35 protein-coding genes and 1 pseudogene (2 of these 36 only partly in view) are annotated in these 57,671 nt (G+C 60.7%); 17 read left to right on the forward strand and 19 right to left on the reverse strand.

What is annotated here, in order from left to right:
• Window positions 1-1,747: the 5' portion of a tetratricopeptide repeat protein gene (locus OHL18_RS05785; RefSeq protein ID WP_263373874.1), read on the reverse strand. It extends 47 nt beyond the left edge of the window; only the first 1,747 of its 1,794 coding nucleotides appear in the window; its start codon is at window positions 1,745-1,747; its stop codon lies beyond the left edge, outside the window.
• Window positions 1,748-2,314: a hypothetical protein gene (locus tag OHL18_RS05790; protein ID WP_263373875.1), complete on the reverse strand. Its 567-nt coding sequence runs from the start codon at window positions 2,312-2,314 to the stop codon at window positions 1,748-1,750.
• 71 nt (window positions 2,315-2,385) lie between these two features.
• Here OHL18_RS05790 and OHL18_RS05795 point away from each other — a divergent pair, with 71 nt between their 5' ends.
• Window positions 2,386-4,857, forward strand: coding sequence for an amylo-alpha-1,6-glucosidase (locus OHL18_RS05795; RefSeq protein WP_263373876.1), 2,472 nt, complete (start codon window positions 2,386-2,388; stop codon window positions 4,855-4,857).
• Between the two features lie 6 nt (window positions 4,858-4,863).
• On the opposite strand, the gene OHL18_RS05800 is transcribed toward OHL18_RS05795, so the two are convergent.
• A complete protein-coding gene (locus OHL18_RS05800; RefSeq protein ID WP_263373877.1) occupies window positions 4,864-6,696 on the reverse strand; it encodes a glycoside hydrolase family 13 protein in 1,833 nt (610 codons plus the stop codon).
• A 439-nt stretch (window positions 6,697-7,135) separates the two neighbouring features.
• On the opposite strand from OHL18_RS05800, the gene OHL18_RS05805 reads away from it, so the two are divergent.
• The 3 genes from OHL18_RS05805 to OHL18_RS05815 all read left to right on the forward strand — a co-directional run bounded on the left by OHL18_RS05805 (window position 7,136) and on the right by OHL18_RS05815 (window position 14,482).
• Entirely contained in the window at window positions 7,136-10,987 is a 3,852-nt protein-coding gene (locus tag OHL18_RS05805) for a TonB-dependent receptor (protein WP_263373878.1), read from the forward strand.
• A gap of 75 nt (window positions 10,988-11,062) precedes the next feature.
• A complete protein-coding gene (locus OHL18_RS05810; RefSeq protein ID WP_263373879.1) occupies window positions 11,063-12,148 on the forward strand; it encodes a tetratricopeptide repeat protein in 1,086 nt (361 codons plus the stop codon).
• Between the two features lie 144 nt (window positions 12,149-12,292).
• Window positions 12,293-14,482 (forward strand): CRTAC1 family protein, encoded by a 2,190-nt coding sequence (locus OHL18_RS05815; protein WP_263373880.1) that lies wholly within the window; start codon window positions 12,293-12,295, stop codon window positions 14,480-14,482.
• Window positions 14,483-14,502: 20 nt separating this feature from the next.
• Here the strand turns inward: OHL18_RS05815 and OHL18_RS05820 are convergent, their stop codons facing one another.
• The 3 genes from OHL18_RS05820 to OHL18_RS05830 all read right to left on the reverse strand — a co-directional run bounded on the left by OHL18_RS05820 (window position 14,503) and on the right by OHL18_RS05830 (window position 16,757).
• Entirely contained in the window at window positions 14,503-15,117 is a 615-nt protein-coding gene (locus OHL18_RS05820) for an OmpH family outer membrane protein (protein WP_263373881.1), read from the reverse strand.
• A gap of 559 nt (window positions 15,118-15,676) precedes the next feature.
• Window positions 15,677-15,955: a hypothetical protein gene (locus OHL18_RS05825; RefSeq protein WP_263373882.1), complete on the reverse strand. Its 279-nt coding sequence runs from the start codon at window positions 15,953-15,955 to the stop codon at window positions 15,677-15,679.
• Between the two features lie 97 nt (window positions 15,956-16,052).
• The gene (locus OHL18_RS05830) at window positions 16,053-16,757 is read right to left on the reverse strand and encodes an RNA polymerase sigma factor (protein ID WP_263373883.1); all 705 of its coding nucleotides are present in this window, start codon (window positions 16,755-16,757) and stop codon (window positions 16,053-16,055) included.
• 315 nt (window positions 16,758-17,072) lie between these two features.
• Here OHL18_RS05830 and OHL18_RS05835 point away from each other — a divergent pair, with 315 nt between their 5' ends.
• The 3 genes from OHL18_RS05835 to OHL18_RS05845 all read left to right on the forward strand — a co-directional run bounded on the left by OHL18_RS05835 (window position 17,073) and on the right by OHL18_RS05845 (window position 22,109).
• Entirely contained in the window at window positions 17,073-18,971 is a 1,899-nt protein-coding gene (locus OHL18_RS05835; protein ID WP_263373884.1) for a CRTAC1 family protein, read from the forward strand.
• Entirely contained in the window at window positions 18,968-20,761 is a 1,794-nt protein-coding gene (locus OHL18_RS05840; RefSeq protein ID WP_263373885.1) for an FG-GAP-like repeat-containing protein, read from the forward strand. Before OHL18_RS05835 ends, OHL18_RS05840 begins: the two co-directional genes overlap by 4 nt.
• 187 nt (window positions 20,762-20,948) lie before the next feature.
• Window positions 20,949-22,109, forward strand: coding sequence for a GntR family transcriptional regulator (locus OHL18_RS05845; protein WP_263373886.1), 1,161 nt, complete (start codon window positions 20,949-20,951; stop codon window positions 22,107-22,109).
• A gap of 8 nt (window positions 22,110-22,117) precedes the next feature.
• Here OHL18_RS05845 and OHL18_RS05850 read toward each other — a convergent pair whose 3' ends face one another.
• Window positions 22,118-23,092, reverse strand: coding sequence for a PfkB family carbohydrate kinase (locus tag OHL18_RS05850; protein WP_263373887.1), 975 nt, complete (start codon window positions 23,090-23,092; stop codon window positions 22,118-22,120).
• Between the two features lie 249 nt (window positions 23,093-23,341).
• On the opposite strand from OHL18_RS05850, the gene OHL18_RS05855 reads away from it, so the two are divergent.
• Genes OHL18_RS05855 through OHL18_RS05865 form a run of 3 tightly spaced genes read left to right on the forward strand, consistent with a single transcriptional unit; the run spans window position 23,342 to window position 26,253 of the window.
• Window positions 23,342-24,403 (forward strand): galactitol-1-phosphate 5-dehydrogenase, encoded by a 1,062-nt coding sequence (locus OHL18_RS05855; protein WP_263373888.1) that lies wholly within the window; start codon window positions 23,342-23,344, stop codon window positions 24,401-24,403.
• Window positions 24,404-25,222 carry an SDR family NAD(P)-dependent oxidoreductase gene (locus OHL18_RS05860; RefSeq protein ID WP_263373889.1) on the forward strand — a complete coding sequence of 273 codons (819 nt, stop codon included), beginning with the start codon at window positions 24,404-24,406 and terminating at the stop codon, window positions 25,220-25,222.
• Window positions 25,219-26,253: a ComEC/Rec2 family competence protein gene (locus OHL18_RS05865; protein ID WP_263373890.1), complete on the forward strand. Its 1,035-nt coding sequence runs from the start codon at window positions 25,219-25,221 to the stop codon at window positions 26,251-26,253. The genes OHL18_RS05860 and OHL18_RS05865 overlap by 4 nt, the downstream gene beginning before the upstream one ends.
• 111 nt (window positions 26,254-26,364) lie before the next feature.
• On the opposite strand, the gene OHL18_RS05870 is transcribed toward OHL18_RS05865, so the two are convergent.
• Window positions 26,365-27,666: an MFS transporter gene (locus OHL18_RS05870; protein WP_263374599.1), complete on the reverse strand. Its 1,302-nt coding sequence runs from the start codon at window positions 27,664-27,666 to the stop codon at window positions 26,365-26,367.
• A 194-nt stretch (window positions 27,667-27,860) separates the two neighbouring features.
• On the opposite strand from OHL18_RS05870, the gene OHL18_RS05875 reads away from it, so the two are divergent.
• Window positions 27,861-31,244, forward strand: coding sequence for a S41 family peptidase (locus OHL18_RS05875; protein ID WP_263373891.1), 3,384 nt, complete (start codon window positions 27,861-27,863; stop codon window positions 31,242-31,244).
• 62 nt (window positions 31,245-31,306) lie between these two features.
• On the opposite strand, the gene OHL18_RS05880 is transcribed toward OHL18_RS05875, so the two are convergent.
• The gene (locus OHL18_RS05880) at window positions 31,307-34,597 is read right to left on the reverse strand and encodes an FG-GAP-like repeat-containing protein (protein WP_263373892.1); all 3,291 of its coding nucleotides are present in this window, start codon (window positions 34,595-34,597) and stop codon (window positions 31,307-31,309) included.
• Between the two features lie 263 nt (window positions 34,598-34,860).
• On the opposite strand from OHL18_RS05880, the gene OHL18_RS05885 reads away from it, so the two are divergent.
• The 4 genes from OHL18_RS05885 to OHL18_RS05900 all read left to right on the forward strand — a co-directional run bounded on the left by OHL18_RS05885 (window position 34,861) and on the right by OHL18_RS05900 (window position 38,687).
• The gene (locus tag OHL18_RS05885) at window positions 34,861-35,493 is read left to right on the forward strand and encodes a hypothetical protein (RefSeq protein WP_263373893.1); all 633 of its coding nucleotides are present in this window, start codon (window positions 34,861-34,863) and stop codon (window positions 35,491-35,493) included.
• Window positions 35,494-35,534: 41 nt separating this feature from the next.
• Entirely contained in the window at window positions 35,535-36,176 is a 642-nt protein-coding gene (locus tag OHL18_RS05890; protein ID WP_263373894.1) for a COG1470 family protein, read from the forward strand.
• Window positions 36,173-37,345, forward strand: a complete 1,173-nt coding sequence (locus OHL18_RS05895; protein WP_263373895.1) for an IPT/TIG domain-containing protein — start codon at window positions 36,173-36,175, stop codon at window positions 37,343-37,345. Before OHL18_RS05890 ends, OHL18_RS05895 begins: the two co-directional genes overlap by 4 nt.
• Window positions 37,346-37,571: 226 nt before the next feature.
• The gene (locus OHL18_RS05900; protein ID WP_263373896.1) at window positions 37,572-38,687 is read left to right on the forward strand and encodes a lactonase family protein; all 1,116 of its coding nucleotides are present in this window, start codon (window positions 37,572-37,574) and stop codon (window positions 38,685-38,687) included.
• Window positions 38,688-38,717: 30 nt separating this feature from the next.
• Here OHL18_RS05900 and OHL18_RS05905 read toward each other — a convergent pair whose 3' ends face one another.
• The 9 genes from OHL18_RS05905 to budA form a co-directional block, all read right to left on the reverse strand.
• Window positions 38,718-39,557, reverse strand: a complete 840-nt coding sequence (locus OHL18_RS05905; RefSeq protein ID WP_263373897.1) for a thioesterase domain-containing protein — start codon at window positions 39,555-39,557, stop codon at window positions 38,718-38,720.
• Window positions 39,554-40,756, reverse strand: coding sequence for an NAD(P)-binding domain-containing protein (locus tag OHL18_RS05910; RefSeq protein ID WP_263373898.1), 1,203 nt, complete (start codon window positions 40,754-40,756; stop codon window positions 39,554-39,556). The genes OHL18_RS05905 and OHL18_RS05910 overlap by 4 nt, the downstream gene beginning before the upstream one ends.
• Entirely contained in the window at window positions 40,753-42,000 is a 1,248-nt protein-coding gene (locus tag OHL18_RS05915) for a hypothetical protein (RefSeq protein ID WP_263373899.1), read from the reverse strand. Before OHL18_RS05915 ends, OHL18_RS05910 begins: the two co-directional genes overlap by 4 nt.
• A gap of 393 nt (window positions 42,001-42,393) precedes the next feature.
• Complete coding sequence (locus OHL18_RS05920; protein WP_263373900.1) at window positions 42,394-43,542, reverse strand: nucleoside hydrolase; 1,149 nt, start codon at window positions 43,540-43,542, stop codon at window positions 42,394-42,396.
• Between the two features lie 184 nt (window positions 43,543-43,726).
• Window positions 43,727-45,997 carry a putative bifunctional diguanylate cyclase/phosphodiesterase gene (locus OHL18_RS05925; protein ID WP_263373901.1) on the reverse strand — a complete coding sequence of 757 codons (2,271 nt, stop codon included), beginning with the start codon at window positions 45,995-45,997 and terminating at the stop codon, window positions 43,727-43,729.
• A 241-nt stretch (window positions 45,998-46,238) separates the two neighbouring features.
• On the reverse strand, window positions 46,239-49,313 hold the full coding sequence (locus OHL18_RS05930; RefSeq protein ID WP_263373902.1) for a diguanylate cyclase: 3,075 nt from the start codon (window positions 49,311-49,313) through the stop codon (window positions 46,239-46,241).
• A 249-nt stretch (window positions 49,314-49,562) separates the two neighbouring features.
• Window positions 49,563-50,990, reverse strand: a complete 1,428-nt coding sequence (locus tag OHL18_RS05935) for an MFS transporter (RefSeq protein ID WP_263373903.1) — start codon at window positions 50,988-50,990, stop codon at window positions 49,563-49,565.
• Window positions 50,991-51,189: 199 nt separating this feature from the next.
• Complete coding sequence (locus tag OHL18_RS05940) at window positions 51,190-53,469, reverse strand: Tex family protein (RefSeq protein ID WP_263373904.1); 2,280 nt, start codon at window positions 53,467-53,469, stop codon at window positions 51,190-51,192.
• A 294-nt stretch (window positions 53,470-53,763) separates the two neighbouring features.
• On the reverse strand, window positions 53,764-54,498 hold the full coding sequence (gene budA / locus OHL18_RS05945) for an acetolactate decarboxylase (RefSeq protein ID WP_263373905.1): 735 nt from the start codon (window positions 54,496-54,498) through the stop codon (window positions 53,764-53,766).
• Window positions 54,499-55,127: 629 nt separating this feature from the next.
• On the opposite strand from budA, the pseudogene OHL18_RS05950 reads away from it, so the two are divergent.
• Window positions 55,128-55,262 (forward strand): annotated as a pseudogene (locus OHL18_RS05950) (triple tyrosine motif-containing protein); the annotation flags it as partial.
• Here OHL18_RS05950 and OHL18_RS05955 read toward each other — a convergent pair.
• Complete coding sequence (locus OHL18_RS05955; protein ID WP_317890480.1) at window positions 55,223-55,462, reverse strand: response regulator; 240 nt, start codon at window positions 55,460-55,462, stop codon at window positions 55,223-55,225. The pseudogene OHL18_RS05950 and the gene OHL18_RS05955 overlap by 40 nt on opposite strands.
• A gap of 470 nt (window positions 55,463-55,932) precedes the next feature.
• On the opposite strand from OHL18_RS05955, the gene OHL18_RS05960 reads away from it, so the two are divergent.
• A protein-coding gene (locus OHL18_RS05960; protein WP_263373906.1) for a carboxypeptidase-like regulatory domain-containing protein crosses the window boundary here: on the forward strand, window positions 55,933-57,671 show its 5' portion. Its footprint extends 106 nt past the window's final position; 1,739 of the gene's 1,845 nt are visible here — the first part of the coding sequence; its start codon is at window positions 55,933-55,935; the stop codon falls past the right edge of the window.

The following is a 57,671-nucleotide window of genomic DNA, read 5'->3' on the forward strand; positions in this document are numbered from 1 at the left end:
CCGCCGCATCCGCGGCTTTCCCCTGCCGCATATAGACTTCTGCTAACAAGCGGTGAGGCTCAGCAAGCGACGGTTCAGCGTGGGCTGCGGTGGTCAATTGAAAGACAGCATCGTCCAGCTTATTCTGCTCCAGCAGCGTGCGTCCGCTCTTCAGCGCAAACTCCGCACGCTGATGGCTCATCGCCGCCCGGCTGAGATCAGCGGCGGCCTTGCGCTCTGCCGCGGCTTCTTCTTTATGCCCGGCCTGGCTCTCCAACGTCGCGAGTTGAATATGCAAACTCGGCTGATCAGGCTGCAGCTCGATCGCATGACGCAGCGCATCGGTCGCTGCGGTGGCGTCGCCAGAGTCCTTCAACACGCCACCCAGCAACGCCCATGCGTCGCCATTCTCGGGCCGCAGCGCTGTCGCGCGCTTCAGGCTCGCAACTGCTTCGGGATACCGTCCCTGCTGCATGTAGATGATGCCCAGCGTATAAGCCGGATCGGGCAGCGTGGCATCGAGTGCAGCCGACCTCTCGAACTCCGGTACGGCGTCCGCGAGGTTGTCCTTTAGCTTGTACGCGAGCCCCAGGTCATAGTGCAGATGGGCGTTGTCTGGCTCAATCGCCAGCCCCGCCTTGAACTGCTCAATCGCGTGATCGAGGTCCGCCTTCTGCAGATACGCCGCTCCAAAGTCCTCGCGCAGCGTTGCAGAGTCAGGGCCAATCGCCAGCGCCTGCGCATAGAGTGGCAGAGCGCCCACCGCATCGCCTGTAAGCACGCGGGCAAGCGCATAGTTGATCAATGCTGACCCGCGCGCAAAAGATGTCTTCGTTGTCGTGTCTGAGGTCGCCTCCGCAAACAGCGGAAGCGAGCCTGCTGCGTCTCCGCTCGCCTGCAGCGCGAGTGCAAGTGAATAGAGTGCGTCGACCGTTTGCGATCTTCTCCGAAGCTCCGCTGCGCGATGCAGCTGCACAATCGCCTCAGTATCGCGATGCACTGCGGAGAGCGCCCGCCCAAGTTGAAGCCGTGCGTCGAAGTTGTCAGGTATCGCCGCAACTGCCTTCTCGGCATAAGGAATGGCCTCGAAGGCCCTGTCCAGCGCCAGCAGTGTCGCAGCCGCGTGGAGTTGAGCAGCCGCCAGTGCCGGATCGATCGCCACAGCACGTTCGAAGTGCGGCAGGGCCATATCCAGCTTGCCCTGCTGCGCCAGTGCTGTACCCAGACCATCCTGCAACGGAGCAGACTCCGATGCCGCATCGACGCTACGCTGCAGCAGCTCGACAGCGGTTTGAAGCTGACCGGTTGCTGCCAGCGCCCTCGCGTAGGCGAGCGTCTCATCAGGCGAAAGTGCTGTTGCAGGCGCACTTGCAAGGGCCGCCGCGAATGACTTCACGGCGTCGTCGTAGTGTCCCAGCGCAGCCTGCGCCCGGCCCAGGTTGATCGCGGCGGCATAGTCATCCGGAGCGAGCTTGCGTGCGATCTCCAATTCGCGCACCGCGCTCTCATTCTCGCCGAGCGCCAGCAGTGCTGAACCAAGCGCGGAGTGTCCGGGCTCTACCTGCGGGGCCAGTCGGACGACGTCAGAGAAGTCGCGCTTCGCGCTGACGATGTCTCCAGCTTGCATGGAGGCGACGCCATGTGTCATTGCCGCCTTCGCTGCGCTCAGGTCTGTATCCTTCGACTTGGCGGCTTGACCCTCGCACGGGCGGGGGAGCAGAAGGAGCGCGGCCGTCACGCCCCCCGCAAAGACAAACGACTTCAGCATCTAGTTCTGCTTTGGCGCGGCTTCAAACGTCACATAGCTGCGGCCCAAGTAAAGACGGTAACGGCTGGCGGAGCCTGGGTCAGGCAACACCTGCAGCGGGTTCGGCCTCGGCAGCGCGGCATCCCGCGTCGTCGTGGTCGTGAACAATTGGTTAGCTCCCAGGTCCAATACCACCATCTTGTCGTCGGCGATGAAGCCGAAGCCGTACGCCCCTGGAGCGAGGGTCTTATCGCCCAGCATCAGCGGCACCTCGGTAATCAGGTACGCCTGGTAGGTCTCCTTTACCGCAGTCGAGTAGCCCGACGTATCCACCAACGCCGCCAGTATCAGTTTCGAATCTGCAAACCTCACGCCGCCCGAGTTGCGTGCCTGGATAGGCGCGGACAGGCCGCGATAGAAGACCTTCTCCGGCAGAATCGCTGCTGCCTGCTCGCGATTGAGTATGCCCACCTTCGCAGCCGCAGTGGAGCTCTGGGCATGCAACGCCGTACCGGAGTAGAGAGCAAAAGGGGAGCAAAGCAGGACAGCCGCAAGCGTCAATGATCGAACAGAAAATACGGTCTTCATAGCTGCCCATCCTACGGAACTGGCTCTACAGTTTGCAAGGTAGAATTAGGTCGCTTTCAAGGGGTGTATCCATGCTGTACCGCCTGCTCGCTTCCGTACTCGCACTTTCACCGATCCACGCGGCGGCGCAGCAGCCTGCCCTTCATCCGGTGAACGCTTTTCCGCTTCGCGATGATGGTCCGGTGCTGCGCCAGGGCGTGCAGACGAAGGTGCCCTTCACGGTCGCAGGTCAGCGCGGCGTGATCGTCGGCCAGCAGCAGGGAGTCTTCGAGGGCTGGGTACTTCCGGTCAAGCTCATCAGCCACATGACCATCGAAGCGAACGTGGAAGGCTATCCCGTCCCGCTCGATCTCAACTCCATGGCCCGCGAGATCGAGGTTCGCCCCGACCGCACGACAATCACCTACTCGCACATCGCCATGACGCTGCGCCAGATCATGTTTGCGCCGAATGAAATGCCCGACGGCACAGGCACGGTCGTCCTCTTCCAGGTCGACTCCGTCCGCCCCGTCGACCTCACCTTCCGCTTCTCCGGCGAACTGCGCAAGATGTGGCCAGCCCTTAGCAGCGGCCAGCCCTCCCCAGAGTGGGTTGCCGAGGGCAAAAGCGGCTTCTACATTCTTCACTCGGACTTCGACGACTTCTCTGGCGCCGTCGCCCTTCCCGGAGCCACTTCCGGCATCATGGCACCGTATCAAGAGCAGCCCCAGACTCACCCACTCGAGTTTCGCCTGCATATAGACCCCAAGACCGACCGCGACAAGTTCTATCCGCTATTGATGGCCGTCGGCAGCACCAAGGCGACCGCCTCCAGCGCGGCCTTACGCGCAAAGCTCGCCGAGATGGACGGCCAGATTCCATCGCTCTACACCGCTCACGCCGACCGCTATCGCAAGCTCGAACACACCGTCACCGAGATCGTCACACCCGACGCCGGCCTGAACGAAGACTTCTCGTGGGCCGAGACCTCAATCGACCAACTCCAGGCCCGCGCTCCCGATGGCGAGATCGGCCTCGTCGCCGGATACTTCGCTTCAGGTGACTCCGCACGCCCTGGCTTTGGTTGGTTCTTCGGGCGCGACTCGCTCTACACGCTCTACGCCATCGACAGCTACGGCGACTCCGCGCTCGCGAAGATCGAGCTCGAGTTCCTGATGAAGCGCCAACGCGCCGACGGCAAGGTCATGCACGAATACTCGCAGACTGCCGGCGAACTCGACTGGAAGTCTCTGCCCTACGAGTACGCCGCCGCCGACGCCACGCCGCTCTTCCTCACCGCAATGCTCGACTACGTCCGCAGCAGTGGCGACGTCGCGTTTTTACAGGCGCACAGTGACGCCGTGATGAACGCATGGACCTTCGAGACCACGCACGACGCCGATGGCGACGGCATCTACGACAACGCGCAGGGAACAGGCTGGGTCGAAAGCTGGCCGCCCGGAATGCCGAAGCAAGAGGTCTATCTCGCGCTCCTCGACGAACAGGCCTCGCGCGCGATGAGCGATCTAGCCACACTACTCGGCTCTGCAGACATCTCAACTGCAGCCAGCGCCCGTGCCGTAAAACTGCACGGCATCATCGAACGAGAGTATTACGGCTCGACAGCCGATGCTTACGCTTTCAGTCAAAACAACGGCACCCTCGACACCACCGCAACCATTTACCCCACCATCGCCTGGTGGAACGGAGGGAAGGGAATCGATCACCCTCGGGCAAGCCTCCGTCGCTGGGCCTCGCACGACTTCGCCACGGACTGGGGTGCGCGCGACATCGCCGCCAGCGATCCGCTCTACGATCCCATAAGCTACCACCAGGGCTCGGTCTGGCCGCTCTTCACCGGCTGGGCGGCCCTCGCGCAGTACCGCTCCGGCAACGCGCTCGCCGGCTACCAGAGCGCCATGCAGAACGCCGACCTCACCCACGCCCAGGACATCGGTGCCGTCACCGAGCTCCTCTCCGGCGATCTCTTCGAGCCCTTCGGCCGCAGCACCAGCCACCAGCTCTGGTCTTCGGCCATGGTCATCACACCTGTTCTGCGCGGCATGTTCGGCATCGGCGTCGACGCACTGAAACACGAAGTCGCCGTAGATCCTCACCTTCCCGCAGATTGGGATGGGGCCGAGGTGAAGCGCATCCATGTCGGAGACGCCACTGTCGATCTATCCTTCAAGCGCGAACGCTCAACGCTCGTCGTTGCGCTGCTTCAAACCGCCGGATCGAAGGTCCATCTCGCCGGAGCCTCTGGCGATGGGACCACAATGCGCATGCCGCTACCGGCCGTCGAGGTCGCCATCAGTCACGGTCTCCCGCTGCCCGGCGCACGCACCGCACAGATGAAGGTTCTCAGCGAATCTCACGATGCCCATTCGCTTCGCCTCGAACTGGAAGCCATCGGTGGCACCGAATCGGTCCTGACCCTGCGCCGCAACGACACGAAAATAGACGTGAAGATCGAAGGGGCGAAGCTCGATGCAGACAAGCTGCATGTGAACTTCGCCCCCGGCACAGGATATGTAACTCAAGTAGTTACGATTCGCTGGTAAGCTCCACTACTCCACGCTCACAACCCAACTCGCAAACGGTGGCAGCGTGACGTTCGTCAGCGTGCTCGTTGACTTCAGCGAAACCGCATCCGTCGCCAGCGTCTTCACCTTGGTCCCGGCAACACCCGCGCCGCTCACGTCCAGCGAGATCGTCTTCGCCTCCGCCGTGCAGTTCATCGCCACCACCACCGCCGCTCCCGACCCGGTCGAACGCACGTAGGAGAGCACGTCGTTGTTGCTCGTATCCAGCATCGTCATCTTTCCATCGCGCAGTGCAGAAGATGTGCGGCGCAGCTCAATCAGCTTCTTGAACCACTCAAGCTGCGAGTCCGGCTCCTTCGACTCCACCGCAACGTTGATCGTCTTGTAGCTTGCAGGAATCGGCAGCCACGTCTTCGGATTTGTACTGAACCCCGCCTGCGGCCCCGGCGTCCACTGCATCGGCGTGCGCTCGCCATCGCGGCCCTTCTCCTTCGGCCATCCGTTCAAGCCGGTCGGATCGCGAACATCTTCCTTGCGCGTTGGCACCGTCGTCGGCATCCCCAGCTCTTCGCCGTAGTACATCAGCGCCGTCGCCTTGGTCGTAAAGAGCATCGTCGCCAGCAGCTTGTTGATGTCGCCGTTATGCACACCATCGCCATAGCGATCGATCGCGCGCATATTGTCGTGGTTGTCGAAGACGATCAGCGGCTGCGACCCATGCACCTGCGTCTGCACCTCTTCAAGATGCTGCCGGAACTTCGCCACGTCGAGCTTTGCGTGGTCGCCATTCATCCCGATCAGCATGTCCATAGGAAGCTGCAACTCATCCTTGGCCTCGCCGCCGTACCACTTATCCAGCTCCGCGGTATTCGGCAGATACGTCTCGCCGATCAACACCCGGTCGCCCGGATAGGTAGCAACCATCGCCCGCATTCGCCGGATCACGTCATGCACCTCCGGCAGATTGCTGGTATAGATGTCGCTTACATTCGCGTCGCCATAGGCATTCGTTCCCCCTGTCTCAGGCTCATTCCGAAGCTGCGGGTCTTCAAACAGCGTCGGAATCGCGTCCAGCCGGAACCCTGCCACACCGCGGTCCAGCCAGAAGCGCATCGCATCGAAGCAGGCCTTCTCCACCACCGGATTGCGCCAGTTCAGGTCCGGCTGCTCCTTCTCAAATTCGTGATAGTAAAACTGGTGCACTGCCGGCACCCACTCCCAGGGAGTGCCGCCAAAGATCGACACCCAGTTGTTCGGCGGAACTTTGCCCTCATGTTCGTTTTTCTTCTGAATCGCAGTCAGACCCGGGGAGTCGGCTGCGATGCCGTCGTTCCACACATACCAGTCATGCTTCGGGTTGGTGCGCGAGCTAGCCGAATCGATAAACCACTGGCTCTTGTCGGAGGTATGGTTCAACACCATGTCCAGCACCACCCGCACGTCGTGCTTCTTGCCCTCGGCAACGAGCTTGTCGAAGTCCGCCAGCGTACCGTACTGCGGATCGACCGCCTCATAGTCCGAGATGTCGTAACCAAAATCCTTCTGGGGTGACGGATACATCGGCGCGATCCAGATCGCATCCACTCCCAGGCCCTGCAGGTAACCCATGCGCTGCGTAATGCCGTTCAGGTCTCCCACGCCATCACCATTCGAATCCTGGAACGAGCGCGGGTAGATCTCATAGACCACGGCATGCTTCCACCAGGGATCGCCACTGGCGGGGTTCGTCTGCGCCCCGGCAATCCCCAAGGTCAGGGGCAGAGAGGCAATTGCGGCAACTGCGAGCGCCGTTATGGCCGAGCGGCGCAGCGCGCGCGCACTGCGACACAGGCGCTGGCGGGCAGGGTACAGGTCCATCGGGAGCCTCCAAAGGCAACGTGAAGAAATATAGCATTCCGTTGCAGAAGAGGAACAATCTGTCATGTCATTCATTTTGAAAAGGGGTCAATTTCAAGTAAACGATTTCTCAGAGCCTGCATCGGGTCGGCAAAATACCGCTAGAAATCCATGAACACAAGCGTTTAAGCGAGCCATTAGAGAAAGCGTTACCTCGAATTCAATTGTCATAACATTTGGATGACATAAATCTCTGAACTTCCCGATAAAACAGTTGACAATCTTGCGACAGCGTCATTAGGGTTACGAGCGCAATCGATTCGTCACTTTCAACGGAACCAGTCTCTTCCCAAAGAGGAAGCACCATTGACAAGCGCAGGGCTGTTCCATCAGGCAGGCCGACAGGCCAAAGTGAGTTGAAAGCAGAGAAACAAGGAAAGCAATTTTGAGGGGGAGTGACATGAGAAGTAAGTTTCAATATCTGAAGTTGTCGCTCGCTGTGGGCGCGGTCGCCATTCTTCTGGCCTCCGGACACAGTGCGCTGGCACAAGCAATCTTTGGACAGATTGCCGGAACGGTAACCGATTCCACCGGTGCTGCCATTCCCAATGCGACCGTCGTCGTAAGCGATGTCGCCAAAGGAACGTCCATCACGGTTACCAGCAACGGCGATGGCCAATTCACCGCCGGTCACCTTATTCCCGATATCTACAGCGTTAAGGTAAGCGCCCAGGGATTCAAAGGATTCGAGCAGAAAGGCCTTGAGGTTCACGCCGACGACTCCCTGAACGTCGCTGCTGTCCTGACCATCGGCGCATCCGACCAGGTCGTTGAGGTCTCAGCCGATCAAGTTCCCCAGTTGAAGACGGATCGCGCAGACGTCGCCACTACCTTTGAGGCCGCCGAAATCGGCGAGCTGCCAATTCCGGATCACAACTTCACCAACCTCCAGCTACTGCTGCCAGGTGCGGTCCAGCTCGGATGGGCCCACGCTGCATCGGAGAATCCGCAGGGATCCAAGCAGATCCAGATCGACGGCCAGGCCTTCGGCGGTGTCAACTACACCCTCGACGGTACCGACAACCAGGACGCAATCCTTGGCATCATCGTTGTGAACCCGAACTCGGAGTCCATGTCGGAAGTCAAGATCGCGACCCAGAACTTCGACGCCGAGTTCGGCAAGGCTGTAGCTTCCGTTCAGACCGTCCAGACCAAGTCGGGAACCAACGCCTTCCACGGAACGGTATTCGATAACCGTGAGAGCAACGCCAATCTCGCCCGCGATCCCTTCACCGTATCGAAAGCTGCCGGATATCCCGGCGGTCTCAAGAATCAGTTCGGTGGCTCGATCGGCGGCCCAGTCCTAAAGGACAAAATCTTCTTCTTTGGCGACTACCAGGGAGTCCGCCAGAAAGTCGGCGGCTCAGGTGTTGGCTCCGTGCCTTCACTGCTCGCCCTGAAGAGTTGTACCGGTGCTGAACTCGCATCCAATGGCTCTGCGGGTTGCGACTTCAGCGAGTATGGACCAGGTGGTGCATCCAACTTCAATCACCAAATCTACGACAACTCAACCGGCACGCCAGTCGCCTTCCAGGGAAACATCATCCCTCTGAGCAAGGTCTCGCCTCAAGCGTTGAACCTCTTCAAACTGCTCCTCGCTGGCGGTTACACTCCGAACACGCCAGGATCAAATAACGGCTACGCGAACAACTATGCGGGCACCGGCACCGGAGCCTTCAATAGCAATCAGTGGGACGTCCGTGGCGACGCAACACTGAACCAGCGGGTCCACGTGTTTGGCCGGTTTAGCCGCTTCACCGACACGCTGACGGGCGCAAGCCTCTTTGGCCCCGCTGGCGGTCCTGGTCTTGGCATCGCCGGTTACGGCGGTGTGTCGACCGGTGCCAACGATTCTTTGGCGCTTGGTACCGACGTCGTGGTCAACTCTAAGCTGGTCACTGACGTTCGTCTCGGCTACTTCCGCTACAACATCATCACGCACAAGAACGATCCGGGTAGTTCAAATCTGCCTTTCCTTGGAGAGAACGTAAACGGGCCGGCTGCAAACCAAGCAATCACGACGAACTACGGAACGCCGGATATCAACATTGCAGACCTCAACGTGACGGGCTTCAGCGCAGGTCCCAACAACGGCCAGAACACCGGCGCGCAGTTTGGAACCGGCTTGAATATGAACCACTGCAACTGCCCCTTGAAAGAGAAGGAAGACCAGTTTCAGATCGTCAATAACTGGACCAAGACGATCGGAAACCACTCCATCAAGTTCGGCGCTGATATCCGCTATGCTCGCAACCTTCGCGTACCCAGCGACGCTGACCGTACCGGTGTCAACAACTTCGGCAACGGCCCCACCTCGGACGGCGTCTCTGGCGGGGGTCTGGGATGGGCCACCTACATCCTTGGCGACGTAACCTCGTTCAATCGCTACGCCAGCACCTCGACCAATGCCAAGGAGTTCCAGCCGCGCGACTTCTTCTATGGCCAGGACACCTGGCGCGCAACGCCAAAGCTGACCATCAACGCCGGGCTGCGCTATGAGTACTACGCCCCGGAGAGGGTAAACGGCAACGGCAACGGGGCCCTGCTGAACCTGCAAACCGGCTACATCAATGTCGCTGGAGAAGGCGGCATCCCCCTGAACATGGGTGTTGCAGCTGCAAAGAACACCTACAACCCGCGTATGGGTGTCGCATACCAGTTCAACGACAAAACGGTCATTCGCGCCGGATACGGACGGAGCTTCGATCTTGGGGTCTTCGGTTCGGACTTTGGTCACGTCGTTACGCAGAACATTCCAGTTCTCGCCAATCAGTCGTTCTCGGGATCGGGTGGCAATACCAGTTACGCCTTCAACTTGTCTGACCCGACGAACACGACAATTCCGGGAGAAGCTAGCCCGGTAAAGAATGCCACAAGCCCGCTATCCGACTACACCCCGCCGGCAGCAAACACCGCAGGCCAAATTCCTATCACGGAAACCCTGCCTGGCACAGCCACCGCAACTAACCCGCTCGGCGCTTCAATTGGGTCCTCTGTCAGCGTCAAGGCTCGCCCCTTCACGGAGCGGCTCCCGACGCTGGATGCGTGGAACATCGCTGTTCAGCGTTCACTCACCCCAACGATGTCGATCGAAGTAGCCTACGTCGGCAACAAGGGAAGCCACACTTTGAGTGATGGCGACGGCAACAATACTGACCCGAACGAATCGGCAATCACACTGCCTGCACAGTACAGCCCCACTGGGAGCGCTCTTCACTACGATCCCGCTGGCGGAACCTGCTATCCAGTCAGCGCGACCTGCACCACTGTAGGTCCGACCACCGCCAACCCTGGCAATCAGTTGCTAATCCCGGCGAGCGGTGCGACGGCTAACCCAACTCTGCTTCAGCGTTACACCAACGGTACACTACCTGCTTGCGGTGGTGGACCTTGCGGATGGACCCAGGGCATCAGCTACTACGGCGATGACCAGGACACGCACTACAACGCGCTGCAGACTAAGTTCACCAAGACGTACACGCACGGTCTAAGCATCAACCTCAACTACGCCTACGCTCACGCGAGCGATGCCGCAAGCGCCTTCTCTACATGGAACAAGCAGGCGGTAATCGGGAATGACAGTGCTGTACGTCGCTCAGCGTTCACCGCGTATGGCTTCTACAAATTGCCTTTCGGCCACGGCGCTCAATTCCTTGGTCACTCAAATGCGATCGTCAACTACCTTGTTGAAGGATGGGAGTACAGCCCCGTATTCCAGTGGCAGAGCGGACTTCCATATTCGTTGAGTTTCTCAACGTGCAGCAATTACGTTCCTGAGCCGTCAGGCAGAAACGGCGCTCCGTGCCAGCCCAACGGCAGCACGAGCGGAATCAAGACCGGTATTCAGGGCACTCCCGGACAAGGTAATCTCTACTTCTTCAGGTCGGTCTTGAGTGCTAGCGATCTCACTGCTGGGAAAAACCTTTGCAATGCAACGTCGGTCTCGGGTGGATTCACCTGCCCAGGTCTGGACACCATCGGCAACATTCGTCGCAACTCGGTCTTCGGCCCGCACTTCTTCAACGCCGATATGTCCATCTCTAAGAACATCACATTCAAGGAGCGTTACGTCGCCCAATTCCGCATGGATGCGTACAACGCGTTCAACCACATCAACCTTGGCAATCCGAACGGTACGATCGATGCTGCTTTGAACAGCGCTGGTTCGATCGGTGGCGGCCCCTTCCCGGCCGGCCTCGGTGGAACCACCAATCCACGGCAGTTGCAGTTCACCCTGCACTTCCAGTTCTAACCACCGAACTCAACCTGAAGGTGGGAGCGGAGATTCTTCGCTCCCACCTTTTGCTTTGCATGTAGCCTTTCCTTCATGGGTCTCTCCGGGGTCATTCGCAGCATGAACACCGCAGCAAAATGCGCCGGCACGGCGTGCCTTCTTCTGCTCTTCGCCGCCCCATCTCTCGCTCAGCAATCAGTCCCCGCGAACGAAGCTCCCGCCTCGCAGCCATCAGCAGCAGCGAATCTCATCACCCTCCGGAAGGCCATAGACACGGGCCATCCCGCCGACGCTCTCCAGCGCATTCAGGATCTTCGCAAGTCGGGCGACCAGCCCGGCCTCAGCCGCCTCGAAGGCCTCGCCCAGTACGCCCTCAACGACCTCAAAGCCGCCGACACCGCCTTCGCCGCCGCTCTCGTCGCCGACCCGTCCGACACCGAATCGGCTCAGATGCGTGGCCTCACCCTCTTCCGCCTTGGCCGCCCCGCCGACGCCATCCCGCTGCTCGAATCCGCCGCCGCCAAAGGCAGCCTGGGCAAGGCCGATCCCAACTACATCCTGGCTCTCTGCTACATGGACACCCGTCGCTACGACGACGCGCGCCACGCCTTCGCCGCGCAGTTCGGCTTCCCGCCTGATAGCGCCGCCGCCTATCTAGCCGCCGCCCGCATGTTGCTCCGCAGAGAGTTCGTCCCCGTCTCGCAAACCTTCGCGCAAAAGTCTCTCGAACTCGACCCGACGCTCCCGCTCGCACACGAACTTCTGGGCGAGATCGCCCTCGCAGGCAATCACCTCGACGACGCCATCGCAGAGTTCCAAAAGGAGAAGGCCCGCAATCCACTCGAAGGTTCCATCTACGATCGTCTCGGCGACGCCTACACCCGCGCGGCCCGCTACGACGACGCACAGCGCAGCCTGCAGGCCGCCCTTCTGCTTGAACCCAACGCAACCGGCCCCTACATTCTGCTAGGCAAAACCATGCTGAAGAAGGGGGACGCTGTCGCCGCAGCGACCTATCTCGAACGCGCCAACCAGCTCGACCCCTCCAACTACATCACGCACAGCCTCCTCGGCCAGGCCTACCGCGCGATGGGCCGTTCCGATGAGGCCAGCCGCGAGACCGCCACCGCCCAGAGACTCCAAGCCGCAACCGAGCCCAGGCTCGACGCCCCTCACTAAATGCCTAGCGTCGCCATGCCGGAACTCCCAAAAACGTCCGCGTGCCCCATCCATTCGCAGCCTTATCGCGAATGGGTGGGAAGGATAACTCTCGTGGCGGCACTATGCGGTTTACCTTCCCCGGCACAGGACGCGAAGATGTCCATGGCCCCGCCTGCCATAGGCTCCGTCACCCTACCTGCTAAGGGCGAAGACACCGCGACCATCTACCAGGCCGAATCCACGAAACGCATGGCCGAACGCCTCCGCGCCGTCTTTGCAGCCACCGATTGGAAGCTCGACCCCAGCAAGCCCGCACAGCGTGTCGCGTATTACTCGGAGCTCCTCCGCACCAGGCCGCTCTCTCTCGAACAAGACACCATCGTCCGCCAGCAGCTCGCTCACGAGATGCTCGGCGCGGGCGATGCCGAAGGTGCAATCCGCCAGCTTGAAGAGGTCCGCCGGCGCTGGCAGCACGCCCAGCGCACCATGCCCGCCGACGGCGTGAAGCAGCTCGGCAAAGACCTAGCCCTTGCCTACCTCCGCCTCGGCGAGCAGGAGAACTGCGCCACCATGCACGGCCAGCGCGCCTGCCTGTTTCCGCTTCGCTCCGGTGCCGTCCACCAGATGCCACGCGGCGCCGAGGGCGCAGTCCGCGAACTCACCGCCTTGCTAGAAGCCAATCATTCAGACACCGAATCCCAGTGGCTCCTCAACGTCGCCTACATGCAGCTCGGTCGCTACCCCAAAGATGTCCCCACCCGCTGGCTCATCCCGGAGAAGACCTTCGTTTCCGAAGCAGCGCTCCGCGAGTTTCCCGAAGTCGCCGCCTCGTCTGGCATCGACATCACCGGTCACGCCGGCGGTGTCCTGGTCGAAGACTTCGACGGCGACGGCCAACTTGATGTCATGGTCACCTCCTCGGGCCCTCTCGACCAGATGCATCTCTTCCACAATAACGGCGACGGCACCTTCACCGATGTCACTCGCGCCTCCGGTCTCATGGGCGAGACCGGAGGCCTCAATCTCGTCCTCACCGACTACAACAACGACGGCCATCCGGACGTCCTCGTCCTGCGCGGAGGATGGTGGGGCAAGCAGGGCCTCTACCCCATGTCGCTGCTCCGCAACAACGGCAACGGCACGTTTGACGACGTCACCGAAGCCGCCGGCCTGCTCCTGCCCGCTAGCTCCGCGCCGACAAACACCGCCGCCTGGGCAGACTTTGACGGCGACGGCTGGCTTGACCTCTTCGTCGGCCACGAGAGCTCCGCCTCGGACCCTCACCCCTCGCAGCTCTTTCACAACAACCACGACGGCACCTTTACCGAGATCGCCGCGGCCAGCGGTATCGCGAACCTCGGCTTCGTCAAAGGCGTCGCCTGGGGCGACTACAACAACGATGGCCGCCCCGACCTCTACATCTCCATGATGTACGGCAAGAACAAGCTCTTCCGCAACGACGGCCCCCGCGACCCGAGCGACATCCGTAAGGGATGGAAGTTCACCGACGTGACCGAAATCGCCGGTGTCGCGCAGCAATCCAACAGCTTCGCCACCTGGTTCTTCGACTACGACAACGATGGCTGGCCCGACATCTACGTCTCCGGCTACTCTCTTCTCTCCTCAAGTGACGTGGGAGCCTTCGAGATGGGCCTGCCCGTCGCGTCCGAAAAGCCGAAGCTCTATCGCAACAACCACGACGGCACTTTTACCGATGTCAGCGCTCAGACCCGCCTTGACCGCGCCATCCTCACCATGGGCGCGGGCTTCGGCGACCTCGACAACGACGGCTGGCTCGACATCTACCTCGGCACCGGCGACTCCACCTTCCAGTCCCTGCTCCCCAACCGCATGTTCCGCAACGACCGCGGCCAGCGCTTCCAGGACGTCACCACCGCCGGCGACTTCGGCCACCTGCAAAAGGGCCACGGCGTCGCCTTTGCGGACTTACGCCGCTCCGGCTTCGAAGACATCTTCGAGGAGATGGGCGGCGCGCAGGTGGGCGACGCCTACCAGAGCGCCCTCTACCGCAACCCTGGAAATAAGAACCACTGGATCACGCTGAAGCTCGAAGGCGTCCGCTCCAATCGCGCCGCCTTCGGAGCAAAGATCGAGCTTACTGTCCCAACCCCGAACGGCAAGCCCCGCCACATCTTCCGCACGGTCGGCTTCGGCTCCAGCTTCGGCGGCAACCCGTTCGAGCAACACATCGGCATCGGCCCCGCCACCATCGTCAGCGAGGTCAAAGTAACCTGGCCCGCTTCCGGCCTGATCGACAGTATCCGTACCGTGAAAGCCGACCAGCGATACGCCTTACGCGAAGGCGAGGGCAAGATCAAACAACTCAAATAAAGCAAGGGACTTGTCGGTACTCACTGAGGCTTCTGTTGCGCGGTATGCGGCTTCGTCTGTGTGCCTGCTGCGCCGCCTCCAGGAGTAGGCTTCTCTGGAAGGCTCGATGAAGAGATTCCCGACTTCAGATCGTACGCTTTGGCAACCTGCTCTGTGATGTCCACGCTGTTCCCGACGTACCAGACAATTGGCGATGAGTCAGTCCCTCGTTCGATTACAACCGAATAGCCATGCTGCTTTGAGTAGTCCTGAAGCAGGCCATATAGTTTTTGCGCGATACGTTGAAATATCTGTTGAGACTCCGATTGAGAGTCGTTCTTAAAGTCTTCAGCCTCTCTTTGCAACTGCTTGTCTTTCGTATTTAGATCCTGAAGTTTGGCGGCTCGCTCAGACTCGCTTAGCTTCACGGAGGCATCGTTCAGTTGCATTCGTTCGGCTTCTACGGAGTCGCTCAGCTTCTGAAGTTGCACCTCCCTGGGCGCAAACTTCGTCTGCAAAGTGCCCAGATCTCGCTGTGCCTCACCGGTTGCTAAGACAGCGGCATTGAAGTTGAGCGTGACGATGCCTGGCGTAGCGGTTGTAGGAGCCTGGCCGTTGAGCAAAGATGCTGAGCGAGCCAGGACGAGTGCAGACATAAGGATGCATGACCGCTTCATTGCGACCTCTTTCGTGAAGTGTTGTTGGGGTTTCTATCTAGGGTGTATCAAACTCAGCGTGTTGCTGAATGAGAGGTCTCGCATCCTCGGCTTCAACCCGAAGACTGCTTGGTCGTCCTGGAGTGATATGGACGCCAGTGTCGCGCTGTAGTGGAAGACGCGCTGGTCAGGAGTGCTGCTCGCCTTCGAACTCCAGATTGCAGAGGTGAAGAAGCTAGGCCCGAGACCCACGCCTCGAGGACTAAAGTTTCCGGCAGCAATATCCTTAAAGTGACTTAGCTTAGGCTCAGCGCTTACGGCTGCTGACTGACTCGAGAAGAGCGCGGCGTCTAAACGAAATAGCGGCTGAGCGGCGATACGTGACTCCTCGTGCGTGCCGGGTAACGGGAGAATAGAGGCTTTACTGGAAGCGTGGTGGCTTCGTCGGGTTGGCCCATTGATGGAACGCCCAGCGACCGGGGGCTCTGAAGGGACCGGCCCCGAATCTGCCATAGCGGGGAGTTCTACTGGAGCCGCAATCGTTACTGGCGCAGTCCCGTCAAAGCTCCGTCTCGAAGGAGTCTGCGTAATTCGCTTCCAGCTCAAACCAGTAACCAGGCATATGGCGACAAGCAGTGCTGCGAGGTGCAGGAAGTTCGAATGTCGAAAGCTCGATGACGGAGCAGCCATACGTGCGCCAGAATAAGCGGCACGGATCAGGAATCGTTCCTGCATCCTTGATGAGATCCTTCGCTTCTTTATCTGTGGGGCAAGAGTCAGGAATAGCTGCAAGCTCGTAAACTCCATCTCTGCTATTCGTTGGGAACAGGAAGAACATCCGGCTGTGTGCTCGGCAAGCTCCTCCATCTCTGTGTCTGAGATTTGACCGGCCACCGCTAGAGTAGCTAGGTACTCGAAGTGGCTTTCCCGTTGGATCATATCGATCCTGCTTTCGTAATCGTTTGGCGTTGTTCAGAGAATGATTTGCGCAGCTTTTCGAGACCGCGATAGAGATTATGTCGAACTACGCGAACGCTTTCACCAGTACGAGCGGAGACCTCCTCTGCTGTAAGACCCTCGCGATAGATCAGCTCGATGGTCCGTCTCTGACGAGGCTGCAAACGACTGAGGACCTGTTCGACAAGGATGCTATTTTCGATCGGGAGACGACCGAATTCGGGTGCACCCGGCTGGCCAGCTTCCACCAGCGGGTCGTCAAACGGGTCCGTCACAAAGAACTTATTCGATATCTGGGAGCGTCGACTGTTGAACGTCCGCTGATAAGCAAACATCAGGAGCCAGCTCTTGAATCTGCCTTTTTCAGAATCGAACTGACGAATGGAGCGAAAGACATCCAGGAAGATCTGCTGGACCACGTCTTCGGCTTCCGCGTCGTTCCTCAATATCCGTCTGGCAATCCCGAACAACAGCGGGGCATGTCTCTTGAAGAGAATTGCGAGTGCGTCGGCGTCCCCACTCTGAAGTTGCTCTGCGAGTTCCTCATCGGAGGCGAACCTTTGACGCACAAGACCGATAAGCGACGTCTCAGGTGAGAGTAGAGGCAGATCTGCCGCTTCAAGGCATGCTTCCGGGCTACCGAGTAGAGAGCTCGTGTCGGCACGAACAAAGCGCCAGTTCATGCGCTCACCAGAAGATGAGAATCCTGCAGAAGTCTTAATTCATCTTCTTTAGCTGTCCAATGGATCATGCCTCTCTAGCTCTCCTATCTGTGTATGCACAGCTTATCCCCACAATTTCCCACGATGTCCAGAACTTTTCTTGAAAGGCGCTCTGCTCGCCGAATAGGACGCCAGTAGATGTCGGCTGATGTTCAGGACTTTGATCGGGATGGGATAAGACTCTCACTCGTAACGTGCCCCGCTGAGGACATTCTTTCGGATGATTGCCGCTTCATACCAGCGCCCTCTATACTTCCCCTCTGAGGCCGCACAGCAATGATCTTCACCCGCCGCGGCTTTGTCCGCTCGCTCTCGCGCACCGCTCTTGTCCTCTCGCTCGAAGACGTGCTGAAGCTAGCGGTCCCCGCACAGCAGCCCGCGCCGGCAGCGAACCAGATCGGCTCCCGACCCACCTATGATGCGAAGCCCAAGGCCGCGCCGAAGCAAGCCTCGCCCGTCACCGGCACACCGCTCGGCTTCAGCTTTGTCGACGTCGCAAAATCCAGTGGCCTCACAGCCAAGACCATCTACGGCGGCGAGCATAAGAACCGCTATCTCCTTGAAACCACCGGCTGCGGCGTCGCCTTCTACGACTTCGACCACGACGACTGGCTCGACCTCTTCCTCGTCAACGGAACCCGCCTCGAAGGCTTCCCCAAGGGGCAAGAGCCGATCAGCCGCCTCTTCAAGAACAACCGCGACGGCACCTTCACCGACATCACCGCCAAGTCCGGCATGACCCGATCCGGATGGGGACAGGGATGTTGCGTAGGGGATTACGACAACGACGGCCTGAACGATCTCTTCGTCACCTACTATGGCCAGAACATCCTCTACAAGAACCACGGAAACGGCACCTTCACCGACGTGACCGTGAAGGCTGGACTCGCGCAGCCAAAGACCCGCTGGAACTCCGGCTGCGCCTTCCTCGACTACGACAAGGATGGTCACCTCGACCTCTTCGTCGCCAACTACATCGACTTCGACATCAAGACCGCCCCTCTGCCCGAAGCAGCAGGCTGTGCCTACAAGGGCATGCAGGTCGCCTGCGGGCCGCCAGGGCTCGATGGCGGAAAGAACATCCTCTACCGCAACAACGGCGACGGCACCTTCACCGACGTCTCGCAGAAGAGCGGCATGTGGGACACCATCGGCACCTATGGCCTCTCGGTCACCGTCGCCGACCTCAACAACGATGGCTGGCCCGACATCTACGTCGCCAACGACTCCACCGCCTCCACCTACTACGAGAACCAGAAGGACGGCACCTTCAAGGACATGGCGATCGAGTCCGCCATCGCCTACTCGCCCGACGGCAAGCCCCAGGCCGGCATGGGCGTCGCCGTCGGCGACTTCAACCGCGACGGCCTGCTCGACATCGTCAAGACCAACTTCGCCGGCGACACCGACTCGCTCTACCAGTCCCTCGGCGACGGCACCTTTGAGGACCACACCTATCTCTCCGGCCTCGGCATCAACACGCGCTACCTCGGCTGGGGCGTCGGCTTCGTCGACGTCGACAACGACGGCTGGCTCGACATCTTCATCTCGAACGGCCACGTCTACCCCGAGGTCGACGGCTCCCATCTCGACGCCCCCTACGCGGAGCACAAGTACCTCTACCGCAACCTCCGCACCGGCCAGTTCGAAGAGGTGACGAGTCAGGCGGGAAGCGGTATCACCGATGCCGTCCCTGCCCGCGGCTGCGCCTTTGGTGACTACGACAACGACGGCGACATGGATGCCGTCGTCAACTGCGTCAACGCCCCGCCCCAGCTGCTCCGTTGCGACTCAACGATCCAGCGCAACTGGATCAAGCTCCGCCTCGTCGGCACGAAGAGCAACCGAGCCGGCATCGGCGCTCGCATCACCGTCACCGCCACGACCGCGACGCAGGAGATGTCCGGCATCGGAAAGCAACCCCTTCGTCAGATCGACGAAGTCCGTAGCGGCGGCAGCTACTACTCGCAGAACGATCTGAGAATGCACTTCGGCCTCGACCAGGCGATCAAGGCCGACACGGTCGAGATCGCCTGGCCCTCCGGCCAGAAAGACACTCTCCGCGATCTCGCCGCCAATAAGCTTTACGTCATCGAAGAGGGCGGAAAGATCCTGAAGACCCTCGCCATGGGCGCGTCTCCTGTTATTGCAAAGCCTTCAGGAGCCACGCATTGATTCGCAAGCTCTACCCCTCACTCGCCGTCATTCTGAGCGCAGCGAAGAATCCCCGCATTTTGCTCGTGCTGCCCGTGCTGTTAGTCCTTAGCAGCCCGTCGGCCGCCCAGACGCCCTATCCACCGAGCGCAGCCCACCCCACCCCAGCCTGGTTCGTAGACGTCGCTGCCAAAGCCGGCATTACCGTCCGCGACGTGAACGGAAGCGCCTCCAACAAGCAATACATCGTCGAAGCCACCGGCTCCGGCGTAGCCATCATCGACTACGACCGCGACGGATGGCCCGACATCTTCCTCGTTAACGGCACTGATCTTCACCCTTCCGCGAGCCAGGGCAAAGCTCCCACAAACCATCTCTTCCACAACAATCACGACGGCACCTTCACCGACGTCACCGCCAAATCCGGCATGGTCAGCTCCGGCTGGGGCCAGGGTGCCTGCGTCGGCGACTACGACAACGACGGCTTTGACGACATCTACGTCACCGGCTATGGCCACAACCGCCTCTTCCACAACCAACGTAACGGCACGTTTAAGGAAGTGGCCGCCCAATCTGGCGTGGCCGGCAGTGGAGCAGAGTGGGGAACCGGCTGCGCCTTCATCGACTACGACCGCGACGGTAAGCTGGACCTCGTTGTCGCCGACTACGTCCACTTCGACCTCGCCAAAGTCCCCATGCCAGGAAAGGAAGCCGGTTGCACCTGGAAGGGCGCTCCCGTCATGTGCGGCCCGCGCGGCCTGCCCAGCGCGCCCAATATCCTCTTCCACAACGAAGGCACAAGCAATGGCCAGACCCACTTCCAAGATGTAAGCCTCCTCAGCGGCATTCAGAAGACCCTCGGCCACTACTGCTTCTCCGTTACCACCCTCGACTTCAACGAGGACGGCTGGCCCGACATCTACGTCGCCTGCGACTCCACCCCGTCCATCCTCTACCGCAACAATCACGACGGCACCTTCACGGACGTCGGTGCCGACTCCGGCGCCGCCTTCAACGAAGACGGCCGCGAACAAGCCGGCATGGGCTCCACCGCCGCGGACTACGATGGCGACGGCCACCTCGACATCTTCAAGACCAACTTCTCCGACGACACCTCCACCCTCTACCACGCCCTTGGCGACGGCACCTTCAGCGACGTCACCTTCGCCGCCGGCCTCGGCGTCAACCTCGACGCCCTTGGCTGGGGCACCATGTTCGCCGATGTCGACAACGACGGCTATCCCGACCTTCTCGTCGTCAACGGCCACGTCTATCCCCAGGTCGACGAAGCCAAACTTGGCAGCCACTTCAAAGAACCCCGCTTCCTCTACTGGAATCCCGGCAACTGGTCCCAGCCCGGCGCAAAGTTCAAAGACCTCTCGAAGACCTCCGGCCCCGGCCTCACCCAGCCGCTCTCCGGCCGCGGCCTCGCCATCGCCGACCTCTGGAACGATGGCCGCCTCTCCGCCGTCGTCAACAACCTCAGCGATCTCCCCATGCTTCTCGTCAACGAAGCAAAGAACCCAAACCACTGGCTGGGAATCAGGCTGGTCGGCACGAAGTCTAACCACGACGCTATTGGCGCTCGTGTCACCGTGCATGGCAGCAAGCGTAGCTGGGTCGACGAAGTTCGCAGCGGCTCCAGCTACAACTCGAGCAACGATCTGCGCCTGCACTTTGGCCTCGGTAACGAGACCCGCATCGTCAGCGTCGAGGTCAGATGGCCAAACGGGGAGAGTGAGCAGTTCGCGATCGGCTCAATAGATCGCATGACCGACCTCACCGAAGGCAGCGGAAGGACACTTCCATAGCGAAACCGGCGGTCAGCCCCCGAAAAAATGACCTAAAACGAATTAGCTAAGACAATTCCTTTGCATCTGCACTCCTATCTGTTCTACTTTGTATCAATCTTCTTTTGGCTGATTTTGCGGGCTTCTCAAAGATCGTCCGGGATGATGATCGGCGGTAGGTCACTCCATTTAGGTTGGAAAAGGCTCGATGTCTCCTTCCAGAAAATCTTCGCGCTCGGGGCTGGCCCGGGATTCGGGCGCCGGAGACACATTTACGCCGGAAGGCCCGCTCCATCGGTCCATCTACGAACAACTGCTGGCGGAGATCCAAAACGGCGTCTACAAGCCCGGCGAACGCCTGCCCAGTGAAGCCATTCTCTGCGAGCGCTTCCAGGCCTCCCGCATCACCGTAGCCCGCGCCTTCCAAACTCTTCAGCGCGAGCACCTCGTCACCCGCCGCCCCGGCTCCGGCACCTACGTCGAAAAGCCCGCACGCCAGGACTCGCTCCAGTTCGGTCTCCTCATCCCCGACCTCGGCACCACCGACATCTTCGACCCCATCTGCCAGGGCATCATGCGTTCACCCGCCGCCCGTCTTCACTCACTTACCTGGGGCCACTCCACCGGACACGAGAAAGACCTTGAGCGCGCGGCAGAACAGCTCTGCCAGCAGTACATTACGCAGAAAGTAGCCGGCGTCTTCTTCGCCCCAGCCGAGTTCACCGAGACACGTGGCGACGTGAACCGAACCATCGCGACCCGCCTCCAGGAGGCTGGTGTCACGGTCGTCCTCTTAGACCGCTGCTACGAGCGATATCCGCAGCGATCGCAGTTCGATCTTGTCGGCATCGACAACCACCGCGCTGGAAGACTGCTCACCGACCACTTGCTCGAGACCGGTGCTCGCAGGATCGTCTTCGCCGTACGTCCCCACTCCGCCTACACAGTGGATGCCCGCATGGCGGGCTATCGCGACGCTCTCTACACCTTCGATTCCCGGCTTTCTCCCGCATCGATCTCGGGTGACTTTGAGGACCCTTCCTGGGTGCGCAGGATGATCGACCGTGAACGGCCCGATGCGATCATCTGTGCAAATGATTACACCGCCGCCCATCTCATGCAGACACTCATCTCTCTCGGCATCCGTATCCCCGAGGACATCAAGATGGCCGGGGTTGATGACGTGCCCTACGCGAAGCTGCTGCCCACCCAGCTGACCACCGTCCGCCAGAACTGCGCGGAGATCGGCGCGGTCGCCATGGCAGTCATGCTCGATCGCATCGAAAACCCTTCGCGACCGGTAAGGGACGTCCTCGTCCGCTGCGAACTCATCGTCCGCGCTTCAACCTGCAGCAACATGATGAACTGACAACGCGTCTAGCCCAACATCCCCCGGATCTCCACCTTCACTTCCTCTGGAATCTCCGGAGTCGCACCCGACTGACTCGCCACAAAGCTTCCGCAGCGATTGGCGACCGAACTGATTCCCTCCAGCGTCGCCCCCTGTAGGTAAGCATGTACCAGGCCAGCCGTAAACGCATCCCCCGCGCCGATCGTGTCCACCACCTTCACCGGGTATCCGTTATGCCGGAAGCTCCCATGGCGATCCATCAGAAAGCTCCCGTAGGGCCCAAGTGTGATCGCTACCAGCCTGCACTGCGGCGCGACCGCCAGCAGCTCCGAGGCACACCAAAACGCCGCCCCGGTCAACGAATTCTGCGAGTCCTTGGCGCCACTCAGCCCCTGACTGATCAAGACGTTGCCCAGCATCCGCCCCACCTCTGCCAGTTCCTCATCACTGACCTTCAGCACGTCCGCATGGGCCACGCTCCATCGCAATGTCTCTTCGGTACAGAACGGCATCCGCAGGTTCAGGTCGCACATCCGTGTGCACTCCGTTCCCGCCGCCTCAACCACCGCCCTCATAGAAGAGCGCGATGGTTCGTCCCTCTGCGCCAGCGTGCCAAAGTAGATCACCGCCGCCGAACCCGCAAGCTCAGTCAAAGTAGTAGTCAGCGAGATAGCATCCCACGCGACGGGGCTGTTGATGACGTACTTCGGCCGTCCCTCATCGTCCAGTGTCACCGACACCGTCCCGGTCGGCAGTGAGCCGGAGGTCTGAACTCCCGACAGGCTGAGGCTCGTATCCTTAGCCAGCGCAGCCAGGCGACCCATCGCCTCGCGGCCAAGCTCATCATCCCCCACACAACTGACCAGAGAAGAGTACTCGCCCAGCCGCGCACTCAACACGGCGAAGTTCGTCGTCGCTCCGCCCAGCCGAGGGCCCGAGGGCAGCATGTCCCAAAGAAGTTCCCCGATAGCGATCTGCGGGGACGAAGGGCTGGTCAACATAACTTCTCCATTGTGCTCAAAGAGACATCGGGGGCATTGGGTGCATCCTTGCTCCGGGCTCTCGCAGAATGTTATGTCATATCCCCTCGGCTTGTCCGCGAATCGACATAATAATTTGCCGCACGCTACGCTGCCCGTCGCCGCGACCGGAGCCCGGTTGTCGAACGCGGTCAAAACTGTTCTCATGGTCTGCGATAAACGTCGCCGGCTTTGTTCCTTCCCAACCACTGCGACGGAGGTTCGACAAGCATGAAGGCTCTCCTCCTCTCCGAATACAGCCACCTGGCGATCTCCGATGTAGCCGCGCCCGTCCCCTCCCCCGATGAACTCCTCATCCAGGTCGCCGCCTGCGGCATCTGCGGTAGCGACGTCCACGGCTACGACGGCTCCTCCGGCCGCCGCATCCCGCCCATCGTCATGGGCCACGAAGCTGCCGGCACCGTCGTCGCTGTCGGGAACGATGTCAAAAGCTTCGCCCCCGGCGACCGCGTTACCTTCGACTCCACCGTCTTCTGCGGTGTCTGCGACTTCTGCCGCGCCGGCGATGTCAACCTCTGCAACGACCGCCAGGTCATCGGTGTATCCTGCGGCGAGTACCGCCGCGCCGGTGCCTTCGCCGAGTTCCTCACCGTCCCCGAGCGCGTCGCCTACCACCTCCCCGATGAGCTCTCCTTCCCTGATGCGGCCATGCTCGAAGCCGTCTCCGTCGCCCTTCACGGCGTCGCCGTCTCGGAGATGAAGGGCGACGAAACGGTCCTCGTAATAGGCGCAGGAATGATCGGCCTCCTGCTGCTCCAGGCTGCCCGCACCACCGGCTACGCCTCCGCCTGCGTCTACGTCTCCGATGTCGACGCCACCCGCCTCGCCCTTGCCAGTGACCTTCGCGCTGATGCCACCTTCCTCGCCACCGGCTCCGACCTCACCGCCGAGATCATGAAGCGCACCCAGGGCCGCGGCGTCGACATCGTCCTCGAAGCCGTCGGCCGCGACGAGACCATCGCCACCGCCATCGACTGCGTCCGCAAAGGCGGCACCGTCGTCCTCGTCGGCAACATCTCGCCCCAGGTCAACCTGCCACTACAGAAGGTCGTCTCCCGCCAGATCCGCCTGCAAGGCTCCTGCGCCTCCGCCGGCGAATACCCAGACGCCATGGACCTCATCGCCTCCGGCAAGATCAAAGTAGCCCCGTTAATCACCGCGATCGCTCCGCTTGCGGACGGCCCCCAGTGGTTCGAGCGTCTCCACTCCCGCGAGCCCAACCTGATGAAGATCGTTCTCGATCCCCGCCCTCAAACAACGGAGTCGCTCTAAGTGGCAGAGAACCTCTTCGACCTCACCGGACAGCTTGCCCTCATCACCGGAGCCTCGCGCGGTCTCGGCCAATACTTCGGTCGCGCCCTTGCCCGCGCCGGGGCAGACCTCATCATTACCAGCCGCAAGAAGGCTGATCTGGCCCCCTTCGTCGCCGAGATCGAAGCCCTCGGCCGCAAAGCGTATCCGCTCGAACTCGATGTCCGCGACCACGAAAGCATCCTCGCCATGGCTGCCGCAGCCGAGCAGATCGGCCAGGTCCACATCCTCGTCAACAACGCCGGCTGCAACGTCCGCAAGCCAGCCGTCGACGTCACCTGGGACGACTACAACCTCATCCTCGAGACCAACCTTCGCGGCAGCTTCTTTGTCGCCCAGCAGATCGCCAAGCAGATGATCCCGCACCGTTACGGCCGCATCGTGAACATCGGCTCCGTCACCAGCGTCGCAGGCTACGCCGACCTTGCGCCTTACACGGCAAGCCGCGGTGGCATCCGTCAGCTCACCATGAGCCTTGCCGACGAGTGGGGTCGCCACGGCATCACCGTTAACTGCTTAGCCCCCGGCTGGTTCCAGACCGCCCAAAACAAGGTCCTCTACGAGAACCAGGAGTGGGTCGACTACCTCGTCGACCGCATCCCGCTCAAACGCCCCGGCGAACCTCACGACCTCGACGGCGCCATCGTCTTCCTCGCCTCCGAGGTCAGCCGCTACGTCACCGGCCAGACCCTGCTCGTAGACGGCGGCATCTCCACCGGCGCAACCCGCGCCAACGTAAAGCCAGCAATCAAGCCGTCGGTAGAATCCCAGGAGAAATGATGTTCGCAAAACGTGTGCTCCCCGTAGTTCTCGCAATCGGCAGCGCCCTCACTGCAAATGCGCAGTCTGCCGGCAAGCTCAAGATCTTCTTCATGGATGTCGAAGGCGGCCAGGCGACGCTCTTCGTCACCCCCGCAGGCGAGTCGCTGCTCATCGACACCGGCTGGCCCGGCAACAACGGCCGCGACGCCGACCGCATCGTCGCCGAGGCGAAGAAGGCCGGCCTCTCGAAGATCGACTACGTCCTCATCACCCACTATCACGACGACCACGTCGGCGGTGTCCCGCAGCTCGTCGCGCGCATCCCCGTCGGCACCTTCATCGACCACGGCCCCAACCGCGAACTCACTCCCGGAGTCGATCACGACTACGCCGAGTACCAGAAGGTCCTGGCCACGGGCAAGTCAAAGCACCTCGTCCTGAAACCTGGCGAAGTATTGCCAATCAAGGGCTTCCACGCCACAGTCATCAGCGCCGATGGGGCTTTGATCGCCCACTCGCTCTCCGGCGCAGGCCAGCCCAATGAGGCCTGCAAGACCTCGCCCACCAAGCCTGCCGATCAGACCGAGAACGCCCGCTCCCTCGGCATCGAGATCGACTTCGGCAAGCTTAAACTCCTCGACCTGGGCGACCTCACCTGGGACAAAGAGATGGAGCTGATGTGTCCCACGAACAAGCTCGGAAAGATCGACATCTTAGTCGTCTCCCACCACGGCTGGTACCAGAGCTCGAGTCCAGCGCTCGTCCACGGCATCCATCCCCGCGTTGCCATCATGGATAACGGCGAGAAGAAGGGCGGCTCACCGGGCACGCTGGACACGCTGAACTCCACCCCGGGCCTCGAAGCTCTCTATCAACTCCACTTCGCAACTGAAAGCACCACCAAAAACGCCCCCACCGAACGCATCGCCAACCTTCAAGGCACAGTCCCCGACGCGGGCAATCCCCTCGAACTGACCGCCTCAAAGGACGGGAGCTTCAGCATCACCAACACCCGCACCAAGGAGACGAAACTCTTCCCGGCAAGATAGCTCCACGCCCCGATCCCCCAATGAAAACGTCATCTCGACCGAAGCCACGCGGCTTCATCGCGTGGCGCAGTGGAGAGACCCCCGCATTTCGCTTTTGCACTGAAACAGCCGCTAAACTCCGGCCTCCGCCGGCACGGGCTCGATCTTCCCCAGCAGCAAAACATAGCTCGCGATCCCAATCGCCAGATAGATCGCCGCAATCCCAAATACCCACTTGTAAGATCCCGTCGCATGCACCACGTACCCGGTAAGAATCGGAGCTGCGATGCCCGAGATCTGGCCCGAAAAATTGATGATCCCGCCCACCGTCCCCACGCTCCCGCGCGGCGAGATCATAGAAGGAATCGACCAGCCAATGGGCGCCGCCGCTGACAGTCCGCCGATGCAGAGGCTGATCCAGAACAACGCCTGCGCCGGCGTGTGCGCGTGCGTGGCCCCAAGAATCCCCAACCCGAACGCCGTTCCTGCCACCAGAATCGTCTTGCGCACCCGGCTCGCGTCCCACCCACGTTGAATCAGCGCATCGGCCCCCAGCCCCGCTCCAAGGTCGCATGCTGTAGCAAACAGCCAAGGCACGCCCGTATACAGAAACGAGTGCAGCAGGTCGAGATGCAGCGCTGAAGCCAGATAGCTTGGCAGCCACGTCAGCAGCAGGTAGAAGCTGTAGTTGTACGCCCCAAACCCGATCGCCAGCCCCAGCACCTTCTTCTGCCGGATCAGATGCCCGAGCGAGGCCCGCTCGCCAAGCTCATGGTTCAACTGCCCTGCGGAATCCTCCGTAATGTACGTTCGCTCAGCCTCGGTCAGCCTCGCATCGTCATCCGGATCGCGATAGACCTTGCTGAAGATCCCGAAGTACAGCAGACTCACGAACCCGGTCGCCGCAAAGCTCCACCGCCATCCCACCTTCACCAGCAGCACGCCGATCACCGGCACGCCAATCGCCGAAGCGAACTTCGCCGCCGCATCGAAGATCGATGTCGCAAAGCTCCGCTCCTTCGCCGGAAACCACAGTCCGATGGCCTTGGCATTCGCCGGAAACGTCGGAGCCTCGCCCACACCCAGCAGGAACCGAGCTCCGAAGAATCCGGCGATGCTCGACGCCGCTGCAGCAGCAAACGAAGCAAGACTCCAAAGCAGCGTGCTGATCCGCCCTACCCGCCGCACTCCAAACCGGTCCAGCAGCAACCCCACCGGCAACTGGCAGATCGCGTAGGTCAGGTTATAGGCGCTCGAAAGATAGCCGAACACAACGTCTGAGATCCCGAACGTCGCATTCAGCGCTGCATGAGAAACAGAGAGGTTCACCCGGTCGAAGTAGTTGACCAGCACGCCCAGCCCCAGCAGCCACGCAATCGTCCACCGGCGCCCACCCACCTTGTCGCGCCGCGTTATCACTTCCTCATCGATCATGAACACCCAACCGAACAGACGTCTAAGCATAGACTCGCCGGTCGCAATCGCAAACCCGTCGCCGAACATCACGAGCGAGGTAAAAGGAAGCAGCTCACCACATTCGCCGGTGATATCCTCCTCAGAAAGCTCCAAGCCAACTTCCAGCAACTTCGTCCCGGAACCGCTACCCGGAACAAGAGGACACCCTTTCCATGGCCCTGCCGCACTCCCTTCGCCTCACCGCCGCCCTCTTCTGTCTCTCCGCTCCATTCGCCTCCGCCCAACTCCATCGCGGCTACTACAGCGATCCCGCCCTGCACGGCGACAACCTCATCTTCACCTCCGAGGGCGATCTCTGGTCCGTCTCCGCCCATGGCGGCGAGGCCCACCGGCTCACCTCCGGCACCGGCATTGAGAGCCACGCCACGCTCTCGCCCGACGGCCAGACCGTCGCGTTCCAGGCGCACTACGAAGGCCCCGCGGAGGTCTACACCATGCCGGTCACCGGCGGCATGCCCCAGCGCCGCACGTGGGACGGCGACGCCGCGCCCGAAGGCTGGACCCCTGACGGACGCCTCATCGTCAACACCAACCGCTACTCCACTCTGCCGGACAACCAGCTCATCCTGATTGGCAGCCACGGCGAACACGAAGCCGTCCCCCTTGCGACAGCCTCGGAAGCCGCCTACTCCTCCGACGGCAAGACCCTCTTCTTCACCCGCTCCAATAAGCAGTGGAGCGAGACGAAGCGCTACAAAGGTGGATGGGCCGAAAACCTCTGGCGCTTCGACGGCCACTCCGAGGCCACGCCTCTCACCGCCGACTTTACCGGCACCTCGCACGCGCCCATCTACTCAAACGGCCGAGTCTACTTCCTCTCTGACCGCGACGGCGTCATGAACCTCTTCTCCATGGATGAGCAGGGCCACGACGTCAAGCAACTCAGCCATCAGCGCAAGTTCGATGTTCAGTCGGCGACGGTCTACGACGGCCACATCATTTACGCCTCGGGTGCCGAACTCTGGACCCTCGATCCCACCTCAGGCCACGAAGAGATCATCCCGGTTACGCTCTCATCAGACTTCGACCAACTCCGCGAGCACTGGGTCACCCACCCCGTCCAGTTCATCACCTCCGCGCACCTCGCTCCCGACGGCTCCGCCGCCGTCTTCACCGCGCGCGGAGAGGTCTTCACGCTCGCCCCGAAGAACGGCCGCATCATCAAGGTCGCCGCCGACTCCGCAACCCGCTTCCGCGACGCCCGCTTCCTGCCCGATGGCAAGAGCATCCTCACCCTCTCCACCCAGACCGGAGAGACCGAATTCTGGAAGTATCCCGCCAACGGCCAGATCACGCCTGAGACCAAGCCCGAAGAGTGGACCAAGGACGACAAAGTTCTGCGCTGGGATGGAATCACCTCGCCAGACGGCCACTACCTCGCCCACTACGACAAAGATCAGCAGCTCTGGCTCCTCGACACCAGGACCAAACAAAACAAGCTCATCCGCCAGTCCATGCACGGTGACTTCGCCGACCTCTCGTGGTCGCCCGACAGCCGTTGGCTCGCTTTCTCTGAAACCGCCGCCGATCTCTTCACGCAGATCGAAGTTCTTGAGATCGCCACCGGAAAAGTGCAGGCGCTTACCTCCGACCGCTTCAACAGCATGAGCGCGGTATGGAGCTCCGACGGCAAGTGGCTCTACTTCCTCTCCGACCGCAACCTGAGCACCACCGTCCAGTCGCCATGGGGATCACGCCAGCCCTCTCCGCACTTCGACCGCACCGTCCGCGTCTACCAGTTGGCGCTGACTTCCGATCTCCGCTCGCCTTTCCTCGCGCCGGACGAACTCCATCCTGAGAGCAAGTCCGATAAGGACAAAGACAGCGACGAGAAGAAAGAAAAGAAGGACGAAGACAAGAAGAAGGAAGCAGGCAAGCCCGTTGACAAGGCAGGTAAAGACACCAAGACCATCGCCGACGAGAAAGCCGATAAAGACAAGGAAAAAGACAAGAAGATCCCCGAGGTCAAGATCGACTTCACCGGCATCCAAGCCCGCATATCTGAGGTTCCCGCAGCACCCGGCAACTACTCCAGCCTGCAGGCCACCGAGAAGCGCCTCTGCTGGTTGAACTCCACCGACGAAGCAGACCCCAAGTCCTCCCTCCAATGCCTCGACATCGACAACAAGGGCGACGAGACCGACACCGTCATGGCCGACGTGCAGGGCTACGAGATCTCCGCCGACCGCAAGAAGCTGCTCCTTCACAAGGGCGAAGACTTCTGGATACTCGATTCAGACGTCAAGGGCTCTGGCCTCTCCGACGCCAAGGTGATGGGCAAAGCGCACATCGATCTCTCGCACTGGGCCTTCTCGACCACACCGCAGGCCGAGTTCCACGGCATCTTCCTCGATGCCTGGCGGCTCGAGCGCGACTACTTCTACGACCGCCACATGCAGGGAGTCGACTGGCCTGGAATGCGCGACCGCTACATGCCGCTCGTCGACCGCGTCTCCAATCGCGAAGAGCTCAACAACGTCATCGCCCAGATGGTCTCCGAGCTCTCCGCTCTCCACACCTTCGTTCAGGGTGGAGACGCCCGCAAGCCCGCTGACAACATCGCCATCGCTGCCCTCGGCGCACGACTTCGCCGCGATGAGAAAGCCGGCGGCTACATCGTCGAGCATATCTACGCCTACGATCCCGACCTGCCCGCTCAGGCACCTCCGCTCGCCCGGCCCGAGTCCCTCGTCCACGAAGGCGAAGTCATCACCTCTATAGACGGCACCGAACTCCTCGGCGTTCAGGACGAACGCGAGCTTCTACGTGGCAAGGTCGGCGTCCCCGTCCTGCTGCACGTAAAGCCCGTATCCGGCGAGCCTCGCAATGTCCTCGTCAAGCCCGTTACTGCTCGAGATGAAGCGAAACTTCGCTACGCTGAGTGGGAGTACACCCGCCGTACCACGGTCGAAGCGGCATCCTCGAACACCATTGGCTACGTCCACCTTCGCGCCATGGGTTCAGGCGACATCGACCAGTGGGCCCGCGACTACTACCCCGTCTTCAAGCGCCAGGGGCTCATCATCGACGTCCGCCACAACCAGGGTGGCAACATCGACTCCTGGCTGCTCGGCACACTCCTTCGCAAGGCCTGGTTCTACTGGCAGCCGCGAGTCGGCGAGCCCGACTGGAACATGCAGGGAGCTTTCCGTGGCCACATCGTCGTCCTCACCGACGCCGAGACCGCCTCCGACGGCGAAGCCTTCACCGAAGGCTTCAAGCGCTTCGAGATGGGTAAGGTCATCGGCACCCGCACCTGGGGCGGAGAGATCTGGCTCAGCGGCAGCAACGTCGAGGCCGATGGAGGCATAGCCACCGCCGCCGAGATTGGAGTCTACGGGCCGGAAGGGAAGTGGCTCATCGAGGGCCATGGCGTCGACCCCGACATCACCGTCGACAATCTTCCCCACGCCACCTTCTCCGGCAGCGACGCTCAGCTACAGGCCGCGATCGATCTCCTGACGCAGCAGATCAAGTCCGATCCTCGCCCCGTCCCGCCCGCACCCCCATACCCTGACAAATCCTTCAAAAACTAGCAAAGAGAGGGAGGACACTGTCCTCCCCCTCTTTGTTTGTCATTCCCGAAGGGAATCTGCTTTTAGAAGTCCACGTCGACGCTGTCGTAGGTCCAGTTGAGAATCTGAATCGTATTCGCCGTCGCCCCAGTGGCGGCGGTGAATCCCACAGACGCCGTTCCAAGACCCGTACTCGGGGCAAAACGCGTGGTGAAGACCGCGTAGCTCGTCAGATCCGTGATGGAGAGGCTAATCGCTCCCCGGAAGTAGCTGATCCGGGCGTGGAAGGTGTGCCCGCTGTGAAGATCGACGCGGCTGGGATAGAGATCGAGCGCGGGTGTTGTCGGAGACGCTCCATTGAAGTAGAGGCCAGTAGAATTCGGGCTTTCACCGGCGTTATCGTGCAGGTCGAACTTGATGGCGAGGCTATCGCCAAAACCTGCCGGAGCGCCTGGATTTCCTCCCCGGTATGGTCCCGCGTAGCCTAACGCTCCTCCAAACCCGCCCGTCACTCCGGGATAGCCATCGCTCGACCGGAAGAACGTGAACCCATCCCCGCCCGTGCCCTGGATCGCGAAGTCGAAGTCGGTCACCCATTGTTGGGACTCCACCGCGCCAAGAATATTGGTGCGGGTTGCCTCGAACGTGCCGCCACTCGTCAGTTGCAGCGCTGTCCCTGAGAGCGCAGAGCCACCGTAGAACTGAATCGCGCTGCCCGGATTCACAAACCCGTTGGGATAGTAGGGGGTATTTGTGCTGCCGATGGTGTCGCAGCAGCGCTCGCCGGAGTAAGTCCACTTCAGCACGCTGACCGTCGAAGCCGTAGCTCCGGTAGCTGACGTGAACCCTGCGTAGCCGGAGGTGTCGCCAAGAGCTCCGAAGAGATCGACAGTAAAGGTATGGGTGAAGGACTTCCCGGTATCCAGATCGTTGATCGTCAGTCCCAGGGCTCCGGTCGTCTCGGCATGCACGATCTGGGCCAGGAAGTGATCTCCGCTATGTAGATCGATGCCGCTCGAAGTGAGATCGACGGAGCCCGCTGGCGACGTGATGCCACCGGTCTCAATGCGAACCGAGTTTGCCCCCTCACCCTGATTGTTATGCGTGTCGAAGATCACGGCTAGGCTGTTGATGATCGATGCGCCTGAGCTTGCCCCCGGCGCAACACCGTAGCCAATGCCGCCTCCGTTCGACCCAATCGCATTCGGCCCATTCGACTGGAGCACAAACGCCAGTCCGTCTGACTCTTGGTTAGGAATCTGGAACTCGAAGCTGGTCTGGAAGTCATACACCGGGACGCGAGTCGGGTAGAAAGCGCTGCGTGCCTCGAAGCTGTTGCCGTCGGTCAAACGCAGCACTCCACCGTCAAGGCTGGCCCCGCCGTTCAGGGAGACTGATGTGAGTCCGGTAAAGCTCGTGCCCCCATTTGCAGACTGCGCTCCAGTCAGCGCCTGGGGCGGAGAGGTGCTCGCCAGGTGAGAGCTGTCCCCCTGGTATGTAGCCACCACCTGGTGAATGCCCGTGGCTCCCAGCGTTATAGCCGGGGACGTGGCGCTATCCAGCACAAAGATGTTTCCTCCCGCATAGTTTGTCGTCTGCGGAGTTGTAGTGGGTGTGAAATCGAGAATGTCGAGAAATCCGTCGCCATTGAAGTCCCCGACAGCAATAGAACCCGGCGTGTAGACACTCCCATTCAGATCAGGAATAGGCAGCCCGTCAAGAGGAGCGTATGACAGATAACCCGGCGGGGTGTTTTGCCCAACGTACACAATATACGCAGAATCGGGCGTCGGATTGAGTGTCTCAAGAACCGCGCCGGCGGGCTCAAGTGTCCCGTTGTGGTCGAAGTCGCCCGTCACAAGCGATTTGAAGATGCGGTCCTCGATGTTGAGAACCCCATATCCATTAGGCGGCTGGACGAACGTCCCATCCCCCACACCCGCCCACATGACAATGTTATTGCCGTCATAGATGAAGACATCGAGAATCCCGTCGCCTGTGTAGTCGCCTGCGGTAGTCAGGATCGGCGCAGTGGTCTGTGTTGCTGCCGCTACTGCAGTAAACGTCCCATCTCCATTGCCATGAAGCACCCGCAGCTGACTCGCGAACGTCCCGGAGTCCGTGACGATCAGGTCCAGCTTCCCATCTCCGTCCTCGTCTGCGATATACACCGGCAGATTCGTGATGTGGCCGGAGAGGTAGGTGGCTGACTGCGGAGTGAAGGTGCCATTGCCGTTGCCCAGCGCCACCTGGAGAGCATAGGTCTGTGTGCTCGGGTCCTGGATGGTCACCACGAGGTCAGGAATCCCGTCGCCGTTGAAGTCGCCCACGTACACATTCACAGGATTCTCCGTGAACGTGGTCGGTGTCACGTCAGTAAATGTACCGTCGCCGTTTCCGAGGCTTACCCGGACGGAGTGCGTGCTTGCATCGGGGACAGCTATGTCCAGCTTCCCGTCGCTATTGAAGTCCGCGACCTTGATGTCGCCGGAGCTTGTTCCAAGGTTCGGCGAAGACGAGGGTGCTAGGGTGAATCTTCTGTTCGCGCTCCCTAGCATGACATGTATAGCGTGAGCCCCCACCAGCAGAATGTCGTCGGATCCATCGCGATTGAAGTCCCCAGTCGCGACTTTGACCACGTCCCCGAAATAGTTCGACGGAATTCCCGTCAGGTCGAACAAATTCGCATTGTCGTAGAACCCTACAAACCCGTTATTCGTCATCGGGACGGAACCCAGGGGAGCGTTTGCAAAGCTGGTGTCGAAGAACGAGACGTTGCCCGTGGCTCCCGAATTTCCCAATGACGTTACTTGTGCCTGCAGCTTGTATTGTCCTGCCTGATCGGCGGGGGTGGCCGAAAGATTCGTCAGCGTCGTCAGGACGGACGATGGAACAGTAAGTTCCTGCACGGCGGAGCTGCTTCCTGAGTACACCGATGTTCCCGCGAAGACAGCGTAGATTTGATGTGTGCCGGGAACCAGACTCTGCGCTCCGACCACGATCGCCGCACTGCCAGTGGCGGTCAGCTGCGCGTGGCCGATGGCTATCGTGTTCTCACAGTTGGCAACGGAGCCCTCACAGAAGTAAACCAGCCCAGGGTGAACGCTGCTCGATCCACCCGTCACCTTGGCCGTGAAAGTGAGAATGCAACCCTGGGTGAAGCAGGGCGCACTGAGGGTCAGGGTCGTCGTGGTCGGCGTCAGAGCGTGCGCATGAAAAGGAATGAGAGCGGTGAGAGCGAGAAGCGCGAAGGCGACGACAGCAGGTGGGACTCTATGGGCTGCGGGCATGGTGGTCTCCAGGGGAGTTGGAAAGTTACGCCGCGTGCGCCGATAAGCGTACACCATGCGGGTCACGGTGACTAGAAGTTGCATCGCAAACTCAAAGCAATTCATCGCAGCGTAAGAGGCCTGAACTTCAGGCGGCGTGGCCCCGTGGCTCTCAGAGTTACAAAGCGATAGTCGAAGCTACAAGAACCTCCGGGAAGTATTCATCCCGGATGAATTCAAAGGTATTTCGATAAATTCTGAAGAATTCATCACCACACGGGAATGTGACGTCAGCCATAAAAACTCGCGGTTTGGGTTCCACGAGATTCAGTGGTACAAGGGAAGCTCAGCCTTCTTAGGAGATCTACTTGGCCGGGCTACCTCCTCGGGTACGAACATGCATCTTTCTCTCGCTTGCTTTGATCTCGTTTGTCATTCCTTCTTCGACATCGACTCTCCGGGCCCAGACGCTGCCAACTGCCTCCGCCAGCGCGCAGATCTCCGTGTTCGCCGGGGCCACAGGCGTTGAGACGGGGTTCCACGGTGGGAGAAATCTTGCTGTCACCGCCGGAGCCGACATTGCCTTGCAGCGTCACTTCGGCCTGAACCCCTCCCTCGAGGTTCGCGGATACTTCCCCGTCGATAATGGTGCCGTCGATGCGCAGCGGAACCTGCTCGGCGGTCTTCGATTCAGCTCGACCTTTGGCCGCGTTCATCCCTACGCAGATATCCTCTTCGGTCGCGGCCGCATTAACTACATCGTGCCTGTCCCGGATCCGCAACACGCCTTCGTCTATGTGCGGAACTCCTCCAATGTTCTTTCACCGGGAGTAGGGCTTCGCCTCGATCTCACCAACCAATTTGCATGGATGCTCGACGCCCAACTGCAGCGGTATAACTCGCCGGTCACAGTCTCCGGTCACATCGACGCGGCTGCGTTTACTGCCGCGGTGGCCTATCGATTTGACTTCAACCATCATCGTCGCTCATCCAGGCATTAGTAGATATCGTGCAGACCTTAAATCACTCTCGACTAACTCCTATGCGTCACCTTGCCCACCTCCGAAAGATCTATCCCTTCGCGGCGATGCTTATGCTGTCGGCGATGACGTTACTGCTCGGTTGTGGCTATCTGCGCTTTCCTTATTCGAGCGGGCCATCTGATTTCACCATCTCCGTTACACCTGCCACGGCATCCGTAGTGGCGGGCGCGCCGGCAACCGCATACGGATTCACCGTGAATCCGACCGGCGGATTCAACGGCCCGGTAACCGTATCTCTCCAAATCCCTCAGGGCTTGACCTGCGTCCCGGTAGCCTGTTCGGCTCTCCTTCCGAACTATGCCGCGACCAATGTTCTCCAGGTCGCCACCTCCACGACCACACCCGCGGGCACGTACCAACTGCAGTTTGTCGCGACCTCCGGCGCGCTCTCACACACGGTAACGGCAACCCTGGAAGTGCTACCTGCCGCGTCGCCGGACTTTTCCATTGCTGTGACGCCCACTCAATCCAGCACCGTAGCCGGCACCGCCGCATCGCCCTACAGCTTCGTCGCGACACCCATCAACGGATTCACTGGGACCATCAATGTCGCCGCTGCCGTTCCGTCGGGATTCACCTGCGCTCCCGTCTCCTGCGCCGTAGCACTGACCGGCAACCAGGCGCCAGTCCCAATCAATTGATCCTGGACTCGCAACGCTCACGCATCCTGGTGACAGACTCAGCCCATAGTCAGCTCCTTGTATACAGCCTCGACTCGGGCGCACTCCTGAACAGCATCCCCACCGGTCCTACCCCACAGGGCATCGGGCTCACTCCAGACGGCAGCAAACTCGTGCTGCTCACGGCAGGCGACTACAAGGTCTCCGTTCTCGACGCCGGCACCTACAGCCTGCTGCAGCAGATCACGTCGCCTTCAAGTGGCAGGAACTTCTTTACCACGGGGCCCATCGGCCCTCCGGTCATGGTCGCAACCATGGCAGGAAACAAAGCCTACGTCGCCACGCAGGCTGGATACCTGCAGGGGCCTGCGGCAGCTTATTCCTACTCGATGCTCTACGACTTCGACCTCACCGCGAACACGCTCTCTTCCGACCCCATCAATGCGACCAACTACGGAGGCGGCGAGCCCTTCTACATCGTCTCCAGTCTCGATGGATCGGCTGCCCTGATCGGCGGCGAGATCGCGAACACTGTAGGTGGCGCACTCATCCCCTCAGATACCGATCTGGCAACCTTCACCGACCTGGCCGTCGCTCCGGACGCTCAGTCCCTCGCCAATAACGGGGTTCTTCTTGACAGCTCCAATCATTGGCAAAACAGCCTCACCGCCGACCTGCAGATTCAAGGTGGCACGGCGTTGGGCGAAGACTTTCTCTACGGGGCACAGTTCAATGGATCGGGCTCACTCTTCTATCGCTCCACGGCGTCGCATATCCGCATCTACGATGTGAAGCACGGCAATCTCCTCCGCACCCTGGAGGTGCCGGGTGGCCTCATCGGCTCCAACGGCACCGAGACCACTTCGCCTACGCGCCTGCTCGCTGTCAGTCCCGCAGACCAAAAGATCATTGCCGCGACTTCGAACGGCGTCTCGATCTTCAGCTTCGCCTCGGATCCTCTCTCCATCAGCGAAGCCAACAATCTGTCGGGCCAGCTCACCCTGCTCGGCAGCGGCTTTACCAGCGCCACTTCGATAACCGTTGATACGCTGGCGGCATCAGCGAACTTCGTCAGCCCGACCCAATTGAACGTAACTCTACCCGCGCTGGCCTCCGGGCCTCACAGCGTCACCGCCACAAATCCAAATGGCGACACCTACACCCTGACGCTCGCGTTCTCCACCCCGTAGGCTCCTTGCGCCTGTGAATGGCTCGTCCACGACGAAATCCTCCGGACGAATACGCCCTACGCGCACGCAGCCCGGTGCGTAGGGCTTATGGGTTAGGTCTCGCACGAATCGCTGCGACTCGATGGCGATAACACTCGTCTCTCACCTTGCGTGGTAAGTTTGTACCGCATGCGGTCAAAATACGCACCAGAGGACTTCGCGAATGACCTGCACCCTGACTTCCCCAATGACCATAACGCTCCGGCTCTCTCTTTCTGCTGCCATACTCCTGATGATCTCTGGCTGCGGTGGAAGTTCTACGCCGTCTGTACCCGTATCTACCCCCACCTCCGCTCCCCAATCGCTGGCAAAGTTCGCCTATGTCGCCAACGACCTCGATAACTCCATCTCCATGTACACCGTCTCCTCAAAGGGCACCTGGACGCCGACCTCGCCCGCAACTGTCGCCGCCGGCACCCAGCCTGCAGTCGTAGTCGTCGACTCCCAGGGCAAGTTCGCCTATGTCAGCAACATTCGGGACGCCACCATCGGCCAGTACGCAATCAACCAGACCACCGGCGTACTCACTCCGCTCTCTCCCGCAACCGCTCCTTCAGGCGCTCTTCCGCAGGACTTCACCCTGCACCCGTCGGGCAACTTCGCCTACTCCGCGAACTCAAACGATGGATCGGTAACAGTGTTTTCTGTGGATCGGACAACCGGACTGCTTACGCCCAAGGGGAATGTCGCTCTTCCCGGCAACAGTGTCTCAAGCCCGATCGCTGTGACCGTGAATCCCGCCGGCACATTCCTCTACGTCATAAATGACGCCGTTCAGGTTCTGGCCATCGATGCCACTACGGGCGGCCTAACCCTCCAGCCGTCCTCGGTCTACGCGGGTGAGCGTGCCTTCAAGCTTGCCTTCGATACCACCGGCAAGTTCGCCTATGTCCCCGATAATGGAAGCTCCAACGTGTACGAGTTCAGCGCCGACCCGGCCACCGGCAAGCTCACACCGCTGAGCTCCAGCCCGGTGAACTCAGGAAATCAGCCCGCGTGGGTGGCCGTCGATCCCACCGACAAATTCGCTTATGTAAGCAATCGCTTTGGCAGCACCGTCTCCACCTTCAACATCGCCGCCAGCTCTGGCCTCCTCACGCCCTCGGCGTTGGACTCTGCCTCAGGGGTCGATTTTCCGTGGCCAATCCTCTTCGACCCGTCGGGCCAGATCTTATATGTATTGAATGAGGACGGTGAGAACGTCACCAGCTATGCCACGCACTCCGACGGAACCCTGACACAGCTCGGAACGGTCCCGACCGGACATGCGCCGTGGTCCTTCGCTCTGGTCTCTGCCCCCTAGCCAGATGCTCGCAGAGACGAGCCGCAGCCTTCAGGCACTGGTCTCGAGGAGCGCGGCCGACGATCTGTTAAATTCGGCGGCCGCCGCCCCAAACGCCTTGCGCATCTCCGCAAGGTTCTCCGCTTCAAACAACGTTTGGTGCGTTCCGGGAACCTCGTAGATCGTTACGCACGGGCAACGCCGCATCCATGCTACGTCGTCGCGTGCGGAGACCCTGGTACGCAGCAGCGCAACCGGTGCGCTAAGCGGCACCGGCTCATGATCGAGCTCCACCAGCCACGGTGCCAGATGTCCGATCAGCAACCGCATGCTTAGCTCCCGCTCTGCAACCGCATCAGCGGCGAGCAGCGAGTTCATTCCGCCCGATGCAGAGGCTCTCCCAAGCATCTTCAAAAGCGGCTTTCCGCCAAGTCGCAACAGAGCTCTCCACGCCTTCGACCTTGCAAATCGTGCAAGGTCCATGAACCGCCGTTTGCGCAGCAGGTCCATCCCTTCGGCGAGTGCCCGCCCCTGCCATCCGGAAGTCGGTTTTGACGTCTCGATCATGAACGAATCGACCACGCAAAGGCCGGCAATCTCTCGCCCCTTTGCCTGCAAGCGAAGCGCCGCCGCATAGCCCAGGTGGCCGCCAATCGACATGCCCATGATCCTTATCGGCCCCGAAGGAACCTTCTTCTCGATCTCGGCAGTCAGCTCTTCGAGGAGTGTCTCCGCCGAAAACCCCTCCGCCATCGATCGCTGCCAGCCGGGATAGCGGATTGGCTCGAAGCCGACCGGAAGATCCAACCCAGCAGCCATCGCGGCGAGATCGCCCTCGCCGCCGCCGCCCGCTCCGGGCAGATACACGAATTTAGTGGACTTCTCCGTCATGCAGTGGGCGCGAACTGTGTGGCAACGTGTCGGGTGATGGTTCGCGAGGTATAGTCCGCCCCCACGACAAACCGGAAGAGCGGGCCAAAGCTCATCGCAGAGGCCGCGCCGACAAATCGCAGCCCAGGCACCGACGACTCAAAGTTGGCGTTCAGCTTCGGATAGCTATCGATGCGTTCGATCTTGTCGCGCAGACTCGCATCCAGAAATTTAATGCTGTCGACATCAACCCTGTAACCGCTTCCGGCGAGCACGTGGTCGAAGGTCATCTTCTGGCTCGTGTCGGTTTTCGAGTTTCTCACCGTCAACGCAACATGCCCGCAACACTCGCTTGCTCCAACTACCTCCGAATCGAAATGAACAGGGACATGCTTCTCAAATCGCTCACGCAGCCACCATGCTCCCTCCGCCGGCAGATGGCTCTTCACAAATCTGCTGCGAACATTCGTCGGTATCCGGTGCATGGCTCCCGGAAAGTTGGTCAGAGCCCACGCCTTTGGCCCTGTACCAAGCCCTGAGATGGGCGATCTCAACTGCTTCCACAAGCTTCGTTTCAGAGGGACCCGGTGATGCCATCGGATAGCTCTCTCTCGAACCAGCAAGGTCGGCCGAGCGCCAGCCTCCCGCAGCAACGCACAGGCTTCAAGAGCGGATTGTCCCGCTCCCAGAACCGCGACACTCTTACCCTCAAAGGCTGCGAATCGGGTGACGTCGGCAGTATGACTTACCAGCGAAGGCGACACCGATCCAAGCGCCGAAGGCGTGTTGGCGAAGTACGAAAGCCCTGTCGCCACCACAACCTGGTCCGCTACAAGATCTTCGCCGCTCGAAAGAGTGAGAGCAAATCCCTTGTCGTCTCGCTTGATATTCGCGACATCGACGGGCTCGACCCACGGCACCTTGCTCTCCTGAAACCAGCGCCCATAGGCCGCGAAGTTCGCCATGGAGCAAGGCTCAAAGGTCTCGAGGCCGCGCGGCGTGTTGTAGTCCGCAAACGAAAATCCCCGCTCCGGCGCGGAGAGGTTCGTCCCGAAGCAGTAGGACTTAAGATACCGTTCGCCCGCCGCCTCTGCGATCTGCGACCAGAACTGCATCGGACGCCCGAAGATGCGGTGGCCGATCTTCTGGCCCGCAAGATGCGCCGCAAGCGATAGTCCATAGGGCCCGGCGCCAACAATGGCGATATTCGCTCTCGTCACGCGGGGACCGTCGGAATCAGAGGTTCAACTTCAGTCACTTCGCGCTCGGTGGAACGCAGAAATCTTCTTGCAGCCCGAACACCGAGAAAGATCTCCGAGAACGCATGGACGATGCCTGGTATCGGGTCGCTCACATCAGCGGCAAAGTAAACCGTATTCGCCTTGTTCCTTCTCTTCCACTCACGCCAATACTCTCGTTCACTCGGATTCGCCCGACCACTCAGCGCCTTCGCGGTAAGAATCGCCCACAGAGTAAATCGGTCGTAGAAGACTGCCGGGCGATCGCTCTCGTCTGCCTTGGCCTTCTCCACCACTTCGCGTAGCTCAGCTGTTTTACCTGCCGCATCCAGATAGGCCATCAGCGGCAGCGGCATGCCGCGAAACCCGTCCATCCCGACCTGGTTGAAGAGCCTTGGATTGAAGTCGATGATCGCCCAGCTATCGCCAAAGCTGATGAACTCCACTTCGAAGATGCCAAAGTACCCGAGCTCCTTGCAGAGCCGGCGAACCGACTCCGACAAGGCAGGATTTGCCGGCTGAGCCTCGAAGGCTACGCCGACCCCGGCCGGCATGCTGCGTTGAAAGACCTTGCGGGCCTGGCGGGTCACGAACAGTTCTCCCGTCTCATCCACGTAGCCGGAGACCGAATGGACGCCCTTCTTGCCAATATCCACAAAATGCTGGAGAAGAGGTATGTTCGCATGCGGCAAGTTCGCGTCCGATGACTCCGGATGCTCTCGGGACATGAACGCCTCATAGTTCTCAATCAGCTCTTTCGCCGAATGAGCGACCATCCCCTTATCGTTGTTTGCCCGGTGGACCTGGGTCCGCGGCTTGATCAGGATGGGGTACAGAAGAGTCGGAGCCGAGGCGATGACCTCGCTCATAGTGCGAGGCTCCCAGGTGGGTAGAATCTGGAGCCCGGCGGTCAGCGCCGCGTCCGAGAGGAGCTTCTTGTCGAGAATCCGCTGCATCGTCCGCACCGAAGGCTGGTGAAGCCGGAAATGTTCCTTCAATACCGATGCGTGGCTCGTATACAGCCACGCCGTCTCATCCGATGTTGGCAGCAGGACTTGATCGGGAACGGCGCTGCCAAGTTTCACGACAAGGTCGAGGAACTGCTCGCCGTCCTTTTCCGCAGGGCCTTTGTAAGTCTTGGAAACGTATCTCGACCAGGCAGCCGCCGATAAAGCTCCGTTTGCAATGACGCCCGCCCTCAATCCGTGGTTCGCTAACTGCCGCACTGCAGCCAGGGTCCCACCCGAACAACCGGTCGCTAAAAGCACATCAAAAGGAGCACGAGGATCTGATTCCCGGGGGTTCATTCCGGGTAGAAACCCTTCGCGCAATTTCCCCGTCTCTAAAGACTGCCGCGTACCTGATCGTGCCATTGTCGTACCAACTTGCGCAGAAAACCTTCAGTGTCTCAATCGCATCCAATCAGAAGATAGTCGCGTTTCCGGGAACGCAGGTATCAAAAAACGCCCAAGTTACCTAAAAAACGGGCGCCAGGTGCCCTCCGTACCGTTATCTAAGTGGGAGACCGCTCGCGAGGAAGAAGAAGAGGCGCTGGACTAGAAAATCGCTTAAAGACCTCGTCTTGCCTAAGGGCACGGCTGAAGCCGTGCCGACCGATCCTAACGCTTGCCCTCACTCACCAGCTTGATCATCAGCGCTTCCAGCCGTTCCGGATCGATTGTGCGAACGACCGTGGCCTTCCGTTCACCAAGACCTGGTTCATAGCCCGGCCGCCAGGATAGCGTATCGCCGTAGCTCGGTCCGAACTGGCTGTTGTAGTCGACGAACAGCGTCTCGCTCGAGCGAACCAGTGTGGGATCGATCCACACCGCAGCAGCGATCTCATCCCAGAGAGGAAATCCCGCCGGTTGCAAGCGCAGGTGCGCTGCGAGCTCCGGTGTCGCGACGTTAGCCATACGATCAAGCAGACTCCTGGTCATCTGGGTCGCTGTCGCAGGATCGGCCGGGACGACCGTGACCTTCTTCCAAGGGCTTCGTGACATGATGCTCGCCGCCTCCGGATCGAAGCGAATATTGAACTCTCGCCGTGGAGAGTTCATATATTCACGGGCAAAGTCGGAAGCGGACCTGTTGTTCAGCATCTGCTGTGGATTGAAGCTGCCGCCCATGTACACAAGCTCTTTCGCAAGTCCGGCAAACGACGGGTCGAGCCGCTGCGCAAGTGCCAGGTTCGTCATCGGCCCTGCCGCGATGATCGTGATCTCACCGGGATACTTATGCACCATGCGGATCAGGAAGTTCGCGGCCAACTCTTCCGAAGCCTTGATCTTCGGGTTGCCCTCGGGCAGATCGATGGGGTCGTCCGGGCCATGATAGACAACCAGGCTTTGCGCGGTCGGCTCGACCCACTGCTTCATCCAGGCACCCTTCCACACAAGCTTGCCGTAGAGCGCCTCCCAGCGGTCGGTCAGAGCCTCAGAGTTAACCAGCGGATAAACGGCACCTCCGGATACAGGAACATCGGTTCGTCCGATGATCTCAAGTCCGCGCAGCGCGGACGCGACCGCCTGCTTCTCCCACAGGTCTCCCGTCACAGAGGTGAGGCCGAGCACCTCGACGGTGGGGTCTTTCAGCAGCATGATATGCATCATCCCGAAGCCGTCATCGTCGATGATCACCTTGCGCTTGCCCTCCGCATTCGCGGTGCCGGTGCTGACAAGCAGCAGAAGAGCCAGACCAAACCGCCAGGCGACCGAAGTCGTTCGAAGCCGGACGGGACTTTGGACAAAGGTAGTGGAATGCGTCATGCGGCTCCTTCGTTCTGTTCTGAAGCATTGCAGCGGAAGACGTGTGATTCTCTCGGGTCGACTGAAGAGGGTCTCTTCCACGAAGAGACGCACGCCCTCATCGTCTGAAGCTCTGCTCTGGAAAAGACTGGAATGGCTAGATGATACCTGAACCGTCAGCCTGCAACCGCTAGAGGGATAGGCCTTACTGCAGCAGAGTTCCCGCGATGTGCGTCTGAAGCTCGGAGAGCCGGTCCAGGTATCGTGTGGAGAGCTCGTCATGCGTCAGGAGCATCTGCACGGTTTGCGCGTCGAGAGGCTTCGAGAGCAGGAAACCCTGCACCATGTCGCAGTTGAACTCCTGCAACCGAGCCAGCTCCTGGATGGTCTCGACGCCTTCAGCCACGATCTGCATATCGAGCCGGCGGCCGAGGTCGGTAATAGACCGGACCATCTCCGCACGGTCGTACTTGCTATCCAGATTCGTGACGAAGCTCTTGTCGATCTTGACGATGTCAAAGGGAAAGTTGAGCAGGTAACTCAGCGAAGAGTAGCCGGTGCCAAAGTCATCGAGGCAGATCCCGATGCCGAGCGAACGGGCGCTGGCAAGTACCTCGGCGACACCTTCATAGCCGCTTAGAAGGACCGACTCGGTGATCTCCAGCTTGAGCAGCGCCGGGCTAAGGCCAGTCTCGGAGAGAGCCCTCTGGATAGTCTCGAGAAGGTCGGGATTGGCGAACTGGTGCGCCGACACATTCACGCTGACAGAGAGCGCCGTTCCGAACTGCAGGTTCCAGGCATGGCACTGCGCGGCGGCTTTTCTCAGGATCTGCCTGCCCAACTCATTGATCAGCCCGGTCTCCTCCGCAAGAGGAATGAACTCGGCCGGGCTGATGATGCCGCGTTCGGGATGTCGCCAGCGCGCAAGCGCCTCGAAGCCCACCACGGAATGGTTCCATAGACCGTAGATCGGCTGATAGTGGACCTCGAAGCTCTGCGCGTCCAATGTCGAGCGCAGGTCCGTCAGCAGGGTGTTCCTGTTCTTGACTCCTGCGATGAGATCGGGGGTGAAGATCTGGATCCGGTCCTTGCCTGACTGCTTTGCCTTGTACATCGCGGTGTCGGCGTCCTGAAGCAGCGTGTCGGCCCGATCGCTCGAGCTGCTGAGCGCGAGGCCGATGCTGGCGCTTAGATGAACCACCCGCCCATCGATCTTCATCGGCGCGCGCATCTTCTTCGCGATGCCGTCGGCGCAGGTCCTCGCTTCCTCAAGCTGGACCTGTTCGAGCAGGATGACGAACTCGTCGCCGCCATGCCGCGCGATGATGTCTCCCTTGCGCACCGACGACCGCAGCAGGCTCGCAACTTCTTTGAGCAGTTCGTCGCCAAACGAGTGGCCAAAGTCGTCGTTGACTGCCTTGAAGCGATCGAGGTCGATGAAGAGCAGCGCGGTTCCGCAATGGTCTGCCTCCGGAGGCTCGTTGAGGCATCGGGAGAGTTCATGTTGCAGGTACGCGCGGTTCCCGAGCCCGGTGAGGGCGTCATGCGTCAGGGTGTACTCGATCCTGGTGTGAAAACGATGCGACTGCCACTCACGAAGGCTGATCCGTATCCCAAAGAGCAGAAAAGCTAGGGCCACAACGATCGTCCCCAGTGTCTGCCGATGCAGGGCAAGTGTAGCGGCGGCTCCCAGCGACATGGCCGCAAGCCCCAGCGCGCTGACGCCGTGGAGATGAGTTGGATCGGCGAGCCAGCTGGACTTCCGCAGCTCAACGCGAACCGGGTTTCCGCGGGCGATCAGGATGGAGTAGACCGTGAACGCCGGCACCCAGCAGAGGTCCACGAAAGTTCCGGAGGGAAGGCCGTAGATCTCGGCGATGTATCCGATCGAAGAGGACGCGGCATACAGGATGGAAAATACTGTGAGATAGCGGTAAAACGTCCTGTCGGAGCCGCGCAGGGTCATCGACAGGCGAAGCGCAAAGGCCAGCGGAAGAGCAAGGCTCTGGACCTCGTACGCAAGGTTGAAGCTGATGATGTCCGGCTTGGCGAAGACGAGGGCAAAGAGCGTGCAGAAGAAGATGCAGGCTTGGACAAGATCCAACCCGCCGGGTATGTCCCGCTGAGGCGACGGAGGCAGCCGGAAGGCCACGAGGATCATAGGAAACGGGAAGAGAAGCCAGAAGGTCTCATACACCGGGACCCAGGTAGGCGATTGAGTGACGACCCAGGCGAGGAATGCGATCTGCGCGGCCGTCCACAGAAGAAGCCCCATGCAGACCAGGTTCCAGGGCTGTCGCGAATGCCGCTTTTCTAAACGGCCTTCCGACCAGCAGACCCAGCAGGTCAGAAGCACCATGAAGATCTGAATGGTGTTCGAAGCGACCTTAGCGTCTTTCAGGACAACGAACGCGAGCAAGTGGATCCCCTGCAGCGCGACGGCACCGATGACGAGTTGCTTTCTCCTAAGATCCACCTGGCTCCTCAGTGGTGCGACTCTAGGAACTTGTTGAGATACCCGGTCTTGCTTTAGGGGCACGGCTTCAGCCGTGCCGTAAATGCTCTATTCGTAATGCGGGTTTAGCCCCTGGGGTATCCCTTCTGCCATGTGCGCCAAAACTCCATTCTGGGCGCACCCCGTGCCATACGACGAAAATCGGACCTTCCGTAACGTTCAAATCCCGGTACTGACTTTCTAACATGCCGCCGAGCGGAGATCACACCGTCTCCATAGGCACTTCGGCCATTGGAGCGCCCGCGAGTTCACCCAGCTCTCCAACAATCACACGGTTGCGGCCACTCCTCTTCGCCCGGTAGAGCGCCTCGTCAGCTGTAGAAAGCGCCAGCTTTTGATCGACAATGGGATTGCCGGACGAAAGGTCGCACGGCTCCATGCACACCGCTCCCAGGCTGCAGGTCAGCGTAAACTCGGAGGCGCCATCGACCACCGTAAGGTCGCTGATCGACGCGTGCAGCGCGGCCAGACGTTCTTTCACCTCGGCCCGTCCAACGTTCACCAGCAGGATCAGAAACTCTTCGCCCCCGTAGCGCCCAACATGGTCGTAGTCACGGACGCTGCTGCCCAGCATGGAAGCAAAGTGCCGCAGCGCCTCGTCCCCCGCCAGGTGCCCGTACGTGTCGTTCACCCGCTTGAAGTGGTCGATGTCGCCAAGCACCAGCGTCAGCGGGCTTCCTTCGCGGACGCTCCGTCCCATCTCCAGGCGAAATGCCGCTAACATCGCTGAGCGATTCAGCAATCCGGTCAGAGCGTCATGTGTCGCCTGCCGGCGGAGTTCCTCGCGGCTGACCTCGAGCTCCGAAGTCCGCTCCTGTACCAGCCTCTCGAGATGCCTCTGTTGCGCAAGAAGGCGCTTGGTGCGGAGGTGCAGCAGAAGCACGATACACAGGAACGCCGCCGCGGAGCACAAGGCGTAAAACCACCGCGTCCGCCACCACGGGGCTTCGATCTTGAAGTCCACGGTAAGCGTCTCTGACCGAATTCCGCTGGTCAGATCATGCGCGTACACCTGGAAGTGATAGCTTCCCGGCGGCAGGGACTGGAAGTGCGCGGTCTCGTTGCGCGTCTCCACCCAGTCATCCTCCAGGCCCTCGGTCCGGTAGTCGAAGACAAGCCCGGTGCGATTCAGAACCTCGGGGGCCGCAAACTGGAAGCTCAGGTCGAGCCGGGACCAAGGCATGTCCAGCGTTCCCGTCAGCGGCAGCTCCTGCGCCCCATGTCTCGCCTCAACCATCGCGATCCGCGGAGGCCGGTCGGCGAAGATATGTTCCGGATGACGAATGCGCCCCAGTCCGCCGCTGGTGCCAATCCACAAGGAGCCATCCGGGCCGAAGGAAAGCCGATTCTCGTTGCAGTCGTTCCAGATCAGCCCGCTCTCCTGCGTCAGGTGCCGCCACGTTGAGCCATTGAACGCCAGCAGACCGTCATCCGTTCCGATCCACAACCACCCGCGGCTATCCACCACGGCTCCGATAAGGGCGAGCGAGCGTGAGTCCTCAGGAAGAACAAGCTGTGTCGCCTTCAGGCGAGTTGCCGGTCCCTTCTGGCTCTTCTCCGGGATGGCGTGCCAGAAGGTGGAATCGTTGACCGTCATCCACAACGAGCCGTCCGGGTCGCAGGTCACATCCCGGATACGGTCGCCCGTCGTCGGAAGTCCATCGATATCCGGCCGTGTCCACAGGTCCTGGTTGTTCGCGAACGTGTGCTGGACAAGGCCATGCTTGTTGATGAACCACGAGCTTCCCCCGGTTCCGAGGCAGGCGTTGGAAAAGTTTGGTGCCATCGCACCTGCAGGGGTTCCCATCAGAGACCCAAACTGTGGCACCGGTACCGGCTTCGGCTCCTTCAACGTCGCGGCGTCGAAGACGCCACGACGAGTAAGGACGAAGGTCCGGCCCGTCGGCTCCTGGAACATCTCATAGACGTAGCTCTGTAGATCGGCGATCTGGCTGATGCGATCCGGGTGCTGCTGAATGCGGAGCATGGCACCCGATGAGGTTCCAGCAAGGATGCTGCCGTTCCCCTCGGAGACCATGCCGGTCACCTGCCCATACTTCCAGCTCTCCGCCGGGAAGGGAGCGGTGACTAGGCCCGTTGCGGGATCAACGCTGGCCGGTCCCTGCTCGGTGCCGACAAGGGCCCGCTCTTGCTCGAATAGCCCGACGGACCAGACGTTCGAGGACGGCAGTCCCTTGCGCTCGGTCCAGCCCTCCCAGTCCTGGTATCCAAGCCATTGATACAGCCCATGGCCGTTGCTTCCCGCCCATAGATCCCCCGCGGCGTCGAAGAGGAACGTCCTCATGTGGGTCGAGGAGAGTCCATTGTCCTTGCTGATATTTCTCCAGGACCTCCCATCCCACAGATCGATGCCGATACCCACCGACGTGATGATATTGCCCCTGGCATCTATCGCAAGCGGGACCCAGTCGTAGGTTCCGTTGTGCGCCGAGGCCGGCACCGAGTGGTCGACAAATCTGTGCGAAGCCGCTCGCTCCGGGCCTCCGCGCGAAAGCTCAAGAATGTGATGTCCGCCAGCCGCCCAGATCGACCCATTCCGATGAAGCAGAATCGTCGAGTAGACGTCAGGCGTTACCCCCGAACTCTCGTTCCACTCGGTCAGCACTGGCTCGCTGCCACCCTGCTCGGGCGCGCGCCAGGAGCAGAGCTTCCTTCCGCAGGCCATCCAGAGCGTTCCATCGGGCAGCGCAGCGAAGCCGCCGATATGCTCCAGGTCGGGATGGCTCGCCAGATAGCTTGATGTGAAGAAGAGGCTGTCATTCACTGGCGCGGGAGTCGCCGCCCCGGTGCCCGGCCTGGCGGCACCGCTAAAGGGCACACCCTGCTGGTATCTCAGCCGGTGCAGATTGCCCTTCGAAAGAACCAGCAGTTCCCCCGGAGACCCCGCCGCAATGTCGTTCGCATGACTTACCTGAATGCCGTTCGTGCTGGCTAGCCCGAAGGATCTTCCATTCCAACGATAGAGATTCTCGTCCGTGCCCGCCCATAACGAGCCGTCGGGACCGAAAAAGACCGCTTTGACGTTCTGTTCGAGAATCCCCTCCGCTGTGCCGTAGCGATGAAAGCTCGACCCTAGGAAGCGATAGAGACCGTTTTCGGTCGCAACCCATAGAAACCCCTGCGGGTCGGTCGCCAGCGCGTTCAGGGAAAGATCTTCGAGGCCCTGCGGCTGCCGGAATGCCCGGTAGACGTACTCCTGGGACCACGCAAACATGCTTTCACAAAGCAGCATCGCGAGCAGCAAAATTGCCGGCATAGACCGGGATCGGCGAGTCGCGACTGCAACGCGGAAGATATGCAAGGGACACTCGTTCTGCGGGCCGGAGCCACGCCGTCGGATCGGCGGTAGCTAGAACTTACTGCTCGCGCATGCAAATGTAGATTCGACTTTCGAGGTATTCCGTAACACTCGCGCTGCGATGTGTCAGATGGAGTGGGGTATCCAGCACTCGCTCTTGCCATGGAATTCAAGCCGCGGAAAAAGATCACTGAGCAACGTGCAAGTTCATCGATTCTCGCAAGTGAGCGCCAGCGCTTCAAGCGGTTTTCGTTCCGCATTTACGCCCCACATGGCCTGAGCAAGGCCAGCGGCCACCATAGCCCCGCTCCCGGCGAGGTAACCGAGGAAGAGTGGTGTGCGGGATGGGCCGCCGACGAGATGGCCGAAGACGAGCGGGCCGAAGGCTCCTCCGGCGAGGGTGCCGAAGGCGTAGAAGAAGGCGATGCTGCTGGCGCGGACGGACTGCGGGAAGACCTCGCTGACGGTCAGATAGGCGGAGCTCGCGGCGGTGGAGGCGAAGAAGAACGTCGCAGTCCAACAGATGATCTGGGCGCGGAGGCTCAAGATGCCGTGCAGGAAGAGCCAGCTTGAGCCGAAGAGCGCCACGCCGGAGAGGACGTAGGTGGCTGCGATCATCTGCCGGCGGCCGAGGGTGTCGAAGAGCCTGCCAAGGACGATGGGGCCGAGGAAGTTCGCGACGGCGATGGGGATGAAGTAGTAACCGACCTGTTCGGCAGGGACGGCGTAGAAGCGCAGGAGCACCAGGGCCAGCGAGAAGAAGACGGAGTTGTAAAAGAAGGCTTGCGAGGCCATAAGGATGAAGCAGAGGACCGCGCGGGAACGATAAGGTCCGATGAGGAGGGTAAGGAGTCGGCGGATGGACGAGTCGGACTCAATGCGGAGCGGCACGGGCTCGGCTTCCAGTGTGAGTGGGCCAGATCCGAGGGGGACCTCTGACTCGATCTGTTGCATCACTGCTTCGGCTTGCTCGGTGTGGCCTCGGCTGAGAAGCCAGCGCGGGCTTTCGGGAATGTAGCGGCGCATGAAGAGCACGAGGATGCCGAGAGGCACGCCCGAGTTGAAAGCGATGCGCCAGCCGAGGTGCTGGCCGAAGAGATGCGGCGAAAGGAACGCCGAGGAGACAACGGAGCCGAGGATGATGCCGCCCCAGAAGGTGGCGTTAATCCAGAGATCGACTCGGCCGCGGAGGTGGGCGGGCACGAGCTCGTCCACGGCAGAGTTGATGGCTGCATACTCCCCGCCGATGCCTGCGCCCGTGAGGATGCGCAAGAAGGTGAAGCTGGCGATGCTCCAGGAGAGGCCGGTGGCGGCTGTAGCGCACAGGTAGAGCAGCAGCGTCCAGGTGAAAAGGCGGCGGCGCCCGAATCGGTCTGCGAGGTAGCCGAAGAGGAGGGCCCCGAGAACGGCCCCGCCAAGATAGAAGGACGAGCTGAGGCCGAGCTGAGCGTCCGTGAAAGAGAGGCCGCCGCGGCTTTTCAGGGCCCCGGCGAGCGAGCCGCCTAGGCTACCTTCGAGTCCATCGAGGAACCAGGTGACGGAGAGCGCGGAGATGACACGAAGATGCCATCTGCTCCACGGCAGACGGTCAAGCCGGCCCGGGATGTCACTCTCAATCAAGCGATCGTTTTCCATGGATTGCGGCCCTGCGGAAACAGAGGGTGGGATGCACGGAGCGTCGCAAGGACTGTACTGTCTTGTCCAGAAATCCGCGTGGCTGTGCAGCCTCGTCTGATCTTGGAGATACCGGTCTTGATCCGGAAGATGCCGGACAGGAGCTAACCCGCAGCCGAGCGCCCCGCAGGCTGCTCGAGAGGCTATGTCCTCTCGCGCCTCAGGAGACGCGCCACTTTGTGGACAGCATCGCGAGCTTGTCGTTGAGCGTGGGCTGAGCTGGAGGCGCGGCAATCGGCTTCGCCTTTGGGCTTGGTACGATTGGCCTGCCCGCCGCCGGAGGCATCAGCGCTTTCATCGACAGGGCGATCCGCTTCGACTTCGCGTCCGCGCTGAGGACCTCCACCTTTACGATCTGCCCCGCCTTCACGGCCTCCGACGGCTCCTTGATGAAGCGGTTGGAGAGTTCGCTGATGTGGACGAGGCCATCCTGATGTACCCCGATGTCGACGAAGGCCCCGAACTTCGTCACGTTGGTGACGACACCTTCAAGCACCATGCCCGGTTGCACATCCGACAGCTCCCGCACAGACTCCAAGAAGCTGGGAGCGACGAACTTGTCGCGAGGATCGCGTCCCGGCTTGCGCAGCTCTTCCAGAATATCGGTGACCGTGAAGGTGCCCGCGGCGAGGACCTTTACATCGACCTTGACCAGAAGCTGAGGATTGCGGATGAGCTCGGAGACCGATGTCTGCAGGTGTTCGGCCAGTCTCCCGACGACCGGGTACGACTCCGGATGCACCGCAGTCGCATCCAGCGGATCGTCGCCATCGCGAATGCGCAGGAAGCCGGCAGCCTGCTCGAACGTCTTTGCGCCGATCCCAGCGACCTCATTCAGTTGTTTGCGCGACCGGAAGCGCCCATGCTGATCGCGATAAGCGACGATGTTGAGCGCGGTACGTTCAGTGATCCCTGAAACGTAACGAAGCAGGGTCCATGAGGACGTATTGAGATCGACGCCGACGCGGTTCACGCAGCTTTCGATCACCGTCTCGAGCGACTGCTGCAGCTGCCTCTGATCCACATCGTGCTGGTACTGGCCCACACCGATCGATTTTGGATCGACCTTCACCAGCTCCGAGAGCGGATCTTGCAGGCGGCGTGCGATGGAGATCGCACCTCGCACAGTGAGATCGAGATCGGGGAACTCCTGCCGCGCGATGTCCGATGCCGAGTAAATGCTCGCGCCCGACTCCGAGACCGTGACGGAGAAGATGCCATCGAGCTTGTGGTCCCGAAGGAACTCGCGGACGAAGAGGTCGGTCTCGCGTGAGGCGGTCCCGTTGCCTATAGCGATGGCGCGGACGTTGTGCCTTGCAATGAGCGAGGCGAGCGTATCGCCCGCGCCGGAGGCCGCGTTCTTCGAGGTGTGCAGGTAGAGGACATCGTTCGCGAGGAACTTGCCCGTCTCATCGACGACCGCAACCTTGCAACCGGTACGCAGGCCAGGATCGATGCCGAGGACGGAGATAGGGCCTGCGGGCGCGGCCAGCAGCAGGTTCTGCAGATTGTCGCGGAAGACCTGGATCGCATCGGCGTCGGAGCGCTTCTTGAGTTCGAGGCGGATCTCGCCCTGTATCGATGGGTTGAGAAGGCGTTTCCAGCAGTCCTCGATGGCGAGCTCGAGATGTGGCGTCCAATCGCCTTGCGCGCGGAGGATGCGCGAGCGCAGCAGTGAAGTAGCGCGAAGCGGTTCAAGCTCGATGAGAAAGTAGAGGACTGCCTCGGTCTCGCCACGACGTATCGCCAGCATGCGATGCGAAGGAATCGTCTTCACCGGCTCGCGATAGTCGTAGTACATCTTGAACTTTTCCTGTTCGTCGACCGCGTCCAGCGTCTTCTTGCTGACGATGATGCCTTCGTCAAACATCAGCTGCCGGACCGGCTTGCGCAGATCCGCATCCTCACTGATGGTCTCGGCCACGATGTGACGAGCGCCTTCGAGCGCGTCTTCGACGGTTGCGACTTCCTTCACCGGATCGACGAACGTCGCAGCGAACTCGGCCAGCGGCTGGCCCGTCGCCTCCTGCGCCCAGAGATACTGCGCCAACGGGTCAAGGCCGCGGTCGCGCGCGATGGTCGCCTTGGTGCGGCGCTTGGGCCGGTACGGAAGATACAGGTCTTCCAGTTCGGACTTGTCGAGCGTCGCGTCAATCCGCGCTTTCAGCGCGTCCGTAAGCTTACCCTGCTCCAAGATGGACGCAAGGATCGTCTCTCGCCGGCTGACGAGGTCGCGGAAGTAAGCTAGCTTCTCTTCGATGTCGCGGATCTGGACTTCGTCGAGGTTGCCGGTCGCCTCCTTGCGGTAGCGTGCGATAAACGGAACAGTGCCGCCTTCGTTCAGCAGGCCGATGACAGCCGCCAGGCTGTGCATGGGGATATTGAGAGTCTGAGCGATGTGCAGGAGGATTTCGGGGGAGAGCGTCTTCGGGTCGGCCATGGTTGCTCTCTCTATCGTAGCGAGAAACGATCTGGAAATGATCGAGCGACGCAGATTGCGAGGGCCCAGCGCTCAGCAAAAGACGGAGTGAGCATGATGAGCGAGGTGCCGAATAGGCACCCCGGTGGAAAACAGGCCGCCCTCTCCCGATGGCGGCCCGCACCAGAATGAGGACTCAGCCCGGATGGATGCGAGTTCTGCGTCTGGAAAACATCAAGACGATACCGATCATCCGGATCGAACCTTATCGATCTCAAGGCTCTTCTCCAAAGCCAGACCTTCATCTGGTCCGAATCAGGCAATGGGCCGCTTTCGCAACCCGGCACCAATGGCAGCATCACCCTTCGGCTGTCCTGATCTCCTGATCGATATCGGCAACATCGGTACGCGCTCGAAGGAACTCGGGGACTGCGGCAGCTTAATATGCAGCCGGTGAAGGATTGCGATCTTGATCGAGCCTTTGCTCACAGTGAAGTCCAGCGCATGTCCTCCCGCACACCGGTCCTTCTGGATGAAGTGAAGATGAAAGCCAGCCACCTCCAGGCCTTGTGCATATGCCGGCGAGCGAAATCCGACCAGCTTACCTTCAACCTCGGGAAACTCATGAACAGCCTGTGAGGCGGTAGCCTTTGTCAGAGGCGGATAGGGTTTCTCCTGTCGCGCTACGGTTCGCGTCTTCATCCCGGTAAAGTGCCCATCGATGCAAATCGCGGAGAAGAGGTTAGCCTCTGTGGCCGCTTCGATCAGCTTCAGCAACTCCGTCTTCACGATGGGCTCTTCAATCGCCAACTCCTTTTCCGGCTGGAAGAAGGTCACCACCGAGAACGGAGTCTTCTGCTCGGGCGAAACCTTTGTTGCACTGCCATCGGCCCGCAACTGGTAGAAGCACCCGTCTAGCGCGACCATCTCGCCGTCCAGAGCGTTGAACGTCCCCAGCCCGAGGTCGCCATGCTGCATCAGTTCAGAGAACGTCGTTCCGCCGTCATACACGCCCTGCAACAGCGCTGTCGGCAGCGAGGTCTGGTACACCTCACTCTCTTCAGCCGCCGTTGAAACGCGACCATGTTGTACGTCCCGTCGCGAAAGATAAAGACGGTCATAACCTGGCCGCCTCGAAGACAGCGGACATCGGCAGCGTTCTCACCTTTGCGATGGCCCACGGCAGGCTTTGGGCCGCAGGCACAAACGGCGTTGCCTACTTCGACGACGGCAGCTTTCACAGCCTTCATCTACGCGGCGGCAGCCCGCTTCGTGGCATCTCCGGAGTCATCGAAGACAGGTCCGGAAACCTTTGGATCAACACCAACGCAGGCATTCTGCACATCCCCGGCGATCAGGTCACAAGCGTCCTCAAAGGCCAGCAACAACAACTGGACTACGACCTCTTCGACGAGCGTCAGGGAGTATCAGGCGGAGCGACCCAACTAAAGCCCACCCCTTCCGCGGCTGCCGATAAGGACGGCCTTCTATGGTTCGCGACCTCGGGAAATGTCTTCACCCTTGACCCCGAACGGCTTACTTCGCATCATCCGACTCAAGATATTCTGCTGCAAAGTGTCTCCGTCAATGGTGTGCCTGTCATGGATCGCGAACATCGCCTGACGCAGTTCACACGCCGGGCTAACGAGCTGACCAATCTCGAGATCGACTACATCGCGATGGACTTGGGCTCGCCCGAAAAGATCACCTACGAGTACATGCTCGAACCGGAAGACAAGACCTGGCAACAGGCGGGCACGCGCAGGCAGGCGTTCTACAGCCACCTCAAGCCAGGTGAATATAAGTTCCGGGTCAGGGCCCAATCCGGCCCCACCGCTCCCACCTTCAGCGCGCGCGACGCCCGAATATCCCCCGAATACGTCGTCAGAATCACGATCCGCGCATGCGGGAACTCCTTGCGGATAGCCTCCATCGCGTCGATGCCATTCATCTCCGGCATCTGCAGGCCCATCAGGTCGATATTTTCTGTACGCTTCGACCGCTTCCAACCCATTTTTGGCCTGGGCAACAAGTTCCATATCCGTCTGTTGTTGCAGCGCGAATGCGATCCCGTCGCGGACAAGCGGATGGTCGTCTGCGCATAAGACTCGAATTCGGTCAGAAGCAGCTATAAGCCCATCGCTCCGGTGCATAACCGTTTGGCTCTCACCAGTCATCAAGTGAAGTTCGTACGCGCCACATCGCGACACTCCCCCCGAAAGGGGTGCTTCGGCAACCCCCTATCTTTGGGTAAAGAGCCCCAACCGCAGTGGCCGCGTGGAACTTCGTCGGTGTCTTTCTTGCCTCGAGACCAGCCAGTCATCGAATCGTGAGGATGCGCCGTTGACGCAGCGGATACAAACGGTAACGCCAACTCAGGATGCCATCTCTACCGCACGTCCCTAACGCCGCAGAACCTTCCTGAGTCAAACAAGGGGCTGATACAGTATTGCCATCGCGGGTACGTCACCACAGAGGAGAACAGTGCCAAGCAAGGGCCGTGCGGCAGGAGTTTATCTACAGGGTCGACTCTGCGTCGGGCTGCTTGTCTGCTCGCTCGGGACCTACGCGCAATCGTTCGATAACGTTCCCACGTCTCTCGTCCGGGTTCATGGCGTCGTCGTCAATGCTGTCACCCATACGCCGCTCAGTCGCGCCCTGGTGACGAGCGTCGATCGGCGCATGGCCGTCATGACCGACGATAAGGGGAGATTTGAGTTCGACGTCAACCCCGCGGCGGCCAACCCTTCCAACTCTTCCGCTCTTCGACTCCGCGGTCAGGTTCAGGCCCCGTATATCGTCGCAAGGAAGCCTGGCTTCCGCGCTCCGAACCTGCCGGCACTGCTCCCGCTTGACGATCTCGCAGCCCTCAAGGCAGAACTGCGGCTGCAGTTGATGCCGGAGGGCTCCATCTCCGGAACCGCCGTTGGAGCGGCAGACGAAGTTCCCTCCGGTTTGAGCGTCGAGTTGCTCCGCAGGCAGTTGCAGGAGGGCATCTCTACCTGGAACCAGGTCCAGACGCAGCAGGTAGACGCTCGAGCGAGGTTCCACTTCGGCGGCCTGATGCCGGGAGACTACAAGCTCGTTACCACCGAGTGGGTCGAACAGGTCGGCCCCATGTCGACGACGGCAAGCCGGCCCGTCGCCAGCTACCCTCCACAGTTCTACTCCGCCGGCTCGCCCGGAACTTCCGCTGCCATCATCCATCTAAGCGGCGGCCAGAACACCGTGGCAGACCTGAACCTCCGAAGCGCAAAGTACTTCCAGGTCGAACTCCCTGTGGCGAGCGCAACTCCAGTCAAGAACATTCAGGTCCAGGTCGCAAGTGAGAACGGCCCGGGATACACTCTCGGCTTCAACCCAAAGTCGCAAAAGGTTGAAGGAATGCTGCCGGACGGGGTCTATCACCTCACCGTCGTCGAAATTGGAGACGGAAACGCGCTTGGCACGAACCCGAACATTCGCGTTGGCACCGGCAATCTCAACGTTGCGGGCAGGCCGGTGCAGGGTGCCGCGATCGCCTTGGCCCCCGGAACCAGGATCACGCTCGAAGTTCGCGAAGACTTCACCGGCCCGGATCCAGACGCGGCAGACGCCGCACCGTCTCCTCTCCCGGAAGGCTCCATTCTGACTGCGAATACCGCTCCGCCGCCCGCCGCTCCGCAGGAAGTTGATGCCGCTCCGCCGCCCCCACCTCGCCCGGTCGAGGTCTTTCTCACCCACGAAGACCTCGGAAACCAGGAGAGCAACATGGCCATGCCCGGCTACTTTCCCTCGCTGCAACTGGATTCGCGTACCGGGAGCCTCGTCTTTGAGAGCGTCCTCCCCGGACGGTATCGAGTGCGTTTCAACGCCCGGCGAGGATATGTAGCCTCCGCCACGGCAGAGGGTGTCGATCTGCTCCGGGAGCCTCTCGTCGTTCAACCCGGCGCGACCGGCCCCGCGATCTCGATCGTTCTTCGGGATGACACTGGCTCTATCGCAGGCACCGTCACCGGATCCACCGGCCGCCCAATGCGGGCGTTCGAGAACTACGTCGTCGCGTTCCCGATGGGCGACGAAGATGTCGCTCAGCCGGCCTTCGCAAACTGGCAGCCTGATGGCAAGTTCACGATCGCGAACGTCGTTCCGGGAAGGTATCTCGTTCTTGCAGGAGAAGGTCGCCCCGTTGCCTTCGAGTACCGTAACAAAGCTGCGATGAAGGCCTATGAATCGCAGGGTGC

The organism is Granulicella aggregans (assembly GCF_025685565.1).
GTDB classification, from domain to species: domain Bacteria; phylum Acidobacteriota; class Terriglobia; order Terriglobales; family Acidobacteriaceae; genus Edaphobacter; species Edaphobacter aggregans_B.

Bases quoted from the DNA above. Each gene is read 5' to 3' on its own strand.
- OHL18_RS05940 (WP_263373904.1), bottom strand. From the start codon at position 53,469: ATGGCCGACCCGAAGACGCTCTCCCCCGAAATCCTCCTGCACATCGCT.
- OHL18_RS05830 (WP_263373883.1), bottom strand. From the start codon at position 16,757: ATGAACTGGCGCTTTGTTCGTGCCGACACGAGCTCTCTACTCGGTAGC.
- OHL18_RS05815 (WP_263373880.1), top strand. From the start codon at position 12,293: ATGGCCCCGCCTGCCATAGGCTCCGTCACCCTACCTGCTAAGGGCGAA.
- OHL18_RS05855 (WP_263373888.1), top strand. From the start codon at position 23,342: ATGAAGGCTCTCCTCCTCTCCGAATACAGCCACCTGGCGATCTCCGAT.
- OHL18_RS05820 (WP_263373881.1), bottom strand. From the start codon at position 15,117: ATGTCTGCACTCGTCCTGGCTCGCTCAGCATCTTTGCTCAACGGCCAG.
- OHL18_RS05890 (WP_263373894.1), top strand. From the start codon at position 35,535: ATGCGTCACCTTGCCCACCTCCGAAAGATCTATCCCTTCGCGGCGATG.
- OHL18_RS05900 (WP_263373896.1), top strand. From the start codon at position 37,572: ATGACCATAACGCTCCGGCTCTCTCTTTCTGCTGCCATACTCCTGATG.
- OHL18_RS05905 (WP_263373897.1), bottom strand. From the start codon at position 39,557: ATGACGGAGAAGTCCACTAAATTCGTGTATCTGCCCGGAGCGGGCGGC.
- OHL18_RS05845 (WP_263373886.1), top strand. From the start codon at position 20,949: ATGTCTCCTTCCAGAAAATCTTCGCGCTCGGGGCTGGCCCGGGATTCG.
- OHL18_RS05850 (WP_263373887.1), bottom strand. From the start codon at position 23,092: ATGTTGACCAGCCCTTCGTCCCCGCAGATCGCTATCGGGGAACTTCTT.
- OHL18_RS05800 (WP_263373877.1), bottom strand. From the start codon at position 6,696: ATGGACCTGTACCCTGCCCGCCAGCGCCTGTGTCGCAGTGCGCGCGCG.
- OHL18_RS05880 (WP_263373892.1), bottom strand. From the start codon at position 34,597: ATGCAACTTCTAGTCACCGTGACCCGCATGGTGTACGCTTATCGGCGC.
- OHL18_RS05790 (WP_263373875.1), bottom strand. From the start codon at position 2,314: ATGAAGACCGTATTTTCTGTTCGATCATTGACGCTTGCGGCTGTCCTG.
- OHL18_RS05795 (WP_263373876.1), top strand. From the start codon at position 2,386: ATGCTGTACCGCCTGCTCGCTTCCGTACTCGCACTTTCACCGATCCAC.
- OHL18_RS05955 (WP_317890480.1), bottom strand. From the start codon at position 55,462: ATGGGTTGGAAGCGGTCGAAGCGTACAGAAAATATCGACCTGATGGGC.
- OHL18_RS05930 (WP_263373902.1), bottom strand. From the start codon at position 49,313: ATGCCGGCAATTTTGCTGCTCGCGATGCTGCTTTGTGAAAGCATGTTT.
- OHL18_RS05935 (WP_263373903.1), bottom strand. From the start codon at position 50,990: ATGGAAAACGATCGCTTGATTGAGAGTGACATCCCGGGCCGGCTTGAC.
- OHL18_RS05810 (WP_263373879.1), top strand. From the start codon at position 11,063: ATGGGTCTCTCCGGGGTCATTCGCAGCATGAACACCGCAGCAAAATGC.
- OHL18_RS05835 (WP_263373884.1), top strand. From the start codon at position 17,073: ATGATCTTCACCCGCCGCGGCTTTGTCCGCTCGCTCTCGCGCACCGCT.
- OHL18_RS05825 (WP_263373882.1), bottom strand. From the start codon at position 15,955: ATGTTCTTCCTGTTCCCAACGAATAGCAGAGATGGAGTTTACGAGCTT.
- OHL18_RS05865 (WP_263373890.1), top strand. From the start codon at position 25,219: ATGATGTTCGCAAAACGTGTGCTCCCCGTAGTTCTCGCAATCGGCAGC.
- OHL18_RS05870 (WP_263374599.1), bottom strand. From the start codon at position 27,666: ATGATCGATGAGGAAGTGATAACGCGGCGCGACAAGGTGGGTGGGCGC.
- OHL18_RS05920 (WP_263373900.1), bottom strand. From the start codon at position 43,542: ATGACGCATTCCACTACCTTTGTCCAAAGTCCCGTCCGGCTTCGAACG.
- OHL18_RS05805 (WP_263373878.1), top strand. From the start codon at position 7,136: ATGAGAAGTAAGTTTCAATATCTGAAGTTGTCGCTCGCTGTGGGCGCG.
- OHL18_RS05875 (WP_263373891.1), top strand. From the start codon at position 27,861: ATGGCCCTGCCGCACTCCCTTCGCCTCACCGCCGCCCTCTTCTGTCTC.